38 protein-coding genes (1 of these 38 running past the window's edge) are annotated in these 57,671 nt (G+C 62.8%); 21 read left to right on the forward strand and 17 right to left on the reverse strand.

Annotated features, from left to right (window positions below; genetic code table 11):
- The 10 genes from QRN59_RS10190 to QRN59_RS10235 form a co-directional block, all read left to right on the forward strand.
- Positions 1 to 450 carry the 3' portion of a hypothetical protein gene (locus QRN59_RS10190; RefSeq protein ID WP_284982393.1) on the forward strand. It extends 168 nt beyond the left edge of the window, so the window shows 450 of its 618 coding nt (coding positions 169–618); its start codon lies off the left edge, out of view; it ends in the stop codon at positions 448 to 450.
- Positions 451 to 1,395: 945 nt separating this feature from the next.
- Entirely contained in the window at positions 1,396 to 3,267 is a 1,872-nt protein-coding gene (locus tag QRN59_RS10195; protein WP_284982394.1) for a phage/plasmid primase, P4 family, read from the forward strand.
- Positions 3,268 to 3,327: 60 nt separating this feature from the next.
- Positions 3,328 to 3,564: a hypothetical protein gene (locus QRN59_RS10200; RefSeq protein ID WP_284982395.1), complete on the forward strand. Its 237-nt coding sequence runs from the start codon at positions 3,328 to 3,330 to the stop codon at positions 3,562 to 3,564.
- 51 nt (positions 3,565 to 3,615) lie between these two features.
- Positions 3,616 to 6,921 carry a hypothetical protein gene (locus QRN59_RS10205; RefSeq protein ID WP_284982396.1) on the forward strand — a complete coding sequence of 1,102 codons (3,306 nt, stop codon included), beginning with the start codon at positions 3,616 to 3,618 and terminating at the stop codon, positions 6,919 to 6,921.
- Between the two features lie 166 nt (positions 6,922 to 7,087).
- Positions 7,088 to 7,513 carry a hypothetical protein gene (locus QRN59_RS10210; protein WP_284982397.1) on the forward strand — a complete coding sequence of 142 codons (426 nt, stop codon included), beginning with the start codon at positions 7,088 to 7,090 and terminating at the stop codon, positions 7,511 to 7,513.
- Between the two features lie 23 nt (positions 7,514 to 7,536).
- A complete protein-coding gene (locus tag QRN59_RS10215; protein ID WP_284982398.1) occupies positions 7,537 to 7,974 on the forward strand; it encodes a hypothetical protein in 438 nt (145 codons plus the stop codon).
- Positions 7,967 to 8,290, forward strand: coding sequence for a PDDEXK family nuclease (locus tag QRN59_RS10220; protein WP_284982399.1), 324 nt, complete (start codon positions 7,967 to 7,969; stop codon positions 8,288 to 8,290). The genes QRN59_RS10215 and QRN59_RS10220 overlap by 8 nt, the downstream gene beginning before the upstream one ends.
- 36 nt (positions 8,291 to 8,326) lie before the next feature.
- Complete coding sequence (locus tag QRN59_RS10225) at positions 8,327 to 8,695, forward strand: glutaredoxin family protein (protein ID WP_284982400.1); 369 nt, start codon at positions 8,327 to 8,329, stop codon at positions 8,693 to 8,695.
- Positions 8,696 to 8,721: 26 nt separating this feature from the next.
- Positions 8,722 to 8,868 carry a hypothetical protein gene (locus tag QRN59_RS10230; RefSeq protein WP_284982401.1) on the forward strand — a complete coding sequence of 49 codons (147 nt, stop codon included), beginning with the start codon at positions 8,722 to 8,724 and terminating at the stop codon, positions 8,866 to 8,868.
- Between the two features lie 226 nt (positions 8,869 to 9,094).
- Positions 9,095 to 11,884, forward strand: a complete 2,790-nt coding sequence (locus QRN59_RS10235) for an SNF2-related protein (protein WP_284982402.1) — start codon at positions 9,095 to 9,097, stop codon at positions 11,882 to 11,884.
- Positions 11,885 to 12,076: 192 nt separating this feature from the next.
- Here QRN59_RS10235 and QRN59_RS10240 read toward each other — a convergent pair whose 3' ends face one another.
- The 4 genes from QRN59_RS10240 to QRN59_RS10255 form a co-directional block, all read right to left on the reverse strand.
- Positions 12,077 to 13,909, reverse strand: coding sequence for a Kelch repeat-containing protein (locus tag QRN59_RS10240; protein WP_284982403.1), 1,833 nt, complete (start codon positions 13,907 to 13,909; stop codon positions 12,077 to 12,079).
- 423 nt (positions 13,910 to 14,332) lie between these two features.
- Positions 14,333 to 15,415, reverse strand: a complete 1,083-nt coding sequence (locus QRN59_RS10245) for a hypothetical protein (RefSeq protein WP_284982404.1) — start codon at positions 15,413 to 15,415, stop codon at positions 14,333 to 14,335.
- Between the two features lie 515 nt (positions 15,416 to 15,930).
- A complete protein-coding gene (locus QRN59_RS10250; protein ID WP_284982405.1) occupies positions 15,931 to 16,833 on the reverse strand; it encodes an alpha/beta hydrolase fold domain-containing protein in 903 nt (300 codons plus the stop codon).
- A 3-nt stretch (positions 16,834 to 16,836) separates the two neighbouring features.
- Positions 16,837 to 17,295, reverse strand: coding sequence for a helix-turn-helix domain-containing protein (locus QRN59_RS10255; RefSeq protein ID WP_284982406.1), 459 nt, complete (start codon positions 17,293 to 17,295; stop codon positions 16,837 to 16,839).
- 221 nt (positions 17,296 to 17,516) lie between these two features.
- On the opposite strand from QRN59_RS10255, the gene QRN59_RS10260 reads away from it, so the two are divergent.
- The 3 genes from QRN59_RS10260 to QRN59_RS10270 all read left to right on the forward strand — a co-directional run bounded on the left by QRN59_RS10260 (position 17,517) and on the right by QRN59_RS10270 (position 18,866).
- Positions 17,517 to 18,026, forward strand: a complete 510-nt coding sequence (locus tag QRN59_RS10260) for a hypothetical protein (protein WP_284982407.1) — start codon at positions 17,517 to 17,519, stop codon at positions 18,024 to 18,026.
- 226 nt (positions 18,027 to 18,252) lie between these two features.
- The gene (locus tag QRN59_RS10265) at positions 18,253 to 18,504 is read left to right on the forward strand and encodes a hypothetical protein (protein ID WP_284982408.1); all 252 of its coding nucleotides are present in this window, start codon (positions 18,253 to 18,255) and stop codon (positions 18,502 to 18,504) included.
- Positions 18,501 to 18,866: a hypothetical protein gene (locus tag QRN59_RS10270; protein WP_284982409.1), complete on the forward strand. Its 366-nt coding sequence runs from the start codon at positions 18,501 to 18,503 to the stop codon at positions 18,864 to 18,866. Before QRN59_RS10265 ends, QRN59_RS10270 begins: the two co-directional genes overlap by 4 nt.
- 61 nt (positions 18,867 to 18,927) lie before the next feature.
- On the opposite strand, the gene QRN59_RS10275 is transcribed toward QRN59_RS10270, so the two are convergent.
- Positions 18,928 to 19,521 carry a LysM peptidoglycan-binding domain-containing protein gene (locus tag QRN59_RS10275; RefSeq protein ID WP_284982410.1) on the reverse strand — a complete coding sequence of 198 codons (594 nt, stop codon included), beginning with the start codon at positions 19,519 to 19,521 and terminating at the stop codon, positions 18,928 to 18,930.
- A 169-nt stretch (positions 19,522 to 19,690) separates the two neighbouring features.
- Here QRN59_RS10275 and QRN59_RS10280 point away from each other — a divergent pair, with 169 nt between their 5' ends.
- The 8 genes from QRN59_RS10280 (at position 19,691) to QRN59_RS10315 (ending at position 32,261) form a co-directional block, all read left to right on the forward strand.
- Positions 19,691 to 20,629: a hypothetical protein gene (locus QRN59_RS10280; RefSeq protein ID WP_284982411.1), complete on the forward strand. Its 939-nt coding sequence runs from the start codon at positions 19,691 to 19,693 to the stop codon at positions 20,627 to 20,629.
- Positions 20,630 to 20,757: 128 nt separating this feature from the next.
- A complete protein-coding gene (locus QRN59_RS10285) occupies positions 20,758 to 21,783 on the forward strand; it encodes a hypothetical protein (protein WP_284982412.1) in 1,026 nt (341 codons plus the stop codon).
- A 98-nt stretch (positions 21,784 to 21,881) separates the two neighbouring features.
- The gene (locus QRN59_RS10290; RefSeq protein ID WP_284982413.1) at positions 21,882 to 23,126 is read left to right on the forward strand and encodes an AAA family ATPase; all 1,245 of its coding nucleotides are present in this window, start codon (positions 21,882 to 21,884) and stop codon (positions 23,124 to 23,126) included.
- A 44-nt stretch (positions 23,127 to 23,170) separates the two neighbouring features.
- Positions 23,171 to 24,862: a vWA domain-containing protein gene (locus tag QRN59_RS10295; RefSeq protein WP_284982414.1), complete on the forward strand. Its 1,692-nt coding sequence runs from the start codon at positions 23,171 to 23,173 to the stop codon at positions 24,860 to 24,862.
- A gap of 118 nt (positions 24,863 to 24,980) precedes the next feature.
- On the forward strand, positions 24,981 to 26,927 hold the full coding sequence (locus QRN59_RS10300; protein ID WP_284982415.1) for an AAA family ATPase: 1,947 nt from the start codon (positions 24,981 to 24,983) through the stop codon (positions 26,925 to 26,927).
- A 313-nt stretch (positions 26,928 to 27,240) separates the two neighbouring features.
- On the forward strand, positions 27,241 to 31,044 hold the full coding sequence (locus QRN59_RS10305) for a 3'-5' exonuclease (RefSeq protein ID WP_284982416.1): 3,804 nt from the start codon (positions 27,241 to 27,243) through the stop codon (positions 31,042 to 31,044).
- Between the two features lie 316 nt (positions 31,045 to 31,360).
- A complete protein-coding gene (locus QRN59_RS10310) occupies positions 31,361 to 31,798 on the forward strand; it encodes a hypothetical protein (RefSeq protein ID WP_284982417.1) in 438 nt (145 codons plus the stop codon).
- Positions 31,799 to 31,985: 187 nt separating this feature from the next.
- Positions 31,986 to 32,261: a hypothetical protein gene (locus tag QRN59_RS10315; protein ID WP_284982418.1), complete on the forward strand. Its 276-nt coding sequence runs from the start codon at positions 31,986 to 31,988 to the stop codon at positions 32,259 to 32,261.
- Between the two features lie 102 nt (positions 32,262 to 32,363).
- Here the strand turns inward: QRN59_RS10315 and QRN59_RS10320 are convergent, their stop codons facing one another.
- The 12 genes from QRN59_RS10320 to QRN59_RS24535 all read right to left on the reverse strand — a co-directional run bounded on the left by QRN59_RS10320 (position 32,364) and on the right by QRN59_RS24535 (position 57,616).
- Positions 32,364 to 32,708 (reverse strand): HU family DNA-binding protein, encoded by a 345-nt coding sequence (locus tag QRN59_RS10320; RefSeq protein ID WP_284982419.1) that lies wholly within the window; start codon positions 32,706 to 32,708, stop codon positions 32,364 to 32,366.
- 173 nt (positions 32,709 to 32,881) lie between these two features.
- The gene (locus tag QRN59_RS10325) at positions 32,882 to 33,229 is read right to left on the reverse strand and encodes a hypothetical protein (RefSeq protein ID WP_284982420.1); all 348 of its coding nucleotides are present in this window, start codon (positions 33,227 to 33,229) and stop codon (positions 32,882 to 32,884) included.
- A gap of 5 nt (positions 33,230 to 33,234) precedes the next feature.
- Positions 33,235 to 33,840, reverse strand: coding sequence for a hypothetical protein (locus tag QRN59_RS10330; RefSeq protein WP_284982421.1), 606 nt, complete (start codon positions 33,838 to 33,840; stop codon positions 33,235 to 33,237).
- A 36-nt stretch (positions 33,841 to 33,876) separates the two neighbouring features.
- Entirely contained in the window at positions 33,877 to 35,598 is a 1,722-nt protein-coding gene (locus QRN59_RS10335) for a hypothetical protein (protein ID WP_284982422.1), read from the reverse strand.
- Positions 35,599 to 35,603: 5 nt separating this feature from the next.
- Positions 35,604 to 41,150 carry a hypothetical protein gene (locus QRN59_RS10340; protein WP_284982423.1) on the reverse strand — a complete coding sequence of 1,849 codons (5,547 nt, stop codon included), beginning with the start codon at positions 41,148 to 41,150 and terminating at the stop codon, positions 35,604 to 35,606.
- Between the two features lie 184 nt (positions 41,151 to 41,334).
- Positions 41,335 to 46,473: a type IV secretory system conjugative DNA transfer family protein gene (locus tag QRN59_RS10345; RefSeq protein WP_284982424.1), complete on the reverse strand. Its 5,139-nt coding sequence runs from the start codon at positions 46,471 to 46,473 to the stop codon at positions 41,335 to 41,337.
- 132 nt (positions 46,474 to 46,605) lie between these two features.
- Positions 46,606 to 48,690: a coiled-coil domain-containing protein gene (locus QRN59_RS10350; RefSeq protein ID WP_284982425.1), complete on the reverse strand. Its 2,085-nt coding sequence runs from the start codon at positions 48,688 to 48,690 to the stop codon at positions 46,606 to 46,608.
- 157 nt (positions 48,691 to 48,847) lie between these two features.
- On the reverse strand, positions 48,848 to 52,879 hold the full coding sequence (locus QRN59_RS10355; RefSeq protein WP_284982426.1) for an AAA family ATPase: 4,032 nt from the start codon (positions 52,877 to 52,879) through the stop codon (positions 48,848 to 48,850).
- Positions 52,880 to 53,022: 143 nt separating this feature from the next.
- A complete protein-coding gene (locus tag QRN59_RS10360) occupies positions 53,023 to 53,544 on the reverse strand; it encodes a hypothetical protein (RefSeq protein WP_284982427.1) in 522 nt (173 codons plus the stop codon).
- A gap of 249 nt (positions 53,545 to 53,793) precedes the next feature.
- Complete coding sequence (locus tag QRN59_RS10365) at positions 53,794 to 54,363, reverse strand: hypothetical protein (RefSeq protein ID WP_284982428.1); 570 nt, start codon at positions 54,361 to 54,363, stop codon at positions 53,794 to 53,796.
- Between the two features lie 155 nt (positions 54,364 to 54,518).
- Complete coding sequence (gene mobL, locus QRN59_RS10370) at positions 54,519 to 56,816, reverse strand: relaxase MobL (RefSeq protein WP_284982429.1); 2,298 nt, start codon at positions 56,814 to 56,816, stop codon at positions 54,519 to 54,521.
- Positions 56,813 to 57,616 (reverse strand): HNH endonuclease signature motif containing protein, encoded by an 804-nt coding sequence (locus QRN59_RS24535; RefSeq protein ID WP_350225228.1) that lies wholly within the window; start codon positions 57,614 to 57,616, stop codon positions 56,813 to 56,815. The genes mobL and QRN59_RS24535 overlap by 4 nt, the downstream gene beginning before the upstream one ends.
- Positions 57,617 to 57,671 lie beyond the last annotated feature (55 nt).

Raw genomic sequence — 57,671 nt, forward strand, 5'->3', positions numbered from 1 at the left:
ACTGCGCGGGAGCGGATCGACGCAAAGACCCGCGAGGCCGGCGGCCCTCTGGCGCTGGCCAGGCGTTATGGGCCCCAGGCCATCCCGATCGCCGCTCTGGTCGCGATCATGGGACTCTACCTTCCGATCGCTTCGTTCCACGGCTACGGGCTCAGCTACATGGATGCTGGCTCGGACGGAAAGATCCTGCTCGTCCTCGCGATCCTCACGATCATCGCCGCTGTGCTGAACCTCACCGTGAAGTCCGGCAACACGTCGCTGCGCCTGGCCGCGGGGATCGGCGCTGGATGCGTCGGCCTCGGCGCGCTGCTCGACGGCTTCGGAAACCTCTTTGCGATTGGCCCGTCGTTCGGCTCGTTCTTCCTCGGCCTCGCAGGCTTCGCGCTCGTGGCCGCCGGTGTGCTGACGCTGTTCAACAAGCCGGGACAGCACACGGACGCCTCCGAATAGCGCCTGACCCGCACCCGCCAGGCCCGATCCGATAATCCGTCGGATACTTCGCCCCGGATGAGACGCCCCCGTCTCATCCGGGGCATTTTCTTCCCCTGGCCGCGTCCGACTCCCGTGTATCAAGCCTGTATCAAAACAGCGTATCGGCCGCGATGCACGCGTTTCCCCTGGCCAGGGGTGGGGACCGGACCCGAGAACCCGATGGCATGCATCAAGACCTTGATACGGGTGTTTCCCCAGGTCAGCCTTGGAAAAACACCCCTTGTATCAAACGCATCAAGAATCGACAGCTTGATTTCCATGCGCGTGTGTGCGCGTGATACCACGGGTCGTCCAAGGTAGGCAAGCCACGGGGCGGATCAAGGAGAGATCGCGTATGTATAACCTCATTTATCTTGATACAAATGATACAAACCCCTAAAAACCCCGTCTGACTAGGCAAAACGGGTGTATCAAGTGTTCAAATCGGTTTGATACAGGCTTGCTTCGCGACCGTGCGAAAACCCCGTCTGACCAGGCAAGACAGCCTGTATCAGGCGTTTTGATACAGCTCTTGATCCAAGCGGACAACAGGGGGCCCGCCGCCATCGCAGCCCACCTCTCCCGCGACACCCCGCTCGATCGAATCGGGACCCGCGCTTCGGGTGGCTCACGCCGCCCACGGGTGAACCTCTGTGCTGCCCCGCTGCCCCTTCGCGACTCCGCGGAAAGGCCCGGGTGTCGACGAGCCGCTGTGGCAATCCAACCGAGCCGCCTGTTGGCCCTGCGCACCCGCGACTGACACCAGCCGCCCTATCGACTCGTCTCAGTTTCGATTCCGAATGAGTTGTGATAGGTGAGTTGAATGCCATAGGCTTGCACCACGACTTCCATTCGAATACGAGTCCCGTCGGCTTCCCACAACCGCCGCCGGCACGACTCTCCGCAAGACGGAAAGAGACACGCATGAGCACTTCTGGCACAGACAGCTCTCAGGCCCAGGCTCAAGCTGGGCGGTCCTTCACCGACCTCCAGGCCGATCTGCTCGCCTTCTTCGACAACCGCCCGGGCGGAGGCACCGTCGCAGCCCCGCAGAACCTCATCGTCACCCACGTGACGGACGAGTACCTCGCCAGCCTGGATCTATCTGCGCCGCCGGCACCTCGCCAGCTCGAGCAGGAGCTTCTCGCCTCCTGCTACGGGATCGTGACGAACGAGAACCTCAAGATCCCCAAGGGCGACGGCGTGTACCCGATCCCGAGGCACCTCTCGACCTGGCAGGTCGCGCAAGTTCTGCTGCGCCTGCACCACGTCGTGCGCATCGCCCCCACTGATGCGAACACCGACCGCGAGTACGACATGCTCGCCATGTACATCAGGCACGGTCCGAGCCGCGGCATCTACACGGCCAGCGAAGATGACCTGCGGACCACGGCCAGGCGCTACAACACCCAGCTCACCACCAACGACTTCAAAGAGGTCGTCGCCGTGCTGCGTGAAGACGCTCCGCGGGTGCACCTGAACTCCCACCGCGATCTCATTGCCGCCAACAACGGCATCGTCTACTACGGCACTGAGCCGTTGGACATCACGCTCGGCGGCAAGCAGTTCCATTTCGAACCGAAGAAGGTCCACCCCTTCGATGCTGCGTTGGTCTTTACCGTCAAGAGCGCCATCGACTATGTCGAGGACGCGCCGATGGTCAGGATCCCGCATCCCGACCCCGCCGACGGCGAGTGGGAAGTCGGCGAGTGGATCCACGACCTCTTCTACACAGACGGCGACGAGGAGTTCAATACCAGGAACGCCGGGCTGGCAGCCCTCACCTGGGAAGTCCTGGGTGCGCTCGTGCGGCCGCATGTCAGCTGGAACAAGACTGCCTGGTTCCACTCCGAGCAGGGCAACAACGGCAAGGGCACGCTGTGCTCGCTGGGCCGGAACCTGCTCGGATCCGGTGCGCACACTTCGATCCCGATCAAGGACTTCGGCAAGGAGTTCGCGCTTGAGCCCCTGATCAAGTCAAACGCGATCATTGTCGACGAGAACCCGGTGGGGATCTTCGTCGAAGAGGCCGGCAACTACAAGACCGTCGTCACCAACGACACCCTGCAGATCAACCGGAAGCACCGGGTGCCGATCGCTTTCGAGTTCCACGGCTTCATGATCCAGTGCGTCAACGACCTGCCGAAGTTCAAGGACAAGTCTGAGTCTCTGTACCGCAGGCAGCTGATCCTGCCGTTCACGAAGAGCTTCACGGGAGCCGAGAAGCGCTACATCAAGAACGACTTCCTCAAGCGCCGCGAGGTCCTCGAGTACGTGCTCTGGTACGTGATCAACTGCGCCGGAGCCGCGTCGCCCGGGAGCTACTATGAGCTCTCCGAGCCGCCCGCGACGCAGGTGCTGCTCGCAGAGTACAAGGAGACGAACGACCCCGTCCGTGCCTTCTGGACCGAGTTCCGCGGGCTGTTCGTCTGGGACCTGCTGCCGTTCTTCTTCCTCTACGACCTGTACCGGGTGTGGTTCACGCGCGTCTCGCCCTCAGGCAAGCTCGTCGGCCGCCAGCAGTTCATCACCGACCTGTTCGGCATCGTGCAGAACGACCCTCTGTGGCACTGCAACGACAAAGCCCGCACGATTCGCCCCGGCAGCAAGATGGCACTCTCCGAGCCGCTCATCGCCGAGTACGAGCTGAAGGACTGGTACACGCCCGGCTACACCGGCACGGACCCGAATCGACTGGGCATCCCGCTGCTAAAGCCGAACTACCGAGGTCTGCTGCGCATCGTCCCGCTCGGCGGTACCGCGGCACCCGCTGCGTCTGTCTCGACCGATGACTGACCGGCCTCCGGCACTCCGGACTCGTCCATCTGCATCACCGACCAGGAGGTCGTTTCTCCCATGTCCCGAATGACCACGGCGATCCAGTCCGTCGCCACGGCCCTGCTCCGTCTCGCTGAGGAGCAGGGCCGTATGGCCGACATCCAAGCCGAGACCGCGAAACAGCAGCGGATCACCAACCTGATCGTCCGATCGCAGATTGAGACGGATCAAACCGAGAAGACACGCCTGCTCACCGAAGCCCGTCGTCGCATGGACGCCCCGAGTCGGCGCGACCTGCGTGACCACAACCTGTAGCACGCAGGTGTCCACCGGCGTGCCCGATCCCTGAACCGAAACGAGAGACCCATGCCTGCTTTCGCCGACGCCGGCACCAAGCCGAAGCCTCGTCCGCTCACACCCGTCACCGCCGATTCGTCGCTCTTCAGCTTCTACGACATCGAGTCGCTGTCGAACGTGTTCAGCGTCGTCGTCTACACGCCGCGCACCGATGAGGCCGTGGACGAGCTCGAGGTGTTTTATCTGGTCGACGACGCGGTACTGGCCCAGTCCCTCGATCCCCATGCTCTCGTCTCCGCGATCCGCGCCGGCAACCCGGGTCTGCCGATGGTCGACGTCTCGCTGCGCGATCTGCACACCATCCAGGGGAACCTCCGGCTCGCCCAGCTCATCGGGCTCTCCGACGCCGACCAGGTCTGCGACCATGACCAGGAGTCGTCCTACCCCCGGGATCTGCGTCCCGTCTGTGACACGGATCCCGAATTCGACCCGGCGGCACATCCATTCCTGGCCGGATACAACTCGCTCAACTACGACACCACGATGCTCGCGCTGTACCTCACCGAAGTCTTCTCCGACATCGTCGGACACCGCAAGCGCCTGACCGACGCCCAGCAGATGCGGAGTTACGCGCGGACCCCGCAGCAGATCGCCGACGCCGAGGAACTCCTGGAGCAGGTCTTCGCGCAGCGTCCGGTGTTCCGGCCGGTCACGGCCAAGACGCTGCGCGCTCACAACGACCAGCTGTTCGATGAGAAGAACATCGACTACATGCCGCGCTACATCGGCTGGGAGAGTCCTGCTGCGAAGATCCGGCGCGCCATGATCCACTCGGGTCGCCACCTCGACGTCAGCCGGCTCAACGAGCTGCAGTCCAAGGTGGCACTCAAGCACCTGCTCGGCATGCTCGGACACCAGATCAAGGAGTCCGAAAAGCTGGGCCACGACGCGGTGATCACCACCGTGGAGGAGCTCTACGAATTGCTGGCCTACAACGTTGCCGACTGCCTGGGTCTCGCACAGCTGTTCCGGCACCCGACGTACTCGAGTGCCTTCGACCTGAAGGCCGGTCTGCTGGCCCAGTACTCCGAGACCGTCTTCACGATGAAGCAGACTGTGCGCCGCGACCGCCTCGCCATCGACTCGTCCTCGGCGAAGTTCGTGGGTCGGATCCTCGCCCCGTTCACGGCGCTGAACGACATCAGGACTGTCTCTTTCAACTATCCGCACCCCGAGGTCGCCAGGGAACTGAACATCGAGCCGGTCAACGTGCTCGACGAGTGCGTGCGCTTCTTCGAAGAAGAGGTTGCAGCCGACCGGGCAACCAATGCCGCCCAGGCCAAGGCATACGCCGACTTCATGCAGATCGTCGCGTACTACCGCTCGATTGAGGGGCAGAACTTCAACAACTCCGAGGAATATGCCGAGCGATACGGCCTGCCTGCGCAGGTGCTCGACGAGATCCCGAAGACGCCGAACAACCTGCGGTACTTCCACCGGGACGGCCGGCCTTCGTCGTGCTTCGCGACGTTCTCCACCGGCGGCATCCACGGTGCCGAGGTCGACATCGCGACCTTCGAGCGGGACTCCGCCGCGCACCGCGAGAGTGCATCCATGCTCGAGATGGCCAAGTTGTTCTACCCCGACGCCAAGGACTTCGTCGCCGAGGCCAAGCGCCAGCACAACCTGCTCGCTCTGCCCGACGGCACGTTCGTCGACAAGCGCCTGGTGCTGCTGGGCTCCGACCCGGAGAAGGTGAAGTACCGCAAGGCCAAGAAGGGCGACCCCGGACAGACCGAGCAGCTTGCACGGGCTCAGCACCAGGTGCCGGATGCTGCGATGCTTCTGGCGACTCAGCGCCCGGACGCCCAGGCACTCGACGTGGCGATCACCGACAGCATGAGCCCAGGCGGCGTGCGTGTCATCACCGGCAAGCTCGTGCTAGCCAAAAGCACCGCCAATGCCGCCGAGTACCGGACCGGGCCGGTGAAGCAGGCACCTGAGCTGTTCCCCGCAAAGAGGACCGACGCGTCCACGAAACTCCACCCGAAGTACTCGCACACTTCGGCTGGGCTCGTCACGCACGAGGACTTCACCAGCTACTACCCGAACCTGCTGCGCAACATGCGCGCATTCTGGAACCCTGAGCTGGGGGAGGACCGCTACGCGACGATTTTCTTCGACAAGGAGCGCTACGGAAAGGAGATGAAGCAGCCCGGCATTTCCGCCGAGCTGAAGACCCGGCTCAACACATTGCGTAACGGCACGAAGCTCATCCTCAACGCGGCATCAGGTGCCGGTGACGCCTCGCACAAGACTCCCATCCGGATGAACAACGTGATCATCTCGATGCGGATCATCGGGCAGCTCTTCTCCTGGCGCATCGGCCAGGCCCAGACGCTGGCCGGCGCTCGAATCATCAGCACGAACACGGACGGTCTCTACTCGATCCTCGACCCGGAGATCAACAATCGTGTGCTGGCCGATCAGGCGGAGCTCATCGGCGTGGACATCGAACCCGAGGCAATGTTCCTGGTCAGCAAGGACTCGAACAACCGCCTCGAGCTGCTGCCGCCGCGCGGGGCATCCGAGGATCTGCCCGTTGCCCAATGGGAGATCCACAGCGCAGGCGGAGGCACGCTCGCCTGTCATGCCGGTCCACGGCCGGACAAGGCGCTGGCCCATCCCGCGGTCATCGACCACGCGCTGGCCAGATACTTGCAGGCTGTCACCGCGGCCAGAGGGGAGAGCGCTCTGGCTGAGCCCTTCGACGCAGCCCTGGGACGCAAGCTCATCGACGAGGCCCGCGATCCAGAAAATCCGGTGCGCACCGCGTTGATGTTCCAGACCATGGTCACAGCCTCCCGGGGCTCGATCACCTATCCGTTCGCCGCCGACCCCATGCCTGTAGGCGATGAGGAGAGCAGCAACGAGGCCGCCCCGATCACCAATCCCAGGCCGCTGCAGATGGTCAACCGGGCCTTCGTCGTGCAGGCCGGCACGCAGGATGCCGTGAGCTTGCACAACGCCGGGGCCTGGAAGGTCGCGCCGGCGGTTCAGGCAAAGCGACGCGAGAACGCCGAGTCTCCGGCACGCGACGAGATCGCCAAGTCGATCCTGGCCCACCACGGCTGGGCATCGGACAGCTGGGCGTACGCGCAGAACCGGAAGATGCGCCTCATCCCGGAGGACCAGGACGTGACCACGCGCCGGATCAACGGCGTCGATCCCTCGTGGTCGATGGTCATCTGCAACGAGGATCTGCACTCCATGGACGTCTCGAGGCTGACCGGGCTCATCAGCTCGCTCGACCTCGAGGTGTACACACAGATGCTCGGTGAGACGTTCACGAAGAACTGGATGAACGCCGCCTGATCGGCAGATCAGCACAGCGTCGCCCCGCTGCAGGACCCGGAAGGCCGGCCGGAGTATTCCGACCGGCCTTCCGCATACGCGCATGTATCAACCCGCCATTCCATACGCAATAGAATCGCGTCATACTTGAATGGAATAGATGATTCAATAGTGACTCGTAATAGGCATGCTACTGCAATCGCAAAGGAGCACTGACCATGTCTACTTCAACACTCGAAAGCCCCTCACGCCTCGCCGTACGTGCGACCCCGACCCCTACGGAGCGGCGATGAAGGCCGCGCTCGGCGCGTCCAAGGTCCGCCCCGTGGTTCTGGAACTCGTCCGCGAACACGGCCCACTCACGCACGACGAGCTGATCGACTGGTACCGCCGCCTGCTCGCCTTCGAAGAGGGCACCCCGCGCGCCTCCGACTCCGGCATCCGCACCCGACTGCGCGAGCTCGTCAAGGCGGGGCTCATCGTCGAAGACGCCGAAGAAGGTGAGTCCCTGTTCGGCAACCGCGCAAAGCGCTGGGTCTCCATCGACATGCTCGAAGGCCTCATCAGCGACGACAGCTACGACCAACGCGCAACCGACACTGACGACGACTGAGCCCAAGCGAAAAGGAGAATCAGATGCGCCCTGACCTCATCCCCGGCGTGAACGTGGACCGAGTGGACGTCGCAGCCGGATGCCGGATGGCTGCCCAGCTCGGTTACAGCGACTTCCAAGCCCAGATGATCGTGGAGTACGCCCCGATGCGTCATCACCGCGGCGAAGAGGGTGGGGCCGAACGCACCTGGCTTGCCCAATTCCCTCGCGACCTCACCAGCTGGCGGGCGATTCTCGCCCACGCGGTCGCGAAGACAGCTGAATCGTCGGCCCCGGAAGACCCGGCAACGCGCCTGCCGCGCCAATATTGCGAGGAGGTCCTGGACGAAGAACAGAACGACGGCATGGGCTGCCGCTTGAGCGCTGATCATGATGACGGCCATCTCTGGAACCGGCCAGAAGAGCTGCCCTCCGGGCATCCTCGCCGAAATCAAGAAGAAAGCGACGCAGCGGATGGCTGAGATCCGCGAAAACCCCATCGAGCGCTACCTGCTCTCGCAATCCAGGGCCAATGGCTTCCTCTGCATGAAGTTCGTGTCCCCTGCGCGCGGCGGCATTCCTGACCGGATCGTCATCACCCCCGGCTCACACGGCACAGTCTTCGTCGAGGTCAAGCGCCCAGGTGAAGAACCCGAGCCGCGGCAACACGCCACACACGCCAAGATGCGCCGCTTCGGAGCCGAGGTCCATGTCGTCAACAGCCACGCGGCTGTCGAACAGCTCATGCAGTACCTCTCCGGAGCGTCGAACGCAGCGCAGACCAGGCAGTCGGCGTAGCGAACCACCCACCGCCCTCAACGAAAGAAGCACACGATGACACCCCCGACCACCATGCTCGACATCCCGCGAACGGCGCACGCCGAGCCCGATATCACGATCTACGGCCCCGAAGATTGCCCGAATTGCGAACAGGCTATGCGATTCTTCGACCGCGGCAAGATCGCGTACACGAAGATCACCATCGAGCCCGGCGACAAGGACCATCGCCACATCACCGAAGAGCTCGGCTACGCCTCCGCTCCGGTGATCGTCCTGACGTTTACGAGGGGTGCCAATCCACACACGGTGCACTGGGGCGGCCATCGCATGGACATGCTCATGGCCACGAAGAGCCTGGTCGCGAACATCCGGGCAGAAGTGGAGACCGAGACCGCCGACAAAGCTGTGCCGGTGTCGGTATGACCCCACACCGAAGGATCGAATCCGATATGCCCTGGCCCAAAAAGAAGTCCGCACAGAGCGGCTCCCCGCCCGACAGCCAGCAAACGAAGGATCTCCCGACCCTCGCGATCATCGCCGTCATGCTCGCCGCAATCGTCATCATCGGCGTCGGTCTGTGGCTGTTAAAAAGCTGATCCAGAAGCCCGGACTCGCGGCGTAGAGCGCACGGCAGTACCACGACGCTGCGCACCCGATCATCACGAAAGGAGAGGGCTGCGCAGCGTTGCTGCGTTGCTCGCACCGCTCATGACCATCCTCACCACCGCCGGGGCACCTCCCGTGCCGCCTGGTCCTCCGCCAGCTGTACCTTTACCCCCAGCGCCTCCGGCCACGACCCCCTCTCTGTCCACCTTCACATTGATGCCGCACCAGCAGCAGGCCGTCGACTTCATCGCAAGCCGTCCGGCCTCTGGCGTTTGGCTCGGTGTCGGGGCCGGCAAGGCCCAGCCTCTACACGCTCGGATCCTCACGCCCACCGGATTCATCCGGATGGCTGAGGCAAAGATCGGCACCAAGATCGTCACCCCGAGCGGTGACGTCTCGATGATCGACGGTGTCTTCCCCCAGGGGGAGCGCCCCGTCTACGAACTCCGGCTCCACGACGGCCGTCGCATCCAGGCCGACGAGGACCACATCTGGTCCGTTGCCACCGACAAGCAGCGGACAAAGGGCACCTTTATCCATCGAACCACTCTCCAACTCCTGAACGACCTCCGGAAGAAAAGCGGATCGCCCAAGTGGTCGATCGCCTCGATCGATCCCGTAGACCTCGGCAAGTGGGACAGCAGCATTGATCCTTGGCTCCTCGGTGCGCTCCTCGGAGACGGCGGGCTTACTACCGGATCGCCATCTCTGTCGATGCCAGATGCTGAAATCCTCGATCAGGTGACAGCGCTGCTTCCCGCAGGCGTCACGCCTACAAAGAAAGGAGACACCGACGACTTCTATCTGACTAACTCGGGCGAAGGGCCCAACAATGCCCTACTCGACGAGCTCCGTCGAATCGGGGTCTGGGGCCATGGATCCGGAACGAAGTTCGTTCCGGAGAACTTGCTGCACGCGCCGATCTCGGACAGACTTGCGCTCCTCCAGGGTCTGCTCGACACCGGTGGTAACGCAAGCAAGTCCGGTTTCGACGTGACCTTCAAGTCCGAGCAGCTTGCCGACGACGTCCGGTGGCTTGCCCATTCGCTGGGTGGGCGTGCGTCGAAGTGCCGGAAGGTCATCAGTTCCGGACTCTACGCTGGGAACGTCTATCACCGAGTCTACGGACGGTTGCCCAACTCAATGGAACCGTTCCGACTCGCGCGCAAACGTGATGCTCGGCGGCCCCACAACGACAGGCGACGGCAGTCCTATGACACGATGTATACCTCGATCTCCGAGATCTCCTTCAAGAGATACGAAGAGACACAGTGCATCAGGGTCGCACACCAGTCCCACGAGTACGTGACCGACGGCTTCGTACGGACGCACAACACGATCACGGCTCTGTCGGCGCTCCAGCAGATCCGTCCCATCGGCCACATCCTGGTCATCGCACCCGTCGCGATCGCACGGTCCACCTGGCTCGACGAGATCGAAGAGCGCGGCTTCAACATCCGCACCCGTTCGCTGATCGTCGACGAACGGGACCGCAAGCTCTCGAAGAAACAGCGGCTCGAGCGCATCAAGGAGGTGTTCGTAGACCCGCCGACGATGTACTTCATCAACCAGGATTTGATCACCCGTTCCCCGGACAAGCGCTGCAAAGTCTGCCACGGCGACGGGCTGAAGGGCCGCGTCTGCACCGCCTGCCAGACCGGGCTCGTCGACCAGATGCCCGTACAGAAGCTCAGGGGTCCTGATGGAAAGCTGCGCGACACCATCATCTGGCCATTCCAGACCGTTATCATCGACGAGTCCCAGGAATTCAAGTCGCACTCGTCCAATCGCTTCAAAGCACTGCGCTTGGTCCGCCCGGCGATCACCAGGTTCATCGAGCTGACCGGCACGCCGTCGCCGAACGGACTGGAGGATCTCTGGAGCCAGATGTACCTCCTGGATCAGGGTCAGGCCCTCGGTGCGACGATCACAGAATTCCGACGGCGGTGGTTCACACCGAAGATGATCCCCGGGCAGACCGTCCCGGTCGGATGGGACCCGAACCCCGGGGCAGAACAACAGATCCACCAGGCGATCTCGCACCTGGTAATGAGCGCGCAGAACAGCACAGTCGTGCTGCCTCCGCTCACGATCGAGAACGTTCACGTCAAGCTGCCCGCCCACCTGATGGACGCCTATAAGGCATTCAAGCGGGAGCTGGTCATCGACGTCGTCAACGAGGCTGCGCAGCGCAAGGCTGAGCTGGCCTACGACCATTGGGTGAAGCATTCGCCGCAGCCTGAGGCGCAGGTGATCCGGGACCATCTCGCGGCGCTCACGGGCACTGCGCTGTCTGACGCCTACGAGAAGTTCAAGGCCGGTATGATCCAGGACTTCCTCCAGGATCCTGACGCGCAGCTCATCAAGACCGTCATCGCCGAGAACCAGGCCGTGCTCACGAGCAAGCTCATGCAGTTCGCCTCGGGCACGCTCTACACGGCAGACCCGGACGATCCGTCGACCAAGGGCCAGTACGAGATCCTCCACGACGAGAAGATCCAGATGGCCGAGTACCTGATCCGCAACAACGGGGGAGACCCCGTGCTGGTCGTGTACCACTTCAAGTCCGATCGCGAGCAGCTCATGCTCAAGCTCGACAAGGCCTGCATCAAGGCTGAAATCTTCGACGGTTCGCGTGAGATGAAGCAGCGCTGGAGCAACAAGCAGATCCAAGTGATGCTGATCCACCCCGCGTCTGCTGGCGCAGGGCTGAATCTGCAGCACGGCGGCTCCACGATGATCTGGTACACGATGCCGTTCTCTCTGAAGCATTACCTGCAGACGAACGGCAGGCTCTTCCGAACTGGCCAGACCAAGCCGGTGCGCATCTACCAGCTGATCACCAAGGGCACGCAGGACGAGCGGATGCCGGTGGTGCTCCAGACCAAGGAGCTCACCCAGGACCGGCTCATCCGGGCAGTCGACGTCGAGAAAGGCCTCGAACTCGCCTTGATTGACGAGATCCGAGATGACCTCAACGACCTCTGGACGACCACACGGCTGTGACCCTCACGCCAACGACGGCGGGACTGCATTCCAGCAGTCCCGCCGCATGGTCCAGGACTTCAGTCGATCCGAAATCGGCAAAGCCGATTCGGGTGGTGCCACAGATTCCGACCGGGCGCGATCGGATTCCTGCCCTAGCCACGTACATCCGTACTTGATTCTCGGCATTCACCATGGGGAGGGTCAAGGCTTTCACTTGTAAATCGAGCTGAAAGCGAGTGGTCGGCCAGAGTGGTTCACTAGCTCCAAACCGCCAGCCACCAGAACGGACCCGTTCTTTAACTCTGTAGCGGTGTGGCCTGCTCGCGCTGGATATACGTTATTGCCGTTTGACCAGGTAGCCTTTTTGGGGTCATAAACCTGGGTCGCGGAAATGGCATTTCCAGCTTGGCCATAACCACCGACAACCAGCACCGTGCCGCCCTTCATCAAGGTCGCTGTATGAAGAATTCGCGCAGAAGCCATTGGCGCGGTTGCGGACCACGTTCCAGTTCCGGGGTTGTAGAGCTCAGCACTAGCTAGTATTCCCTCGCTGTTAAGTCCGCCTGCTACGAGCACCTTGCCGTTTGCCAATACTGCTGTGTGCAATGAACGGGGTGTGATCATTGAACCCGTGGCCATCCACGTACCGAGGGCGGGATCGTAAATGTCGGCGCTTACGAGAAATGGCACTGCTCCATTGGCAAACTGGCCAGAGCCCCCAGTGACTAATACTTTCCCGTTCGGAAGCATTGTTGTCGTGTGACTGCCTCGTGCCGTCGTCATTGATCCTGTCTGCGACCACGTACCCGTGGCAGGATCGTAAAGCTCGGCCGTGGCCAAACGGTCATGCAGTCCTGTTCCCCCTGTAACAAGCACCTTTCCATTTGCGAGGAGGACGGCAGCATGGTTTGCACGGACTGTGGACATCGATCCGGTAGTTGACCATTTGCCCGTGGCAGGATCATATAGCTCGGCGGTTGCGATTCGGCCGTGTAGGCCGTCACCCCCTGCAATGAGCACCTTTCCATTGTTGAGCAAGGTGGCAGTGTGTCCGTCTCTCCCCGCGATGAGATCGCCAGTGGTGGCCCAAGTGTTCGCCTTTGGATCGTAAAGCTCTGCACCGCTTTCGTAGCCGTTGGCTGAGGTTTCTCCTACACCACCGGCGACAAGAACACGACCGTCGTTCAAGAGGGTGGCGGTGTGGGCCGCCCGTGGCTGATTCATGCATGGGGAAGGGACTTCGCCCTCAATGGCAGCCAGCATTGGTTCGATCCAGCACTGTTCCTTGGCGATTGACGTAACACCGTCCCACTGCGGGTTTCCCAGAGGCTCGTCGGTGTCCGTGAGCCCCACAAGACGAGGCACTCCGCCCACGAGCTCCATGACCGGGCCACCGCTGTCACCTCCGAGGATGGTCGACGTCGGCGAATGAGTGCAAAAGTGTATCGCCGGGTCAACCGACGGGCAGTTGGTAATGGGGACCACCGCGGTATTCATCTGCTGTAATTGATTGGCCAAGCCTGCAGTAAGACCGGTGAACCCGTACCCCGCGGTGGTTAACGCCGTCCCGTCGGAAGGCAGATCGTTAGACATCCGCACTGGTGTGTCTCCGGGACTTGCATCCTTATTTAGGACAAGCAGCGCCACGTCATTGACCCATCCGTTTGTGCTGTATCCCGGATTGACAAGTTGTTGCTTAGCAGTCCGCGAATATTGATTCGGATATCCATAATGGAAGATGACTGTGCTTGTCGACGCCTTCTGGTAGACGCAATGCGCGTCAGTGATGACTACATTTGGACGGATCAGCGAACCCGTGCAATATTCGATTCGCTGGCCGTTCTTGCTATCCGTTGAAATTCTGACGGCGAAGGGGAAGGCGTTTGGATCCGACGTCGTTCCGTTCGTGATCGCGTTTGCTATTCCTCCATTCGCAATGAGAAGTGCGGACATGAGGGTCAGGATGGCGAGCCAGAACGTTCGTCTTGGTGCCCAGCGTATTGAAAATACGCGCCTAACAATTGGTTTCTGGGTTTCACTCATTTGGCGGTTCCGACTGCACAGTACTCTCCCCTTACGTCGGACTTCTTCCGGTTGAATCGTGGGTGCCTCTGGTTGACCAGGGTGCCCAAATTCCGTGTTCCTTCAAAGCACATGCCTCGCCCAACATTTCGTCCTCTGCGATCCACGCGAGCTTAAACCGAGCGTCGAACCAGAACACGAGTAGCTGACACCCGTCCCGACGAGCCCACGTCACTCTCAAGAAGCAGCGAACGTTGTTAACTACAGCCGGACTGCGGCACTTGTCTCACACCAATGTCACCGAGGACGCATCAGGGTTTCTTCCCCTTCGTCGACTCGCTTGCCGGTATCTACCAGCGCCGGGCCGACGCAGCCCGTGCTCTGATCTGCTCGCTCACGGAAGGGGAGCGGTGAGAGCCTCGAGCTTCACGCAGCATAAAGGGTTCAACGACCCCCATGAAGCGAAGAAGAAAATGATCGCTGCTTCCCTTTGCGACATTCCTTCGCCAAGGCGTGGATCATCTGAAGATCTTCAAGCCGTGTGGATCTTGGCGGCAACGCCTGGGAGATTGTGGGAGCAAGTCGATCTTCTGTGGTCTCGCCATGGATAAGGAGCGCGGCCACTTCTTTGACGGTCAACTGGCGTTCCGTATCAACCCGCAAAGTGGACAGAGCATCGGAAATCTCAATATAGGCCCTTTGCGTGCGAGCTGAGGCCGGTAGCTGCATCCGGAGCCGGAGTTCGGAAGATGACAGATGAACCGAAACCTCCCACAGCTTGCCGAGTTGCCAGAGTCGATATCTTGTGACGATGGCAGCCCAAGCTCGTTCACCAAAGCCCAGCAGCGCCGCTCCGCCGACACACAAACTGAGGAATATGCCTGTTGGGGCACGAATGATGGCGACGTCTTGGTGGATCCCGATCAAAACGGACCCCCCAAGGACAGCGTTCACCCAGATGAAACCTGCGCACCCAAAGCCAACCATCACGAGCGCTACTGCACTGATAGGGCGACGGCCGAACTCACCCGGCACTCGCGAAAAGGACAACCTCAGCAGCTGAAGAAGACCCCAGATGATGTAGAGGTGAAAAACTGCGATGTGGAACGCCACCGCCGGATTGAGTGGGTCAATCTTGGTCAGAGCGCTGATCGGGGGTGCCCAGGCAAATCCCAAGGGCCACGTAGCAAACAAGACCAGAGTAACCAGACCTGAACGTACCAGAGCACGCCTCAAGGTCAACGGTGGAATCTGTTCGAAGCGCAGAGTCAGGACAATCACCTCGAGAGCCCCGATGAGAATACCCAGCAGACCGTGCCACATCGCTAACCCGAAGTTGAAAAACGATGCGGTCAGCGTCATGGTCCCATAGGCCGTAGCCGCGATCCCCAGAGTAAGCAGCGCGACACTCATCGCCTGATGATTCACAGTTTCTCTCTGGTCCTTGAGGCGAACAGTCCTTTCGATGGCAAGAAAAAATGACACGCCGGCCAGAGCGATGAAGACCCAGTTGACTTTGTCGACCATCAACAAATCTCTTACTGCCAGCGCTCGTCAAAAAACGTATGACCGCCTCGAAGAACGCGTTCTCTCAGAAGGAACGAGAGGTGCGTTCCCAGCAATTCGGCGTCCGCTTCGGGCCCCTCTTCGTAAGTATCCCGAGCAGCGACAACCGACCGCACCAGATCTTGGTCAAGTCCAGTCACCAGGCCTGAATCCATGAGGGAATCGGCAAGATCCGCAGTATGCGCGTGCCCCAGCAGAGCGTGAGCCACTTCATGGCAGACTATGGCGGCCGTTCTCTCCGGTGAAGTCGAAGAGGACACCACGATATAGTCTGCGGTGTCAGTCGAGATCAACAACCCGGACCGGGCTGAACCCAGATCCTCAGTCAGAAGTGTCAGCGGCCTCCCGCGACTCCGGGAAAGAGCCTCCAAAAGGTCAGCTACCTCACCGCTTGCCGGAAGTAGCTCTTCGGCAGCTTTCAGTGCCGATCGAAGGTGGGGTCCCCAAATGTTCCGCATTAATCCCGAGCTGTCTACTTATGGTGCAGGAATACCTAGAATCGCCTGAACAATCTGACGCCGCGCCTGCTTACCCTCGGGGATTGGCAGTAGCGGGTAGACGTGAATGTGGCCCGCCTTCTCGTGGTACTCAACGTCCACACCAGCATCCCGGGCCTGTTCGACGAAAAGCCGTGTGTCCGGATTGAGGATGTCACGAGTGCCACTGAAGACCAGAAGCTTGGAAAGCCCCGCGAGCTCTCCGAGGAATGGATTGAGAACCGGGTCGTCGACATCGTCTCCGGCCCACATATCAACCAACTCCAACTGACCACGTTTCACAAGCCATGGATCCAAAGTTTGAACAGTATCGATCTCAGGGTTGGTCATCCGCAAGTCAAGTGCTGGGGAGATCAACACCGTAAGCGCCGCCGGAGAGCCCTGATTCCTCAGCAAAAGGCTGGCTGACATGGCGATAGACCCGCCAGCAGAGTCACCCATCAGAGTCAGAGGGCCCGGGTACTGCTGTGACAGCTTTGTGACGAAAGGGACAACTTCTGCCGCGGTTCCACCCTCATGTGCCAATGGATACACCGGCATGATCACTGTAGAGGACGTCTCTTCCGCCAGCTGTTCGATCAGCTTCCAATGATACGAAGATGCCTCGTGAATCCACCCTCCGCCGTGGAGATACATGATCGTGCCTCGTGAGGGACCCTTCGCCGGAGAGACAGCAAAGACACGCCAACCGCTGACCATCGCCGCGGACACACGGACTCCAGGTCGATGCCGCTTGGGGGCACTGACCGATCGCGGATGAAGCGTCAGATGATCCAGGTGAAGACGGACAGCCTCCCGCGTCAGGTAGTTCTTGTTCGCTTTCCGCCAGCGCATGATCGAGGGCATCAGCTTGCCCAGGACACTCATCTTCCCTGAAGTCACGATCTACTGCTCTTTCTTGTCTTTGTCGATTCCCTCGATCTTGCGGATCTGATCAAGCACAGCCAGCACGGAGCCCAGGCCCTCCTGCGAAACCCCGTGGGCACGCGTCAGGAGCCGCTTGACTCCGGCATCACGAATGGCGTTGATGACTTCGAGCGATTCCTGGATCTCAGTCGCAGCCTTGTCGTCCGCGAAGTAGGAAAGCGGGACATGAAACAACTCCGCCAGTCCTGCCAGGAGAACGAACGACGGATTCCGGCGGCGACCAGACCGCAGTGCTCTGATGTGGTTGGCGGTCACCACAATCCCTTGTGCCTGAAGCGCCTCAGCGACTGACTGCGAGGTGTGAAGAGTACGGTCTTCCGCACTCTTCGGCACTGTCCGGAACAGCTGATCTAGCCGCTGAGCAAGGTGCGGAAGTTCGTCTGGTCGGTGCTGGCCCGGATCATTCTCTTGATTCATTGGTGTTCCTCATCGATCCAACTCGCACCGGCCTCTCCGGTTTGAGTTGGGCTCGCACATCTATGGTACCGATGGAGAGAGCTTTGCGCGTCTAGGGACGCGCCAAAACAAACCGACCGACTTGCTTGTGCGTCTGTAGATGCTAGGCTGATCATGACTGCGTCTGTAGGGACATTTGAGTCTGGTTGAAGATCTGGGCTCGCACCAAAGAGGGGGAGCGGATGGTCAACAGTGACTCGGTTACGAGTGAATTCCAGGGCTTCAACGAGGCACGCCGCATCATTTGGTGCCACGAGATCCGTGCTCGTGTGATCGAGCGGCTCGAGTTGACGAGCTTCCTCACCGATGTTGCCATCGCTGCTGTACACGTCGACAACACCAGCCGGGCCGATCGGGTCTACCTCACCGCGTTCGACGCCGCTGGCCGACAGCTGCGCGGCGACACGCTCTACATCGACGAGCCCGGCCAGCACCTCGACATTGCACCCGAGTTCGACCACGACTTCACCAACATGGCCGTCATGCCTGGATCTGAACTCGAAGCAGCAATCAACCGTGAGTATGGCTGGGTCATCAACATGCAGGCACTGCGCGCCTACGATCTCATCGCCGACCGCCGCGCCACGCAGCGCGCGGTGCTGCTGGCGCACCTGCCGGATCTGATGAATCGAGGCGAGGCCCGAGGCTTCCTCTTCGGACCGAGCGACTCCGGCAATGCCGGCGCAGCCTGAACGCACCCTCGTCACCTGCTGTTCGCTGACCAGAACGCCCCGCAAGGATCCAAGTCCAGCGGGGCGTTCTGGTTTTCGTGGAGACCGCGTGAGCACAGGTGATGCAAAAGCGGGGGACCGACTGACGTCGGTCCCGGGGGAAGAGATGTGACGTGTTCCGAATCCGGATAGACCCGGATTCCCCCAGCGCCACGGGCAGACGTTCGAACAACCGAAAGAGGCTTCAATGGCCAGCACCTTCGATCCGGCGCTCACAGAGTCCACCCATCTGATCAACGCCCATCTCGTCCACATCTACAAGGTTGGCGGCGGCACCATCGGCCGCCGTTACCAGGGGAACTGGGCGTACCGCGTCAACCAGAACGGCAGGGTCGTCGCCTCCGGTGAGGACCTCTATACAGGCATGCCCAAGACGCATGACGAGGTCGCTGCCCTCGCAGTTGAGTTTTCGCTGGAGCCAGCCGGAGCTGGACGATGACGACAAAAACCTCAATCCCGGAACTGGCGGCCGAAGTGATCGTCGACGCACATGCGATCAACCGCCACGACGATGAGTCCGCGCTGCAGGCCTTCGCCTGGGCGCTCGGCCCCGACATCGACTATGAACAGGGCCTGCGCGAGTTCGCAGACGCCATCCAGGGTCAGCTCACCGCGGTCGCGAAATTGCTTGACCGCGAAGCGGCAATCGATCTGATCAACGCCAAGATCGAGTTGCTCTCCGAGTACAAGCTCGAATACCCCCAGGATTACGCGCCTGATGACATCGCTGAGATGCGAGCGGAGATTGCGCGCCTGGGCGAGCTTCGCGATCGGCTCGTGGCCTCCCCGGTTACGGCCTAGAACGCAACAAGACCCCCGACATGCAGTCGGGGGTCTTGTTGCGCAGCTGCCTTCGGCGACGTCACACCGGCGGAATCAGCAGTGCTGCCCCGGCATAGATCAGGTTCGGGTTTTCGATGCCGTTCGTTGCGACCAGCTTGTCGATCGGGACACCTGTCTCGGCCGAGATCAAGGTCAACGTGTCGTCGACCTTGATCAGGTAGACCTCGGGCTTCGGCTTGGGTGGCGGGGGAGTGGTCGTCTCAGTCGGCTTCACAGGTATCTGCTTGCCCGTCACGGGATCGATTCCCGTCACCGCACCATTCTCGAAGGCGTCCGGGGTGCCGTTGTGATTCACATCCGGCAGCGTGACGGTGACCGTGCCGTCCTGAACCGGATCCTTCGTGTGCGTCTCGGCCGCCCGGGCGGCGATTCCAACCCGGTTTTTTCCAAGCGCCTGAAGCAGCCCGCCGTCATCGTGCGCCGCCGAACCAAGGGCCCAGCCGGCGAAAAGCAGTCCGCCGGCAGCCATCAGCCCCGCGGCCAACACCGGACCATTGCTCAGATTCGCCCTCTCCGGACGTCGCTCAGCACCGGGATCACGCCCGGACCTCGTCGGATCGACCTTGTCCACCCCTGCGTGGTCCAGGTCCGTTCGAGTCATCGTGCCTGTCATCGCCGTGCGCCTCCTTTCAGCAATGGCACTCCCTACCATTGCACATCCATTCACTCATTCTACTCCAATACGAGTCCAACTTGATAGAATGGTTAGTTGATAGACCATTCGACTCGCCCGGCCCTCAACCCCCGTAAGAACACCCACTCCAAAAGAAAGGGCCTTCACCATGGCCAACTACTCCGTTACCGCCGAGCAGCTCACCGAGGGGGCCCTCGTCCTCGTCCGTGGCAAGCTGGGCTTCGCCCGACTCACCCGCCTCATCGAGGGCGATGAGCTGCAGGCCTCCGACGCCCGCCGCGCACAGAACGGCATGAACCCCGTCGGCGTGCCGCACACGACCGCAACCGTCACCGGTGCCGAGGTCATCTGCAAGGATCCCGCCAAGCCGACGCTCGAGGAGCGCTTCGTCGCCGAGCGTCGCTACGCCTCCAAGAAGCGGCCCGAGACCGGTGCGAACTACTCGATCGACTCCAAGGGCCGGAACCTCCCGGTCATCGCGATCCCGAACGGCGAGGGTCAGGTCACCCAGGACACCTCCGGCCAGGAGCTCGCCCAGGGTCTCGACGTCACGCTCGTGCTGCGTGTCTACAAGCCGAAGACCTACAACAAGCGCGGTCTCTCACTCGACCAGGTCATCGTCAACGAGGCGGTGAAGTACTACGGCGGCAACACCAGCACCAATGAGCTTGCTGCCCGCGGCATCGTCTTCGCCGCTCCGCCGCAGGCCGTGCAGGCTGGCCAGAACGCTCCCGTCGGCGAGGCAGCGCCCATCGACACGACCAACGCCGCCGATGCAGGCACCGGCACAGTGATCGACGAGAACGGCTTCGCCTTCCCGGCTCCCGCCGCGGCCCCGGTGCAGGGCGCTCAGCCGGTGCAGGTTCAGGCGCAGCCCGCAGCCACCGCGGCTCCCGTTGTAGTTCAGCCCGTCGCGCAGGCTCCTGTTCAGCCCGCCGAGACCCCGGAGGAGCAGATCGCCCGTCTGATGCGCGAGAACGCGGCCCTCAAGGACGCCGGCTCCGCGATCGGCGCGCCCGCGCCGGGCAACCCCTGGTCCGACAACGGCCAGGACGCCGAGCCCGCCGGCATCACCTACCGCGCCTGACAGCAGCGCCACGCCATGACCCCGATCGGACATCTGACCACGCAGACATCGCGCTTCACGCGACCCGCAACAGACGTCCGGTCGGGGTCATCCTCTTTCCTGCGCGTTCCCGACCATAAAGGCCGCCGATGACCATCGCTGACCCCCGGATGTACTTCCCCGACTTCTACGACAACCCGGCGATCCGTTCCTTGGCCACGACACCCCGCTGGACGGTCTCCGGCCAGATCGGTGAACTCAACTCCGACGATCCTGGGAAAGAGCCGACGCGGAAGGCTCCGATCGACGTACGTCACCTCCTCGAAGGATGCAATCCCGGCTGCCGCCACGTCGGCCCGCTTCGCGGTGCCTGGGCGATCGACGAACAGTGCCTCCTCACCCTGGACGAACTCAGCACACGACTTCCGGCGGCGGCGAACTGCGCGTTCTACCTGCGAGCTGCGACCAACGGCCTCATCATCATCGACATCGAGAAGACCTGCCCGCCGGAAATCGCGCAGCAGCTGCTCGCCCTGCCGGGGATCCTCTACACCGAGGAGTCCATGTCCGGGTTGGGCTATCACCTCATCGCGCCACTGCCCGCCAACTTCAGCGCCTTCCCGATCGGGGCCGGCAAGCGCAAACTCCAGGAAGAGCACGGCTGGTACGAAATCCTGATCGACCATTGGTGCACGTTTACGCGCCGCCCGGTCGCGGCCGAGGTCCTCGCACACGCAAAAGGCACCGCCGTGATCGAACCCGAGTTCGCAACGGTAGCCGATCTCTACGCCTCGTTGGCGGAAAAGGCGAAGGCGAGTGCAGAGGTGGCCGCCGTGCACACCTCAGTCGAGATCCCCGAGATCCCGCACGCCGGCATCATCATCGCCAAGGCCAGGCTCAGGGCACAGCGGCGCCTCAAAACGCTCGACGACTTCCACGGCGACTATTCGCGATGGGAGTTCTCCGTTCTCGGCACGCTGTACCGCGAGATGCTCAGACCGCTCATCCAGTTCTCCGGACAGACCGGGTATTCGCAGAACGATCTCGTCTGGCTGCTCTACCAGGCCGCCGTCGAAGAGCTGCCCCATCGCCCGAAACACAACGAACGCCGGAACAACCGCCCCTTCCTGCTCGATCGAGCCGCGGCGATGGTCGCCAGCCAGCATGCGAAGTGACCCTTCGTACTGCCTCTCAGATCCTCGACACCTCGATCTGACTACAACACCGCACCACCTTTTCATTCGCATTCTCGCCCGAACACAAGGACCCAACCATGCGTTTCAATGACACCCTGTCCGAAATCGTCCGCCAGGACCTCGAGATGAGCATCGTCCCCGCCCTCATGGGCGAGCCCGGCATTGGCAAGTCCTCCTGGGTTGAGTCGCTCGCCTACTCGATGAACACCAAGGCCTTCACCCTCGCGGTGAACCAGATGGCCGCGAAGGAAGACCTCACCGGCGCACGCCTGGTGCCCTACACAAAGCCCGACGGCACCGAGAGCCACAAGCAGGTCTTCTACCCGCACGACGTCGTCCAGCAAGCGATCGACTACGCGAAGCAGAACCCGCGCGAGTGGCCGATTCTCTTCTGCGACGAGATCAACCGCACGACCGCCGACGTCACCTCCGGCATCCTGACGATGATCACCATGCGCCGGCTCGGCCGCGAGGACCTCCCCGACAACCTCCGCATCATCGTCGCCGGAAACGACAAGGGAAACGTCACCACCCTGGACGAAGCGAGCCTCTCGCGATTCTCGATCTACCGGGTCGAGCCTGAGGCGGCCACGCTCATCTCCATCCTCGGTGACGACATGAACCCTTGGGTGAAGAAGGTCCTCACCCAGTTTCCGGCGATGGTCTTCCAGAAGTCGATCTCCGGCATCGTCGCCGCCGATGGCGCGGACGATGACGACGACAACGCCACCGCCTCGTTCGCCGAGCTGTTCGATTCCGGCGAGGAGATGAACCAGCTCACCACGCCGCGGACGATCGACAACCTTTCGCGCTGGCTCAACCGCGCAGAGCGCGACCAGCTGGCCCGCTACCTCGCCATGCCGACCACGATCGGCGATCGCGAGACCACAGTGCTGAACGAGGTCGTCGAGTCGCATGTCGGCAACACCCCGTTCGCCGTGCAGATCGTCGCAGCCATCGCCGAAGATCTGGCGTCCGGCTCCGGCCAGCACACGTCCAACCAGGTCGTCGTGCCGAAGCCGAACTGCTACGCCGATTTGAAGGCGGCGCAGTCGATCAGCGATCTCGCCACGATGATCGCCGGACTGACCGACACGGAGAAGTCCGGGTCGCTGCTCTACGCGCTCAAGGAGCGCGAGGACAACACCCGCCTCATCGAGCAGCTCGCCGCGCACACGCACCAGATCGAGGCTGCGCACACGCGCACGCTCTTCGAGATGGTCTCCGCCCAGCAGGCAGACACGCAGAACGTCGAGGCCTTCCTGAACAGCGGTACCCCTGTCGCGGACGCCGTGAAGCCGCTGCTCTCGGCCTTCCTCTGATCCGCAATCCGCACTCCGACCTCTGAAAGGAGAGGACCGCCATCATGACGATCACCGTCACCAACCAGAAGCCGGCAGTGCTCGATCCGGTCCACACGATCACCTGCACGGGCACCTATGATCCGATGCCGGCGATCACGAGCGCGATCGCGGATCCGCTGCGTACGCCGCTGAACCCCGCAACCCCTGCGAACATCACCGACGCCAGGGGGCACGACCTCAGCGGCGGGATCGAGCAGGCACTGCTGGCGTGTCTCAGTGACACCCTGGTGCCCGGGGCCGAAGACTTCATGAAGGAGCTGCTCGGCCAGACGATGGTCAACTACGACCAGACGACCCCGCTGCCGGTGGGGGAGCTCTTCGCCGCACAGGCCGGCCGGAAGCACAAGCTTCCGGCCCCTGTGCCGGGCAAGGTCGTCTACACCGCGCGCGAGGACGTGATCCCCAGCGCCAAGGGGCTGCTGTCTGGCTCCACCGACGCCGATCTGTTCTTCGCCTCTCTCGCCTACGCCTACCACCCCGACACGCTGGGGTTCTGGTTCCAGTCCGAAGCCGCATTCGATGACTTCAAGGCGTGGCTTGCACAGCAGCTGCAGACGATCGGCGCAGCGCTGCCCGCTGGGACGATCAAGCTGCTCGGCGACTTCGCAGCTCTCGAGCTCAAGAGTCTCACCGAGTCGCTGCTGCTGCGCCAGGACGACACCGACAACAACGAGGAGCTCTCGTTCGCCCGCCTCGTCGTGCACCTGCTCATGCAGTACGTCGAGCAGCAGAATGTGCAGCAGGCCCAGCCCGGCGGCACACCGGCAACCTCCGGCGTTCTGCCATTCACCGTGGGTGAGCTTTTCTGCCCGAAGTCGCTGGTGTTCGTGAACGTCGAGGCCCATGCCCGGGCACGCCCCGGCAAGGTGACCGCCGAGTGGGGCATCATCAACAAGTCCCTGGCGTCTCCAGTGAAGGTGGTCTCGAACAAGAACCTGTCGAAGCTCACCGCGATGCACCGTGCAACCGCCCGTGCCCAGGCGCAGGCCGCCACCCAGCAGGCAGGCGCGCCGGCGACACGCTCGGCTCAGGTCGTGTTCCGCAAGCAGGCTCCGACGAAGCTCTATCTGTTCGCAGCACTCACCCGGGTGTTGAAGCGGATGGGCAAGGTCAACCGTTCTCAGAACATCTTCCGGAAGTCGAAGACCACGTTCCTGAAGGCGAACCGCCGTGACCCGGACGACTACAACAAGCCTGGCCGGATCACCTCGGTGAGCTACATGCCGGACATCCATATCTACGTGGATACCTCCGGCTCAATCACCGAGGCGAACTATCAGGAGGCGGTCCTGATGCTCATCAAGATCGCCAAGAAGCTCAACGTGAATCTCTACTTCAACTCGTTCAGCAATGTGCTCTCCCAGGAGACGCTGCTGAAGGTGGAGAACAAGTCGGTCACGCAGATCTGGCAGGAGTTCCGCAAGGTCCCCAAGGTGGACGGCGGAACGGACTACAAGCAGATCTGGGACTACATCAATGCCAGCGCGGTCCGCAAGCGCCGGCTGAGCCTGGTCATCACCGACTTCGAGTGGCGCGTCCCGAGCACTCGCGCGGACCACCCGAAGAACCTCTACTACGCCCCGTGCGGGGCCATGGATTGGGATTCGATGGTCCGCTCTGCGAAGCACTTCGCCAAGGCGATGAATCACATCGACCCGACCGTCCCGCAGCGCCTGCTCGGGATGATCGTCTGATCAGTCACCTGAACGGCAGCGTTGTCCTTCCCGACAGCGCCGCCGTTCCCACTCCATTACCGACGAATCTTTCACTCGACGCTCTGATACGAGCGTCCAACCTCTCAAGGAGAATCCCGTGGGTCTGTCCAACTTCACCGGTCGTACTGACGACGACGCATCTTCGTCCAACGGCTCCGGCGGCGGGCCTGCGTTCCCTCCCGGTTTCCCGATCCCCGGCATGCCCATGGGTGGTGGCCAGCCTGACGACGCAGCCGCGGCCGAAGAGATGCTCGTGAACTACAACGAGCGCTTCGTCAACGCCGAGCCGACGCTCTTCCGCGACCGGCTCATCGAACAGCTGCTGTCTGTCCTCATCGGCAAGACCAAGCCGAATGCGCTTCTCGTCGGCCCCGCCGGCGTCGGCAAGACCAAGATCGTCGAGGACATCGCCCGGCGCATCGCCCTCGGCGACACGCTCATCCCGGACCAGCTGAAGCACCACACGGTCTTTGAGCTGCCGCTCTCGAACCTGGTCGCGGGCTCTTCGCTCGTCGGGGCACTCGAGCAGAAGGTGAAGTCGATCGTCGACTACGCCTCGGACCCCAAGAACAAGGTCATCCTGTTCATGGACGAGGTGCATCAGCTCACCAGCGGCTCCGAGAGCGGTACCTACGGGAAGATCGCACAGATTCTCAAGCCCGCGATGGCGCGCGGGGACATGCAGGTCATCGGCGCGACGACGACGCAGGAAGCCCGCACGCTGGACGACGATCCGGCGTTCAAGCGGCGCTTCTCGCGGCTGGTCGTCGACGAGATCACACCCGAGCAGACCGTCGAGGTCCTCGGCAAGGTCCGTCCGGGCCTGCTCGCGCACTACGCACATCAGATCAGCATCTCCGATGACGTGCTCACGACCATCGTCCGGATCGCCGACGAGAACGTGAACTCCGGTTCCGGCTCCCACCGGCCCGACAACGCCATCACCCTGCTGGACCGGGCGATGGCCGATCGCGTCCTCGAGCAGAAGCGACTCCTCGCCACGGCGCAGGCTGCCGGCGACACTGCCACCGTGCAGGCGCTGCAGGCGATCCAGTGCGTGCCCCTCACCGAAGCCCGTGTCACGGATGTCGCCCGGCGCATGCTCACCGGCAACACCATGAAGCACAGCTTCGATGTCTCGGATCTCGCTGCGACACTGTCGCAGCGTCTGAAGGGTCAGGACTTGATCCTCGACACCCTTATCGACCGCGTCGCACGCGAAGAGCTGAACGTCTTCCCCCGCACAGTGCCGATCGCATGGCTGTTCGCCGGCGCTTCCGGTGTCGGCAAGACAGCGACCGCGAAGATCATCGCCGAGCAGATGACCGGACAGGAACCGATCATCCTGAACATGACCGAATTCCACCACGAGTCGTCGATGTCCCGGATCGTCGGGGCCCCTCCCGGCTACATCGGCTCGAACTCGAACGCCGAGCTGCCGTTCGACTCGCTCGAGTCCAACCCGCACCGCGTGATCCTGCTCGACGAGTTCGAGAAGGCGGACCGCGCGGTCCAGCGTCTGTTCCTGCAGGCCTTGGACGAAGGCTTCATCACCACGGCCCGCGGAAAGAGGATCGACTTCTCCAAGGCGCTCGTCATCGCGACGACCAACGCCGCGCGCGAGTCGCTCGACGGCAAGCAGACAGGCTTCAGTGTTGGTCCGAAGACCGTCTCTCACCGTAGCCTCAACACGGCGCTGGCGCAGTTCTTCGATGCTGAGCTGCTGGGCCGCTTCTCGCTGGTAGTCGGTTTCAACCCGATCGACGAGCAGATCTACATCCAGATCCTCGCTTCGCACTACGCACAGCAGCGCGAGCGGATCATCGACGCCCGGCCACGGCTCGCCCAGGCGCTACCGATGGACATCCCCGTGGATGAGCTCACGGCGTTGGTCGAGCAGACCTTCGTCCGTGAGCACGGCGCACGGCCGGCCGGGCGTGCGATCCGCACTTGGATCGAGGATCGGCTGCTCTCAGCCCAGGCCACGCCGCAGGTGACCGTCGCTGCCGTAGTCAATGGCGCAGCCGGCAACGCAGGGGAGTAGCCGGCAAGATCCGAGTGTGGATCACCGCGCGCTGCCTCCGGCGCGCGGTGTTCGGGGCCTCACGGCCCCGACGGGTGATACCTGGGAGAGCACAGAGGAAGCAAGGCCATCGGCTGTTCGATCGACAGTCGGTGGCCTTCTTCGTCTCAGACGACAGCTCTTTCATGGACTCTTTCATGTCCTGTCAGATACGCATTGCTCTGCTCATGTCCGAGTGGGGAGAATGGGTATCAAATCGCCTTTCGCATCACCTATCGGGGTTATGCGGCACATCAGTCAATCTCCACTCACTCCGATTCAGAAAGCGCGCACCATGCCTCTCTTGCTCGACGACATCGATCTCACCACGGCTCAGGCCACGACCAAGACCGTGGACCCCAAGTTCTTCTCCTCGAAGCTCACCGGCAACGGCAAGCACAAGACCGGGCTGCTCCACAGCGAGCTGCGCCCCGCCGACAAGGCCGTCAACACCGCCTACAGCGCTCTGGCGATCGACCACATCACGAAGAAGGCCAGCACGACCCAGCACGGCATCACAGTCGTGTCCCTGCCGTTTGCGCCGCTGCTGCGCAGCGCGCTGACCGAGGCCGGTGGCTCGTTCACGATCGCGACCCCGCAGGCGGGCGACCGCTGCATCATCGAGACCGGCTCGAACGACTGGGACGTGTTCTTCGACATGACCCCGCAGGGCGCGAGGCTCTTCGAGGACGCCAACGGCAAGTCCAGCACCGGTGGCACCGCCATCTCCCGCGACTTCATCGTCCAGTACCGGATGGAGCTGTTCTTCGTGAAGAAGGGCACTGCCGAGCCGGTGCGCGTGCCGATCGTCTCGGCCACGACGGGGCCCCGCAACCATGACGCTGCGGTATTTCTCAATTGGGACACCGATCCCATGGGCCATGCTTACGCCTACATCGTCGAGGTGCTCCGCGGCGCGGGCCTGACGCACCAGAACCCCGATGCGCTGGCCGACTGGCTGACGAACGGCTTCAATGTCCACGACCGTATCGCTTGGCAGGCCGAGATCTGGGACTCCGAAGGCATCGCCGATGAGGTGAACGCCTACATCGACGGTCTTCCGTCGAACCCGGCGGACCAGCTGCTCAACGCGCTTGCGCTGCAGCTGCGGTACCTGGAGACCTACAACGTCCCGCTCGAGGCCTACCGCTCGATCCACAAGAAGATTGAGGCAGTGTTCTCCGAAGGCATCGCGGCGGCGCTCTCAAAGCAGAACTTGAATCTGCTGATGAGCCACACGCTCTCACACCTCGAGGGCATGAAGCCGCAGCTCAACACGCCGCCCCAGCCGCTGACGCCTCCGGCGTTGCGTCCGGAGCTCTCGCACCAGCAGCTCTCCGGCGTCACCACGCATGAGCCTCTGGTGATGATGCAGGCCGGTGCCGGCACAGGCAAAGCCCAGCCTCTCGACGAACCTGTGCTCACCCCGCACGGCTGGGTTCCCATGGGCGACCTCAAAGTCGGCGACTTTGTCGTCGGCTCCAACGGCAAGCCCACCAAGGTGACCCACGTGCACGAGCGCGGTCTGCTCAACGGCTATGAACTCACATTCCGTGACGGCTCGTCGACCCGGGTGTGTAATGAGCACCTCTGGACACTGCACAACCAGTCCCGGACCGGTGTCCAGACACGGGTCAAGAGCACCCAGGAGTGGATCGACTCACCATCGAAGGACAAGTACTACCTGCCGGTCGTCGAGCCCGTGGAGTTCAACGAACAGGATCTGCCGCTGGATCCCTACTTTCTCGGGGCACTGATCGCTGACGGTTCCCTTCACGAGCGCGCGGGTTACACCAAGTCGGAGCAGCCCGTCATCGAGGCCGTCTATGAAGCCGCCAGCCGCGACGGGTTCGTGATGTACGAGACCACCTGCGCCACTTCTACGGCGCGCCAGTGGAAGTTCAAGCACTCCGAAGACGATGTACACCGCAGTGAGCTGAAAGAGCGCCTGCGTTCCTTGAGGCTCAACGTGAAATCGAATGAGAAGTTCATTCCAAACGAATATCTTGTCTCGAATGTCGAACAGCGTCAGTGGCTTCTGCGGGGCCTCTTCGACGGTGATGGTCGGACCCGCACCGGTCGGGGATACGCCCAGTACTCGACGGTCAGCGAGCAACTTGCCGACGACGTACTCCAGCTGCTATGGTCCCTCGGCCTGTCCGCCACCAAGCAATTGAACAAGCACTCTCGTGGCGATTACTGGATCATCAACCTGCATGACGCCGACCCGTTCTTCGCGGCCCGACACGCCGGCAACGTCTCTGGCACAGTGCGACCGACCCGGCGAGCCCTGAAGAAGGCTGAACGCATGGACTCTGTTCCGATGCGCTGCATCACGGTTGAGGCCGAGGACTCCTTGTACGTAACCAAGGACTACTTGGTCACGCACAACAGCTCGGTGATCCTGGAGCGCATCAAGTACCTCGAAGCCTGTGGGGTGCCCGCCTCCGACGTGACCGTACTGTCGTTCACCAACGCGGCGGCCGACAACATCACAGCGAAGAATCCGAACGTCGGCTCGATGACCATCGCCCGGATGATCAACGACATCTACAAGCTGAATCACCCGACGCATGAGCTGTCGAGCATCGACACGATCATCAACTCGATCGACATCTTCTACCCGACGGACAACTTCGCTGCCGGGCTGCGCATGCGCCTGATGGAGGTCGCCCAGAACAAAACAGGCGCGTTCACCTCGCTGAACACATACATCGAGAACCACTTCGACGAGATGATGTCGCTGCTCGACACGATCAAGCAGACGTCCCTCGAGCTGGAGATCATCATCGCCTACCAGCGGATCGACTCGATGCAAGAGCCGGCTCACGTGCAGAGCAAGTACCTGATCATCGACGAGGTGCAGGATAACTCGATCTTCGAGTTCATCTACGTGCTGAAGTACATCACCAAGCACGCCCAGTCCCTGTTCATCGTCGGCGACGCCAGCCAGACCCTGTACGAGTTCCGCTCGGCGAACCCGCGCGCGCTCAACACATTGGAGGGCTCGGGGGTCTTCTCGACCTTCAAGCTCACGACGAACTATCGGAGCAACCAGGAGATCCTGGACTTCGCCAACGTCGTTCTCGGCGACCTGGAGACCAACCAGATCGCTGGTATCCAGCTGCAGGCGAACTCGCTCGCCGTGCCTACGGCGAAAAGCTTCCAGGAGAAGGTCACGCTCGACTACCGTGCGGCGCCCAAGCTGCGCGGCTTCATCAGCGAAGAGCTGAGCAGCATCGTGATGAACACCATCTTCCGGTACGTCGACGACTGCCTGGCCCGCGGTGAGCAGGTCTGCTTCCTGGCCTACTCCCGTATCGAGGTCGCGATCATCCAGCAGGCGCTTCAGCAGAAGTACCCGCAGCGGCACGTCGCCTCGCTCGTGAGCGAGAAGGTCTTCTCGACCGACATCTTCTCGAAGTACATCAAGAACTTCTGGAACGATGTCCTCCAGGTCCAGCCCGCCAACGCCGCCTTCGTGGTGGTCCAGGGCATCAAGGACAACCTGGACAAGCTCACGCGCAACGCCGGAAACAAGAAGGTCGAGCAGGCCGTGCTCCGCATGGTCTCCAAGTGGTGGACTGAGAACGCTCCGGCCATCCGTGGCTGGGAGCAGCTCTGCATGCAGGGCTCGCTGTCCTACAAGGAGTTCTTCGAACGTCTGCGGGACAACCTGCTCTCGTTCGAGATCCGACACAACGCGGTGCGGCAGAGCCTGACCAACCAGGCGAACCGTGAGCGCAAGGAGAAGAACGCCGAGTCGGGTGCCGATCTGCTCGTCTCGACCATCCACGGTGCCAAGGGCATGGAATTCGACAACGTCGTGATCCTGCACAAGGAAGACACCAAGATGTCGCAGGCATCGCGCCGCGAGTTCTATGTCGCCTTCACCCGCGCCAAGAAGACGGAGTACATCCTCTCCTACGGCACGGTGAAGAACCCGCCGATCGAGTCGAGCTACGAGCAGATCGTCAACCTGCTCACCAAGCGCGACATCCAGAACGCCGCACGCGCTGCCGGCGTCGACCCCGATCTTCTCGATGAGGAGACCGAGGACACCCTCAAGAAGGACGCGGCTGCGCTCGTCACCGCCTGATCGGCGCTGCCGCACCAACACAGGGCCACCGGGGATTCCCGGTGGCCCTGTGTTGGTGCCCTTCCACTTTCGACTCTTACCAGCCGAAAGCGAGGCTCTGTGCCTGCATCAACCATCGTCGCCTCAGGCGGCACCTTCCGCCTTTACGGCAACTCCGTTGAGCTGATGGACGCCGGCTCAAACACAAGCCTCTGACCCTGGGCTGCCTCCGAGGTCAGGGGCTTTCTCGTCTCCGCTAATTGCCAACAAGATTCTGACCACCAATCCCGCCTACCCTGCCAGAGAGGCTGGGCCTGCAGAGAAAGAGGTACCGATCATGCCGGCCACCTACACTTCGCCCGCAGAAGTAACGAGTCCCATCGAACAGTGCGCGTGGAACCTCCACGTACTGCTCTGGAAAGATCTGAAAGACAGGGCTACCGCCGTAAGGGAGGTGCTCCGCCGCCACGGCCTTCTGTACGTTCCCGAAAGCCCCGAAGTCATCGTTCCGGACCAGCTCAGGTGGGCACGCCGCGCCTGCTATTCGCTTGCAAGGTTCAGCTCCGAAGGCAGTCGACGATTCTTGACGCCATTCAATTTCAAGGCCGGCGAGCCCACAGGAACCCGGATGGAAATTCCTTCGCTGTTCCTCGACGCCTCGCCTGCCGAATGCCGAAGGCTTGCCCACCGGATCATTTCCGACCATGCAAGCTCCGCGCGAGATGCAAAGATCAAGCAGCTCCAGGTAGAACTGGAACTCCTGCAGACGGCCTGATCGAAGATCGGCCACCTTCCACGACCTGCCACTACTCCCGTTCGCCAGCATAAAGCCCAGACTCGACCATTCATATGGTCACGTCTGGGCTTTCTGTTCATCTATCTGTCTCTCTCGTGGATTAGTCTAAAAGACGATTCAATAGGAGAATAGCCTGATTCGGATTCCGGGCAGACGAGGAGTTCTCATGTTTCACACCATTCGCCGCGGAGTCGCTGTCGCGAACACCACGCGCCGGATCATCGCACTCTGCATCATCGGCGGCATCAGCGTTGGCACGCTTGTCGGCTGGGCAACCGGCTTCTTCGCCTGGATCACCTCCACCGTCACCCGCCTGTGGACTGAGTTCACGACCTGGCTGCAGTCACCCTGGGGGCTCGATCACATCATGGCGGCGGCCGCCATCATGCTCGGACCGCTGGTGCTCATCTTCATCCTGATCATGGTCATCTCCGACGACTGACCAGCCTTTCGTCCCAACACATAGAGATCCCCGGGTGCAGATGCACCCGGGGATCTCGTTTTTTTGCTCCGCCCGGATTGTCACACTCCGACAAGCCGTCGTTTATCTCGCGGAGAGTCCGACTCCTCCAGGTTGTCGTCTAATCAACTCGTCATCGACGTCCTCACCGTCGAGATGGCGGTTCACGCTGGGCGAGGCGGAGAACTTCAGTACCGAATAGTCGTCGATGTCCTGCTTGCCAAATCGGACCTTGTGCCCCTTGTGTGCCTGTCGATAGAAGCGGCCGAATCGCGTCAGCACGACCGTCTCGCCCTGCGAGACCGCTTCGGTCAGCTCGCCGAAGATCCCCTCGTAGATCGAGCTGACCGTTTTGATCGGCCACCCACTGCGCGCCGCCACTCGGGCAATGAACTCCCGTTTCGAGATGCGTTGCTGTTCTGCGGTCATCGCCATGCTCATACGTGCTGCCCTACTCTCTATCCTGACTTGTTTCGAGTCCCTCGCTGCACGGCGTTCCTCGAAACCTCTCTCTTCGCCTTGTAAACCAGTCTATCCGAATGGCCTCTCGACTCGTCTAGTCGTTGATTCGAGATGCCATTCATCCGACGCCTGGGCTTGGCTCAGAACTCGAAGCCCGGGTCCAACTGGTCCCGCAGGTCGCGCTGCTCAATGTCGACCGTCTCGGCATCCTTGATCGTCCGCCGGACGGTCTTTTCATGCATCTTTTCGTGCTCCTCCTTGACCGCTTCCTGCTGCTCGGCCCGAAGGCGGGCGTCGTTGAGCTTGCTCCGATACTCCGTGACCCCCGACATGAACCCCTTCACGAAGGCCTTCGCTGCCGACTCCGGCCTGTGCTGGAGCTGCCGGGCCTGCTCCCACTTCTGGCGGTCCTCGACCGTCACAAATCCGAAGCCACCGGCGACCTGGGACTCCCTCGGGAGTCCGCCCCTCTGCTGCTGACCGCTCATGGTGCTCAGCCCTCCATCTCGCAGATGTTGTCCTCGACCGGCTGCTCGATCGGGATCGACGGCATGTAGTCACGGGCCCTTGATGCAGCCTGATGCCGGGCCTTTACGGACTGGGCGGCATCGCGCGCCGACATCGAGCCCTCCAGGGCAGAATGTTGCCCTGCCCATGCTGCCTGGGCACCCGGGGACGTATTGCCGAATCCCTGCGCGACTGCACCTGTTGCCGGGAGCCCCCGGACAGCCCGTTCGTTCGTGGCCTGCGCAACCGCGTCCGAGATGCACTCGCCCTTTTCGTGCTGCTCCTGTACCGTCTCGGCGCGCGCCGCCTTCGCACCCAGCACCGCGCCGGCCACACCGCCAGCGGCGCCCACGGACACCGTGCCGAGGCCCGGGACCGCCGAACCGACGGTCGACCCCTGACCCGCGCCCTCGATCGCGCCCTTGCCCGCTCCTGCGAGGACCTTCTTCCCCAGTCCTCTCTGCTCGCGCTGTTCGGCCTCGACCTTGGGCGTTCCCCTCTCGAGTCGCTTGCCGTTCTTCGACACACCCGTCTGGCCCATCGTGCGGCCAGCCGTGGTGGCGAGCTGTTTCCGTGCTCGTGATTCAGTCAAGTCCCCGTCCCTCCTTCGTCATTGGTGTCATCCGGCTCAGGGCTGGTACTCATGATCGGCCGCCGGCTCCGGGACCGGCTCACCCGCCTGGCGGCTCTGCTGCCGGCTGGCTGCGCCCCGCTCGCGCGACGCCCACGCCTTGTAGGCCTCGGCAGGAAAAGCAGCCACCCTCGTCGAGAACTGCTGGAACTTCTCGCCGTACTGTGCGTGCCACTGCTGTACGAACTCGGGATACGCCTCGTTGACCGCATCCAGCGCGTCCATATAGGCGAACGAGTACTGCTGGCGCTGCTGTTCCACCCCCATCCCATCCGCGGTCATGGTGGCCCGCATCGTGCGCCCTTGGAAGAGCCGCTCCGGCATCACGCCGGCCAGCCCCTCGCCGTCGACCTCCTGAACGCGGGCCATGCAGCCGAGCATGTAGCCGGCCAGGTCCTGGTTGAAGGCGTTCATGTCACCACGGGCCGCAGCCTCCGACATGGTCATTGCCATGACCCCGCCCATGCGGTCCTTGTGCTCCTCGGCACCCATCTGCGACCGGAGCGTGAATGCACCGACCACTCGCGGTCCGGTCGGCGTGTCCTGATACCTGGTCGGATCCACGGGCCTGCCCGTGTAGTCCTGGTAATCGCCACGCCAGACGCGCTGGACCTGATCTGTCCCGGCGATCCGCTCCTCATGCGGAGGAGACATGCGCTGGGCACCGTGGCTGAAGCCATCAACCATCACCTGGACACGAGGATCCTCGCGCATCCGCTCGCCCAGCACGACCCGGGACGACTCTGCGACTTCCTCGCGGGCCAGGCCGTCCTCATCGCACTGCCGGTACAGACGGCTGATCATGGTGTTGTAGCTGTCCATGATCTCTTCAGCCTGTGCACCAGGCTGCCGGAGCGCCGAGAACGCGTTCTCGGTGAGCGCGACCTCGGTCATTCCCGCCGAGCGCGGCGTGAACATCTCACGATGCCCGCGCTCCCGGAACTTCAGGTCGTCATAGCGCTTCTGCCACCGCTTCGACACGTAATCTTCGGCCCGAGCCTCCTTGATCAGCTTCTTGCCCCGCGCGGCACGCAGATCGTTCTGCTCCCGGATGCTCTGGTTCCGCCAGTCGGCCTGGCCAGCGGCCCAGTCATGCGTCTTCTGGGCCATCTGGTCGATCCGTTCCTGGATCGAGGCCTTGACCGGTGCGGCCTTGTCCTTCACGACCTGACGGAACGTCGGTGACATGAGGTACATCGCCGAGAGCGTCGACATCACCCGGACCACGGAGGCCGTATTGACGCCCTCCTGCAGCGGACGCATTGCGCTCGTGACCATCATCTGGCCGTAGACCCGGTGCATCGCGCTGAGCTTCTCGGTGCGCTCGTTGTCGTTGAACCCCGGCACGAGGATGTCCGACTTCCGCAGCGACTCCATATACTGCTCGCCCGCGGCCTGGATGTTCTCGCGGAGCAGCTTCAGCTCTTCCCGCTCGCTCAGATCCTTGCGATCGTTCATTGTCTTGCGGGCCGCCGCGCGGCGGCGCGACTGTTCATCGCGCCGCCGCTGCGCACGGGTGTTGAAGAACCCCCGTGCCTGCTCGCCCCAGCCGGGGCCGGAAGAATGGGCCTGATCGTCCTCCCACCACTCGGCATCGATCGGCGGCTCAGTCCGTGCCGAGCCGGAGTACTGCGGGTACGCCGGCTGGTGTACGAGCTCGCTCGTCACCGGAAGCGACTTACGCCCGCGTCCGGCACCCTGGTTGTTCTCATCCGCCATGTCTCTCAGCTCCCCATCTCGTAGTCGGTGTCCGAGTCCGTGTTCACGGGCTCAATGTCGATCGACGGCCGGTACGTCTGCGCCGTCGTACGTGCCTGCCGCGTGGATCCCACAACGACTGCATGCTGCGACCGGCGGCGGTCGCCGCGGGCATGTGCACCGATGTGGCTCTCCGCCAAGACGTCCCGCTTGATCAGCGCGTCGGCGATGGCCTGCTCGGCGCTGTGCTCCTGGCTCATATCCAGCAGCTGCTCTGTCGAGAGTGCCCGCGCGCGGCGGGTCGGAGCCGAGCAGAATTGCTCGTTCTTCTCGCCGTCGTAGAGGTTCTCGTGGTTGTCCGCGGCGGTGATCAGGTCCTCCAGCGTGCCGCCGTAGGCCATTCGGTCCATCAGCGAACCCTGCAGCGACGTGTCGACCTCCAGGTTGCGCACACGTCCCGTCTTCGGATCGGCAAGAGCCTGGGCCACCCGCTCGACGTACTCGGGGTTGACCGTGACGTTGAAGCCGTCCTTCGCGTTGTAGAACTCGATGAACTGCGCCGCCCACTGCTCCTTCGTGGCCTGCACTGGCTCGCCATCCTCGAAGACCGGACGCCACTGGCCCGGGCCAAGGTGCTCGAGCAGACGCCCGCGCCACAGATCGCGACCTGGACCCTGGAGCATCTCGTACTTGTGTTTGGCCTCGCGCGCGTCATGCTTGGCCTGGAGGATGCTCTGGGTGACCGGGTAGGTCACCTCGAGCACGGCCTTGAGGTCCACGTTCCGCAACGCCCGGACGGCGCGCTGCGAGTACGAGCCGCCGAGACCGGTGCCGTGGGACTTGATCGCGGTGGCGAACATCGACGCCTCCTGGTCCTGCTGGTTGATTCCGGAACGGCCGCTGCGTCCGCCGAGGTAGCGGGCGTAGTCCATGAGCTTCTGCCGGTTGCCCTTGGCCCCGGTGACCACGCAGACGTCGCGCACACTGTTCAAGTGCGACTGCAGGTCGTCGAAACGCAGGGCCGTGCCGAACTCGTTCCGCTGCGCATCCCGGTAGATGGCACTCAGCTCTTCGGTGATCACCTCGCGACCTGTAGCAAGATCCTCGGGATCATCGACGAACCGCAGCCTGTTCGCCTCCCGAGTCGTGCTCGTCAAATCGGATGCAATCTCCGGGTTCTTCCATACGGCGACCTGCGTATCGAGCGAGACCTGCATGGCCAGCGGGTGCTCACCGTTCTTCACGACGCCCGTGTCCAGCAGGTTCGCCGGCACGGAGAGCTTCTCCATCGCTTCCTGCTTGGCCGCTTCGCTGTGCAGCTTCACGACCGCAACCGCGTCGCCGTCGAAGTCGCCGTCGAAGCACTGGTCCATGACCGGGTTGATCGCGACGCCCGTGAGCCGCTCGTCGATCGCCACGCGCATGTAGCGCAGGCCCGCGTCACGCAGCACGGGATCGCGCCAGATCAGTGCGTGGTCGCCTTCGGCGAGCCCCAGCTGTTCGGCCATGACAGGCGAGAGCGCCACCTGATCGATGTCCATACGTGGGTCCGCGGTCCACACAGCCGTGGCCGAGTCGGAGAGGCGCGAGCTCATGAGCCCGGACTTGAAGGCGTTGTGCTTGCCGGAGAACACGCGCTGCTCAAGGTCGGCCGTGATCGACTCGAACTTCCGCTGCGCATGGGACGCCGCCTTGCTCATCTCCTCGGTCAGCTCCTGGCGCACGCGCTGCGTCACCTGGCCGGCCGCGAGCTTCTCCTGCGCGGCGCGGTACCGGCAGGCCTGCTCATGGACGTCGAGGTAGCGGTTCGTGTAGTCGTGCGTGACCGAGCTGCCGTCCTCGAACTCCTGACCGGAGCGAAGATGCGAGGAGAGCACCGGCATCTTCCACGACGACGCCGTGACCTGCTCGGTCTGTTCGCCGGTGGGGTACTTCAGCGGGAACGGGATCTCCAGGTCGCCGCCCTTGTCTCCGATGAGCTGGCCGAAGGTCTTGCGCATCGTCGAGATGAGCACCACGCCCTTCTCGGTGCGCGCGAGCTCGGGCATCGGAAAGAAGCGGCGCTCGGGCCGCTCGTCGACGGCTTCATGGCTCAGACCCCTGTGGTCCTCGTCGCGGCCGACGACGCGCAGCGTGCCGTCCGATTCCATGTCGAGCCCGACACTGAGCATGAACTCGCGCAGGTTCGCCTCGGCTCCGCTGTTGTGACCGTAGAACTCACGCATGATCGCCGGGCAGTCCTGCGCACCCAGCGCCCAGGCCAGCTGGGAAGAAGCCTTCCGGCCCTTGCCGGAGAGCACCGCCTCGTCGTCGTAGACCTTCGTCTTTTCGTCGACAGCCATGTGCGTAACGATGAACTGCATCTGACCCCGCGAACCGGCATGCACGGCGCCATCGGGTGCCACGAGATCCGCGACCTCGCCGTTCATCAGCTCTCGTCCCGAACCGGCGTTGCGGCGCGAGATCAATGAGAACGGGCTCATCACCACGTCCATGCCGGGGTTGGCCTTGAACCAGGCGACCTCCTTCTCCAGATCCAGCGCCTCGGCCTCCGCAAGCGGCATGTCCCGGTAAACGACCAGCGACACGGCGCCCTTGTTGCCATGTAGGTCCGAGAGCTTGTCGCCGACCACGAGGGAGCGCAGCTCGCCGCCGGCACCGCGGATCTGATTCGCTTCGGCGAACTCGCGGCTGATGACGATCGGGTCGTCGGCAGTCCACCCGCCGAAGGTCATCATCGCCGTACCAGTGGGCGTCGTGATCTTGGAGGACTGCATGAGCGTCGAGGCCGTCATCTGCTGGCGGTCGAACGGGTCGTAACGCAGCGTCTCCAGCTCCGGCCTGTTCATCAGCGGTGCGCGTGCACCCGACAGAACAGCCGGGTCGCCCGGGACGATCCGGCCATCGGGGGAGACCTGGGCGTCCTCGGTGAGGTAGCGCACGATGCCCTGGTTGGTCGCTCCGCCGGTCATCACCGGATCGAAGTAGCCGGCAGGCGCGGCGATGCCGTTCTGGTCCGTGCCTGTGAGCACGGCCATGTTGCGGCCGCCGGTCAGCTTCCAGGCGTCAAAGTGGTTGTCGTCGGCGGCGTCTGCTTCGTTCTTGGTCGCCTGGTACTCGGCGTACACGGTCGAACCCTGCTTGATGCCGTTGCTGTACCGCACGCGCTTCGCCTCGGTCGCCAGGATCGACGCCGTCCACGAATCGAGCTGGCCCTCGGCATCCAGCGAACGCTCGATGAAGTCGAGCGGGTGCTTCGTGCCGTACAGCTGCGAGTACACGCGGTTCAGGCTCGAGCCCTCGCCGGCCTCGCTGCGGTTCGTCAGCAGGTCGTTGGCGATCTGGTACTCGATGCGCTCGGTCATCGCCTGCTCGTAGCCGCGCAGAAGCGTGCGCTCCTCGACAGTCTTCGTCTCGCCGGGCAGCTGGGCCGCGATGCGGGCCTCGTAGCCGGGCACGATGAGTCCGTTGTCGCCGCCGACGAAGCGCGTCACGATCTCGCCGTGCTCGCCGACATCAAAAACCTGACCGATCTGGCCGGTCACCTCTGAGGTCGAGCCGTTTCGGCGCATCTTCTCTGCCGTCCAGCGAAGGACGCCCTGGTCGTCGATGAGCACCTCCGTAGGCTCCGTGGCGTTGCGGGCCAGGCTGGCCCACACGGTCTCGCCGATCCGGCGGATGAACGGAGATTCGTGCGCGTCGATTGGCGTCGCCGTCTGCTCGTCGAAGCGAACCAGGCGGTCCTTGAAACGGTCGGTCTGGAAGCCGACGCCTATCATCTCGCTCGGATCGATCTCGGCACGGCGCAGAGCCGCTGCCAGATCGTCGAGGTTCGACCACTGCCCCTTGGCGCTGGTCATGAAGCGGGCAACGCGCATCGGATCGAAGCGCTGGTCCAGCATTTCGTCACCGACAACACGGATCTCCGGCTCCCAGGTGCCCACGAGCTCATCGAGCACTTCGTCCGCGTGGGCGCGCACCGTCTCTTCCGGCGTGCCGCCGTAGACGAGATTGCCGGAATCGAGCGACTCGCTGCCGTCACCGACCTGGAGCTCGCCGATCATCCCGAGGCGCTCCTCGTACATCTCCTGCGTCGCGCCGGGCCGCAGCAGGTGAGCGCGCTGTCCGACGAGCACGTCCCAATAGGATCGCTGGATCGCGGCAGCCTCGGGGTCGCTGGAGAGCGCGGGGATCTCGAATTCGACGATGTTCAGGCCTTCGGCACGCTGCTCCTCGAACGAGGCGATGAGACCGTCGACGTCGAGCGAGGCCGCGAGATTCTCACGCGCCGTCCGCACGGCCGTGGCCATGTACTCCTCCGCTGCCGCCCGACCGCCCTCGGTGGGGTTGTAGAACTCCGGAATCGTGCGCTCCTTGCCTTCGCGGCGGAGCATCACCAGTGAACCCTCGCGCGGGCGCTCACCGGGCACTCGATACTCCCTTACGGCGAACATCGAGTCCTTCGCGCCGTGGTAGTTGTCTTCGACCTCCGTGGGCTCGAGCGGGCTCTTGGCCGTAGCCCGGATCATTTCCGTGTGTGTCGGGCCGAGTGTCCCGACAGGCAGTTCAGGCCGGTCCTGCCGTGCAACAGCCTGACCCTGCGCAAAGCGCAGGAGATCCACGGCCTCGGCGGGCGTGGGGGAGTAGACCGCCGCGTCCTTACCGACCTTGTGGTTCGTGGAGTACCGCACGATCGCGCCGTTGTCGTAGATCATCGCGCCGGCGTAGTCCTCGCGCTCACGCGGCTCGGTGAGGCGGATCTCCATTCCGGTGCTGACGATCCGGGCCTTGAGCTGGCCGGGGTTCCGGTCGCGCAGCACCTCGTAGTCGAGGCCCTGGGCCTGCAGCTCACGCAGCATCGCCAGGGAACGTTCGAGTGCTGCCGTGGACATGAAGCGGTTTCGGTCAATCCGGTTGGTACGCGGGTCGCGGCCTCCGTCGATCGCCCACTTGCGAACCTGCTCGTACTCCTTGAGGCTCATCGAATCGCGCAACGCGGTGAGGCCGGAGGCGTCCTCGTCGGTCATCGCCGGTCCAGCCTCGACCATCTGGCCCTCGGCGTCGACGACCCACAGCATCATCTGCCCGTGGTCGACATCGGCGGCACGGCTCGTCTCGCCGTCGAGGATCTCGTTGATCGTCTGATCCGGGAGATACGCCAGCGACGTGCCGATGTTCTTGACCGTCGCTCGCTGCGACCACTCCGGGTCGTAGGGGCTGATCGGCAGAGCCGCAGCACCCTTGGCATGCTCACCCAGGCCGACCTCACGCATGAACTGCGACTGCAGTCGCTGGAAGAGCGGATCCGCGGTGGCGTGCTCCGTAAACACAGCCTCGGCGCTCGCTACCGACTCCTGGATCGAATCATCCAGCGCGGTCAACAGAGCGGTGACGCCCAGCCGGTGGTCAGCCACCGACATCCCCTCCTCGGAAAGACGCTCATCCATCCGCTGGCGGATCCACTTGGCCTGGGAGATCGGGATGACCTGCCCCGTCTGCTCGCGCGCCTGTCGAATGGCCTCGTACGTGACGTACTCGTAGAAGTAACGTCGCAGGCCGTTTCCCTTTTTCATCTATCTATCGCCTCCATTGGAGTGATCGGATCATAACTGTCATATAGATCCTATTCGACCATTCCGAATGCGACAATAAATAGAGATCAATGCGAGTAGAAAAGCTTTCGAATCGTAGTCGGACCCTCCCGATACAGCAGCACCCGTGATCGATCCGGTCACGGGTGCTGTCGTTCCTGCCCGATCAGGCGTCGCGGAGCATCTCCTGGGCCATCGCGCGGTCGAACGCGCCGTCAGCCAGGTGCTCCCATGTCGGCAGCGAGGCCAGGAATTTGTAGAAGTTCGCCGAGATTTCCACCGTCGCCAGCGCCTGCAGGCCTTCGGCGTTCAGCTCCTCGTCGGCGTACACTCGCGAAGCGTCATCCTCCGCCGCCGCGTTCAGCTTCGCCGCGGCCTCCGCGAACGAGGCCGAACGCGTGGGCGTGATGTACGCATACGCACCGTCCGCGCTGCGCAGCGAGCCGTCGCCCCCTACCGAGAAGTTGTCCCGGTCCTGATGCAGCTCCGTCAGTGCCGCCTTGTACGCCTCGGTGATCTGGATGTCCAGGCTCTTGATCTTCGCCGCACCCGACGGCGAGATGAGCATGTCCTGGCTGATCGTGCCCTCGGCGTAGATCTTCCGTGCCTGCTGAGCGGCCAGCGCACCCTTTTCGGCGACCGCCGCAGCGACCTCCACGTTCTCCACGACCTGGTCCTCGTCGAACATCATCGCCGAGGCGAAGTCATCGGAATCCACCTCGATCGGTGCATGCGGGTCCCTACCCTCCTTCACGTTCGCCAGCATGTGCACGATCTCCATGACCGCGTCCGCGTAGGTGTCGGGGTCCAAACGCGCGATGTCGACATCCTTGTAGCCATAGCTCTCCTGATAGATGGTCTTGGCGTTGGCCGCGTGCACCGACTGCCCCAGCCGCTTGTAGAACATCTTCTGGAAGTCCGGCTGGTTCATCCGTACGTCGAACTCCATCGCCGAGCTCAGCGTCGGGATCGTCTGCAGCGAGTAGTCGTTGCCCGGGTGGATCATCTTGGCGTCGGTGCGCAGCAGCTTGTACGACATCGGCAGGATCGTCTCGTTCCTGTTCCAGACCGGTGCGTCGCCGGCACGGAAGACGATGCTGTTGCGCTCGGGGATGAACGCCATGTTGTTGTACTTGATCAGAGGCTCTTCTACGGTGCTCTTCGTGTACGAGACCCGCCCCTCCGTCCGGCCTCCGATCATCTTGTCCAGGTCCTGGCTGATCTGCTTCGAGTCGATGTAGGACACATGCGTCTTTCCCGACATCTTCTCCAGCGTCTCGATCATCGAATCGTCGGTGCTCTTCAGGAACACGATGTTCGAGGTGTTGTGCGTCGGCATGAAATCGTTGACGAGGTAAAGATGCCGCTCGTCCGCGACCCTGATGCACTGCACCTCGTCTTCACGTACGTACTCGACCGAGACCACACGGTTGAAGCCACGAGTGCGGTCGCGCCAGCGCGCGGCCTTGCGGGGCAACCAAAACGGGTTGATCTGCGGAAGCCGGATGTTCTGCACCCGGTATGCCGGCCGCGCCTGCTTGAGCTCCGCCTGGTTCGGCGAGGTGTAGAACACCTTGTCCTTGACGTTGACTGCGACCCGACCACCGAGCGAACGGATGAGCGTCTGCACGCATATCGCAAGCTCCTGACTGGCCGAGGAGAATTCCATCTCGCCGTTGGCGCTGATCGTGCCGTCGGTGTCCATCAAGCCTCGCAGCAGATCGGTACGCTGCTCGACCGAGCCGTAGAGGTACTGATCGGGGATCAGCTTCTCCCAGGCCCGCTTACCTGCCACGCCGAGCTCACGCATCTCCCTGCGAATGCCGTTGATCACGTACTTCGGGCAACGACCCTCGTCGATCTTCCGCGGCACGACTGCGTAGCCGCGGCGCCTAACCTCCTCGACGACTTCGGGATCGGCGCTGTAGAAGAACACCCCACCCTCTGCGTTGATGTACCCGTCGCCCAGAATGGCACCCAGGACGTAAGGGTCAACCGGCAGCTCCGCCGCCGGGTAGAAGACCGGCTCGATAACGATCAGATCGACCTGTCGACCCTTGTCGACGCGGGCTTTGAGCTCCTCAGTGCTAATAATCTCCTCGACGCGCTCCATCGTCGCCCCATCAGGTCCGGCCCCGACATACAGGCGCTTCCCGTTCTCGCCCCTGCCGCCGAGGTACCTGATGCTTGACTTCCATCGCGCCACCGGCCACAGGTGATCGGGGCAAGCCTCGGCTGACGAACCGTCCCGCAGAGTCAACCGAAAGACCGGCCGGACCTTGACGGCGTACTTGTCTGTTACCGTGGTCACTGAGCCGAACGGGGTAAGGAGCTCGTCTCCCACCTCGATTTCGCCCATCGTCGTCCAGCCAGTAGGTGTCGCGATCTTCGTATGGAGCGGGACACAATTCCCCTGCACAATTTTGTCGACGCTCTCACCATAGACGTCGCGCAACTGCTGGAGCGTCTGCAGGATGAGAGTGAACTGCTGCTCCTGGCCGAGGCCGATCGAGAGCATTGTCTCGAAGCCGGAGATGCCCTTGCCCTCCGACTGCAGGTTTCCCAGTTCGTCGAGCATGTACCGGGTCCTGTACAGCGGCTTCTGGTTGCTCTTCGTCATGTAGGACTGGTCGAACGAGACATCGACGAGTTGCTTGACGAGGATGAGCACCAGCTTGGCGTACTGCATCAGGTGCGGAGGTGTCACCAGAAACACTGCCTTGGGTGACTCGCTGTAGCGGACCATCGTCTGCGTGATCGCACGTAGCTCGCTCGTGACGCGTTCGGGCGCACCGCCGGCAGAGAGGTCGAGGCGCTCTTCCTTGTACGTCGTGTCACCGGGCTTGTACCCGGTGATCGCGCCGTCCCGCTTGCGGCCATCTCGCACCGGACGTAGCTCTCGCAGCACGCCGTTCTTCACGATCTTCTTGCCGGTGACCGGCTCGATGACGTAGTGCCGGCCGTTGAGCGAGAGCTGGTAGCTCTTCTGGAAGTGGAAGTAGAACGTACGCACGAGCATCTTGGTCTGCGGGTTGATAAGCTCCAGCTTGAGCCAGGCTTCGTCCGTGGGGAACTTCCCCTTGAAGTTGTAGCGTGCCCAGCCCTCTCGGCCCACGATCTCCTCGTGGTCGAAGTCCTCGCCCAGGTTCTCCTGGAACATCGGATCGCCGTACGCTGACCACACAGCCTGCTTGCCGATGAGGTGATCGCGCTTGACGTAGTTGTTCGCCAGACGCACGCCCAGGCGACGAGGGAACGACAGACCGGCAAGGTCTGTGTTCTGCGACGGCTTGCCCGAGGTGAGCGTCGAGATCGTCGGGTCGGTGAAGAAGCTCATGCCGGTGATGGCGATGCCGTAGACGCTCGCCAGCATCTTCTCGGCTCCGGCCATCGACCGAAGGGCGTTGTGCGCGTTGCCGATGAGCGTGCGCATGCTGTTCATCGGCAGGGCCTCGGTCGCGTTGAAGTAGAGCGTGAGCATATCCTGCTCGGCCTTGCCCTCCCACAGGAACGCCTGGCGCTGCGCCTCCGCCTGAGCCTCCTCGAGCTCTTCCTCCCGGTCCTCGAACTCGCCGGCCTTGACCTTCTTCTCCAGCTCGGCCTCGGGGTTCTTGACCTTCTTCGAGCTCAGCTGCACGAACATCTGGTACGAGTTGTAGAGCGTGACCTTGCCCCACATGTCATCGAGCTTCTGCTCGTGCGTCGCGGGGTCCATCTTGGTCTCCGCTGCGCGCTTGCGCAGTTCGCGCTCTTCCTCCATGTAGAAGTCGATGAGGCCGTAGAGGATGCGCTTGAACGCATTCGACGCCGCATTGGGCCACACCGGATCCTCGCCGCCGTCGGTCGGGAAGAAGACCTCCGCAATGTTGCCGACGTACAGCGCGGCCTTGGTCATATCGCCCTCGCGCGCCTTGTCGGCAGCAAGGCCCAAGGGGTTGTAGATGTCGGTCTTCATGCTGTTGATGAGGTTGAACTGGACCGGCTCGAATCCGCGCTTGACCAGCGGAATGTAGTTGTTGACGAGCAGCTCGCCCTTGGGGTCGTTGACGACCATGTTGGAGGGCTTCTTCTCCCGCGACCAGATGTCGATCATCGGCTCGATGTAGGTCTGCCCCTTTCCGCCTCGCGTGATCGCCAGGACCATCGTGTTCGCCGGCGCGGTGTCCACGATGTACGCGCCGCCCGGACGTTGGATCTCGTAATCCGGGAACGTCCAGTCGTTCTTGATGAGGTCGGCCACCGTGCCGTAGCCCTTGCCCGGGCCTTTGAGCTTGTCGCGGTTCGCGTTCCCCGGGTTGTAGGGGATCTGCGTCGTGTCCCAGCACTTTCGCAGCGTCTTGTCATCGGGGACGCCCGACGCCTCGAACAGCGCATCGCCGAAGGCCTCATCGATGATCGGCTGCAGATCCGAGAGGATCTTGCCGTCGTCGTCGACCATCGCCTCGCCCTTGTAGTAGACGACGTTGCCGTCCTGGTCGATGATGTCTGCTTCAGCCCGGCGGGACACCTCGACATTCTGCAGCCCCTTCCGCTTCAGCATCATGTGGCTGATCATCGAGCTGACCTGCACGTCCGAGTGCGCGCCGGCGTCCGGGAACCAGTCGAACTTGCGCTGGATCTCCTCGGGCAGCGCGATGTGCTGATCGTCGTCGTGGAAGTTGATGTCGGAGTCGTCGTGCATGAGGTTCGCGGTGTCGACCCGCTTCGCGGACCACGCACTGATCACGACACCGACCAGCAGGCCCAGGCCCACGGTGAGGAACATCTTGAAGGGCGTGACGTCGGTAAGCTGCGCCCCCAGGCTCGTGGTGTTCGCGGCGTGGGCAGCCTTCGTGCCAGGATTGCCGGCCTCACCCTGCGAAGCGCGCTTTGCCGTGTACCAGTCGGGGACAGGTACGTTCGCTATCTCCGGGTAGCACGTCCCCTCGGGCTGTCCGTTCGAGGCGAGCTGCTGGTAGCACTTCTCGACCGCGCCACCCTCGACCGTCCTTGTCGACTCCAGGTAGTACTGCTTCGGGCCGGCGCTCCCTCCGGTGCCTGCGCCGTTGATCGCCCCGGTCAGCCCCATCAGGGCCATGGCGATCACCGAGTACAGGACCCAGGCGAGGAGCGTGACGACCGCGCCGACGACGATGCCCATGACCAGGCCAGGCGTCTTGGACTTCTTCATCTGCCGGACGCCGCGGTCCAGCTGCTGTGAGCCGTGCACGTCCCGATTCGTCAGCGTCTGCCCGGCATCCCGAGCCGAGATCTTGTCCCAGCTGCTTGCCGAGGGTCGCCGCGCCTTCCGCTTCTCTCGCGCCATGGTGCGCTCCTTCGTTCGTCTTTCCGGTTAAGCAGACGACGACGGTGCCCGGGGAACGGCTCGCGTGTCCGCCGCGCACCGTCGTCGCTGTGTGCTGTGTGTTCGCCCGCCGCCGTGACGACGGGCTGTTGATCAGAGGAGGAGCGCCCCGGCGATGAAGCCGGCACCAAGCATGACCAGCCCGATCGCGATCATCAGCGTGGTCAGCAGCTTGTTCTGCCGGCCCTGCATCTGGTTCGACCGCTCCAGATCGTTGATGTACGCCTGGCGGTCGGCCTGCAGGTCATTGACCCGGTCGTCGTACTGCTTCTTGAACGACTCGCCCATGTGGTCCATCTGCGCAAGCAGATCGGTCACGCGGCTGGTCTGCGACGCCGTCTTCTCCTTCTCCAGATTCAGGTTGTGCTGCCACTCCTCGTCACGGACCCGCATCTGCTCGATCGTGGCCTGGCGAGTCTTCTCAAACTCGTCCTCGGTGCGGCGCAGGCGGTCGGTGTGCTCGGTGCGCAGACGCTCGACGATCTTCGAGTGCTCCTGCTCGAGGGCCGCGACCCGGTCGAAGCGTGACTGCTCCTCGGCCAAGGCGTCGGCGCGGCTGATGTCGCTCTTACGGTTCTCGTCGATGATGCGCTGGATCTCGCTCGTCAGCTCCACGAGCAGTGCCCGCTCGGCCGCGAGGTTCTCCTGCTGGCGCTCTGCGAGCACCGTGAAGATGCGGGTCGTGCCGATGGCCATGCGGCGCTCGGCATCCTTGCGGCGCAGCCCGAGGATTTCCTGCTGCGTGTGGGCGTAGTCGTTCTCGATCTTCGCGTCGATCGCGGCAACGGCTTCGAGCTGCTCACGCTGGATCTTGGCCCTGTTCCGCTCGCGGTATTGGACTTCTGCTTGGGTTGCCGCCTGCTGCCCGATCTGGGCAATGGCCGCCTCGAACGCTTTGGCGATCTCGGCCTGAGCCTGCCGAGCGGTCTCGTCCTTTCCGCTCAGCGCCTCGCGGTACTCGGCCTTCGCTCCGGTGGTCAGCTCCTTGTAAACGCTGCCCTCACGGTCGATCGCCACGTCGCGCATGACCTGCTCGGCATGCAAGCTCATGAGGTTGACGAACTCGGTCTGCAGCTCAGCCTCGCCGTCCGCGTGCAGCTTCGCCAGCTGCGCGTTCGCCTGGCGGGTGAGCTGGGCGATCTGATCGCCGAGCCAAGAGCTCGCACCGTCCGGGACCGCGATCTGCACCGTCGGCGCGGCCACCCCGAACGAGGTGGCGAACTCGTCGAGACGCACCTCCAGGTCGAGATCCTCGGTGAGGAAGCGCCGGGCGATGGTGCTGCGCACCTGCTCCTGATCGGCCACGGGCTCGTCGTCGACCGGTATGTTCTCCATGGACCCCTGAGAGGCGTAACCGTCGTATTCGTCCTCGTCGTCGAAGATCACCGCGTGCTCGTGCTGGGTGTCCTCGTCTTCGATTTCGGCATCGGTGTGCTCCTCGAACGCCGGAGCTTCAGCCTCCTCGTCTGCGGTCTCGCCGAACGCATCGCCGAACGCCGGCTCCTCGTCGAAGTCGACGTCCGCATCGGAGGCACCCTCGAAGAGGGGATCACCCTCGTCCCCGGCGTCCGGAGCAACCTTGGTCTTCGCCAGCTCCGCATCTCCCTCAGCCGTCGGCTCGTCGTCGGTCTCACCGCTGTGTGCCGCCCATGCCTCGCGGCCGACGGCGTCCTTGAGAACGATCGAGCCCGTGGAGACGCCGAGCGCCATCGCGAACGTGGCGTCTGCGACCAGATCGACCTGCAGGCCGTTCTGGTTCTGGTAGACGACCGCCCAGCTGTAGAGCGGCGTCTTACCGTCAGCGGCCGTCGGGGCGGTCAGCAGCGAGTACTCCTCCATGCGCGCGAGGGTCTCGGTCGTCGGGATGATTCCGAAGACCTCCTCGGAAAGCATGTCGGCGGTTGCCAGCGTGCAGATCGAGTCTGCCTCGATGAGCTCGATGAGCGAGCCCTTGGCCTCATCACGACCCTGCTTGCGGCTCAGTCCGCCGATTCGCTCGGCGGCGAGCACCAGGATGGCCCAGGCGGTGCCGCTGGGGAAGACGAACGGTGCGTTGCTGCGCAGCAGCTCAACGGCCGCGGGGACCGCCGTCTCACGCACGACCGATGCCAGGAGTTCATCCGGCTTCTTCTGCCGCTCCTTTTTCTCAGTCTTCTTCGGTGCTGTCAGAATGCTCATGCCTGTCGATCCCTTCGGTTGTGAGTCACGATTCGCCTCGTTTATCAGAATAGTCTGCCGCACCTATCGAAGGCAACAATCCAATGGGCTATCGAATGAGCAAAGACCCCCAGTCGAATCAGGCGGCTGGGGGTCTCCTCGGCTCGGCTCACTGGCATCACTGCATCGCGAAAACCACGACATGTGCATCGGAAGTCCGCAGATCCTTCCGGTCGCTGACCATCTCGCCTTCGATGTCGATTCCGATCCGACGCTCTGCCGGGAACTGGTTGATGAAGGTCGCAACCTCCGTGGTGACCTCGCTGGTCAGCCTGGCCACAGCCGCACGCGCACCGCCGGCATCGGAGTCCGTGTCGCCGCGGTCCTCGATCAGGTACTGCAGCACGCGGGGATTGATTGTCACGCGTACGTTGTGCTTCACATGCACTTCCTGCACCAGCTCGCGCAGCTTGTTCTTCACGATCTGCTGCTGCGTCGCCAGCGAAAGGGGCTGGAACGGGACGATCGCGTCAATTCGGCCCAAGAGCTCGGGCGGGAAGCGATTGTCCGCCTGCGTCTTCGTGATCGAGCGCCGAATCAGCTTCTCGTACTCCATGAGCTCCTTGCCCGAGCCGGTGTCATCGGGGGCGTAGTCTGCGATCGTCTTGTAGACCTCAGAGGCCGCGTTCGTGGTGAGCACAATGTACGTATTGAGAAAGCTCACCTGCCGGTTGTTGTCGTCCGTCAGGCGGCCGTCGTCGAGCACCTGCAGCAGGAGCCTCGTCACCATCGCCGACGCCTTCTCGACCTCGTCGATCAGCACGACCGCATGTGACCGGTCCCACACCCGCTTGGTCAGCTCCGAGCGGAACAGCTGCAGCGAGGAGTCCTCGGCAAACTCGGACATGTCGAAGCAGATCAGGTGGCGCTGGTCGTCGCCGAACAGGATGCGAGCGAGCTGCTTGGTCAGCTCGGTGTTGTGTGTGACGACGAACTGGCCGGCTTGGTAGAGGTGCTCGTCGTCGGCCACGTAGATGCACGACGAACTCTCCTGTCGATCGAGCATCTCAATCGACGTGATGCCGACCATGTCGAACTTCTTCACCCGTTCACGGCCCGAGGTCTCGAGCACCGCCCGCTCGCTGATCCCGCACTTACGCGGGAGGTCGAAGAACTGGGCCTTGTCCTCATTGCCGACCTTCACGTGCACGTCGTACTCGACCATAACGCGGCCGTCATCCCTCGTGCGCTCCCAAGCGTTCAGCGAACTCGACATTCCGAGCGAGAACAGCACCTCCCGCACGTCCTCGGCCAGCCCCTTGGAAAAGGTCGAGTACGACACGTTGAACCGGTCATTGGATCCGTCGATCGTGCCATCGGTGTCGAACAGGCCGCGCACCAGCTCCCAGCGCTGCTTGACCGACGCGTGCTTGTAGATCTCGGGAATCCGACGATCGGCGGAGTGTGAACCGATTAGCTCCGGCACGGAGGCCAGCACATCCTTGGTCTGGTGCAGCGCGTCGCCGCGGCCGTTGCGGTGCTGCCAGCCAGCGGGAAAGTGCCAGCTGTAGCCGCCGTCGCTCTTCTTCGGCTCGGACCCCAGCCATTCGCCGACCGTCCACACGGTCTGATCAGCATCTTCGACATCGGAGGAGAGCGTCAGCTGCGACTGCGTCAGGCACCCGTTGCCGATGAGCACGCCGAGGACGTACGGATCGACGTCCAAGTCCTGGTCCGGCCAGTCGACGGCCTCGTTCGCCGGGATGAAGAACTTCAGGTGCTCGCGAGAGTCGCCCGGGTACGTGCGCACAACGCCGCGCTCGAGCATCTCCAGTGTCGTCAGCGTCATCGGGGTGACGTCCTTGCCCGCATGCTTCTTCGAGCGCTGCTTTGCCGTGTAGACCGTCCACTGGTGCGGGCCACCGACATCGAGGGTCCGGCCGTCCCACAGTGTGATCCGGTAGACGTCCTGCACGCCCTGGGGGAAGTGACCAAGAACCTCGACCGGACGGCCGTGGCGACCGAACACGAAGTCACCCGGAACAAGGTCCCCATGCCGCTTCCAGGCGACCGAGCGGTCCCACGAATAGACCGGGACCCGCGTCGAATCCACGCAAAATTTGCCAACGCCGGTCGACCCGGTGAACAGCAGGCTGGCCATCGGCCGACCCGGGTTCTGCAGATCGGCCACCGAAAGCTGCAGGCGGCGGGCCACGGCTCTCGTAGCCAGATCCTGGCTGAGCACCTTCGCATCAAGCTGCTGTTTGATCTTCGCACCGTCGACCTTGAAGGAGACGTTGACATTGAGCGACTCCTGGAGCACGTCGGCGAGCAGGTCGCGATTCATCGACCGCCCCCGGCGGTGCCAGCCGACCATCGCGTTGAGCACCAGGATCGACTTTCGCGGCTGCGAGCTCGCCGGCATGTAGCGCTCGGTGTACTCGTAGATCTGACGGAAGAGATGGTCGTCGACGAACTGTTCGGCCACGCCGTAGCGCTCGGCCACACCCTGCAGGATCGTGATCGTCGTCTCCCGGCCCGGCTGGGCGAGGCTGATGCGCTGAAGACGCTCGACCAATGGCTGATTCGGCGCGACATGCATGTGGAATTCGTCGTAGGTCGTCGCAGCGATCACCCGGATACCCCTGGTGCCCGACGCTGCCAGCACCGGCTTGATCGCCTCGACAGCGGCATCCGAAAGCTGCACGATCTGGTGGAACTCGTCGATGAACAGCACCAGCTCGTGTGCTTCCTGCTTGACGTACCGCTCCGCCTCGTCGAAGAAGCCCTTGAGCGTCGCCGCCATGAGATTGCTGTCGCCGGCCTCGGAGATCATGCGCGCAGGGTCTACCTCAAGATAGAGCCGCTTATGGTCCTCGAGCATCGTGGCCTGGACCAGGGCGGTATTGTGCGTGACGATGTGCTCGCGCCCGGCCTGATAAAGATGCGACTCGCCATTGACCATGATGCAGGTCATCTCGGCGTCGTACCCGAGGTCCTCGATCCAGTCGATCGCCACGTCACCGTAGTCGCGCTCGAATTTCCGATCGCTGCGCATGTGCTTCTCGATCTTGTCAATGTGCCGCTGCAGCCAGAACACCTCGTGCTTGCGACCGTCCTCGATCTTCAGCCGCACGGTGTACTCCGTGTTGAAGGACTCGCCCCCCTTCACGGTGCGGCCAACCTTCGCTTTGCGGTGGACCACGTTCAGCGTCGTCTTGATACCGAGGCTGTACAGCAGTTCGCGGACGTCCTCGACCAGACCCTCATTGCTGGTCGCAAACGTGCAGCGCAACCGGCCGTCCGCCGAGACGTTGCCGTCGGTATCCATGAGCCCGCGGACGAGCTCAAAGCGCTGTTCGATCGACGCCAGCAGGTATGCCTTCGGGATCCGGCGAGTCAGGCTCGAACGGCCGAAGACGAGAGTCAGCTCGTCGTCGAGACCCTGAAGCTCGCGCATCTGAATAAACTTCGTCGCATGACCATCGGGTGTTGCGCGGAGGAACTTCCAGTTGTAATTCCCCTTCTGCTGTTCGACGCCGACAGCACCAATCAGCGATGCCACGCGCTCAACCAGATCGCGATCCGACGACGAGATCGTCAGCGCATCCTCCAGCAACGAGCCGTCGCCAATGAGAGCACCGAGCGCATACGGATCAACTGGAAGGGCCGTCCTAGGACGCCACACGGCCTCGTTGCAGGGCACATACCACTGACGAGTGCCCGTGTCGCGCACTCGCATGCCGAGCGGGTCGTCCAGGATCTCCCGGACGGACTTCGTGTCGAACGGCTTGTTCGCATGATGCTGCGAGAACCTGCGGACGTTCCAGAGGTGTTCGTCGCTGCAATCCAGCGAGGTCCCATCGGTGAAATGCATGCGGAACACAGGCAGCGAACCCTGGGGGAACACTCCTGTGACCGTGACGGGCCACCCCTTCTCGTCGAAGACTTGGTCCCCAATCTGAATGTCGCCCATCTTCACGAAGCCGCGCGCGTCCGCCACCGGAATCAGTGTGTCGTTCGTATTTGCTTTGCCCGAACCGGATTCCGCGAGCAGAAGGATATTCGACAGCTCGGGTCGCTCCATGCCCGCCAGCATCTGCTGGATCTCACGCTCGCGGCCGACGATCTCGCGTTCCGCCGGCTTCAGCGGTTCGGACAGTCGCGACAGTAGGGGGTAGTTCTCATTCGGTCGGGCATCTGCGAACATCCGTGATCGCTCCTTCGTTCCATTCAAGCTCCATTCGAAGATCAGTCGAATCCTATCACGATAGACGTATGGGACTGCTGGAGAATAAGCGCTTGAAAGGCCCTGGGTAGTGAACCGCGGGATCTTTCGAATCGTCGCTCTGCTCATTCGAACTGAGGAGAGTCGCAGCTCTGCCTCTCCTCCTCGTACTGAAAAGGGCATGATGTCCTTGCAGACGACTTCGGGGGAGCGGAGCTTCCTGCCGATGCCGTGCCGAACCGTGCCTCGGCTGCCGCGAACGGGTTCGATGACTGCTCATCCTCGACGATCTCCGCTTCGATGACCCCGGCGTCCGCAGTGACCTTCGTATCCGCTTCCCGCACGACACCGACCACCCCGCCCGCGATGCCGCCGACAACCGGGCCGAGCCTCGGAGTGGCCTTGGCGATCTGCGCACCGGTCCGGACACCCTCGACAGCCGCCTGGCTGAGCCGGCCGAATGCGGAGATCTCCTGTGCCGTCGGTGCCCGGACCTTCTTCCGCGCCTTCGGCTCATCGGAACCTTGGGCCAGGAGCGCCTGGCGGGGGAGAGGACGGCGCGGCGCTCTTCGGCCCGTCCGCAGCCCTGAGACCGGCCTGGCTCGAGACGCTCGCCGGAGTCGGCGCACCACAGTAGATGCCGTCATCGGTCCGGGGCACGGCCTTCGAGCGCACGGTGGAGGCAGATGCGCCACCGATCACCCGGCCCGTGCCCCTGATGCCATACAGCCTCCCGGCCTTGAGCTCCGTATCCAGGAGGTAGCTCGTGAGATCTGCCATGATTCTGCTCTTCTCTGTCTTGTCTGGCGGTGATGGGGAAGCAGAAAGGCCCCCGGATCGCAATCCGGCGGCCTTTCATGAGGCGTGCTGTGCTCTGCCGTTCAGCCCTGTGCGGACTAGCCGACGCCGAGCTCCTCGTCCTCGAAGAGCGGCACGTCGGTGCTCTGCTCGGGGGCCTCCGCCTGTGCCTCGGCGTCAGGAGCCTCCTTGGCCTGGGAAGCCTTCGCGGCGTCAGCGGCCTCCTTGGCTGCCTTCATGGACTCGAACTGGTTGTCGAGCGTCTGGCCGTCGACCTTGAAGTCGGACTGCTCGAGGGACTTGGTGTTGAGCACCAGGCCGTTGCCCTTGGTCGACGGCATCACGTTGGCCTTGACGGCATAGATGCGGCCGATCTCCGCGCCATCCTTGTTCGTGATGGGCTCGAAGTTCGGGCCTGCGGCCTTGACGATCTCCTCGAACTGACCGGTGCTGTAGGCCGCGCCGTTGTTGTAGCGGGTCTTGCCGTCCTTGTCGGTCACCCGCTGGGAGGTCAGGTGCAGGTTGGTTTGCGCAGGACCGCGCTGGTCACGGGCGTCGATCTGTGCGTCGACGAAGCGGAACTTGCCGTCCTTGGTCACGCCGTTGTCGTAGACCTTCGCGAGAAGGTTGACGCCGGTCATCGAACCCGGACCCCGAAGCTGTGCCATGATCTGTCTCCTTAATTTCGTTGCCCGACTCGAGTGACGAGTCGGTACTGATCTGTCACATCCGCTTCAGTGTCATTCGACTCATCCGCGAATGATCCAAAGGCTAATACTGAATAAAGCTGAATGCAACTCTGAATGATGAATCGAATGGCGTGTCAGTCGCCCGCAGGACTCGACCCGACTCCGTACAGTTCGCGGTTTGCCTCGTAATCGAACGAACTCGTAGCCTCGATCGCCGCCTGGTCGATCCGCCCCTGCAACCGAACCGCGAGTCCGGCATCCAGGGACGTCACGGCGTGTCGTCGGGTCTTCTCGATCTCCTGCTGGGCACGAAGCTCTGCGAACCGGCTCGGAAGAAGGCCGGCCCCTGTCTCGGCTGCATCACGAGCCAGCTTTGCTGCCAGCTTCGTCATGCTCGCCACGTCGTCCACCGGAAGTCCGGCGATGGCCTCGGCCTGTCCGGATTCGTCCAGATAGGTCATCGCTCCGATGAGCAGCCGTCGACGGTGCTGCGCTTCAAGAGCGAACGTCCGACGAGCCTTGCCACCGATCTCGGCGTCCGAGAAGAAGTCGTAGCCCAGATGATGCAGGTCCAGGGCCTTCACCTCATCGAAGTCGTACGCCGCGCCCTTCTCGATCCGGGTCGCCAGAGGTGAGAGCGCCTCAGCAGCCGCTGCCGGCACGTTCTGCCCGCGCTTCCCGGTGTTGGTCGCCACAGGCAGCAACACCAGTCCCGACGCTGCCAGATCCGCACGCAGATCATCCAGCTGCGCGTCGTAAGAGCGGCGCATCGCCGCAATGCGATGATCGAGCACCGCCCGGCCCCCTGCGCCTTCGGTGAGCAGTCGTCCGCCTGGCTGGCCGTAGATCTCCCGGCCCAGACGTTCTGCATCCTCACCCTCCTTCATGCGCTGGAGGGAGACGTCCTGGCGAAGGCTCATCAGCGACAGCAGGCGCTGCCCATATTCGGAGACCTGCTTGTGCTGCTCGTACCAGGCGTGCTCGTCGCCGACGAACGGCAGGAAGTGCTGGTACTTCGCCATCAGCCGGCGCTGGTACTCCTCCTCGAACCGATAGAAGTCGTAGAGGGGTCGCGAGTCCTCCACCGCCACGCCGGCGGCATCGGCCTTCTCCCACTGCCGGATGAGGTCCCGGTATGCCGCCGCACGCTCCCGGTGATGATCCAGCCGCGAAGCGTAACTGCGCAGCCGGAATCCGAACGACACCAGATCGTTGTCCGTCTCCTGCCTGGCAGCATCCTGCCGATCGTGCGCCAGCGCCGCCATCTGCTCATAGTCCATCCCCATGACCTCGAGCATGGGAGTGCGGATCCTCAGCTCGTCCGGCGGCAGCGCGCGCACCAGCTGGTAGACGCCGTTCACGGCACGTTCAATGATCTGGGCTCGTCCGGCATCGACCAGACGCTGCCAGGCATCCGTGGTCAGAGACTCCTTCGCCCGCCGCTCGTTCGCGTAGTCAACGATCTTCTCCATGGCCGCTGGCATGGGCGATCCTGCGCGGCCGAGCTGCTCGGTTACGAGCTCCGTGACGATCTCATTGGCCTTGCGCATCCGCATGTCGTTGGTGCCGGCACGCCAGAGCCTGCGGTCCGGGGGCAGGCATGCGAGCAGAAACTGGGGGAGTGACTCTGCGCGCATCCGCTCGTGAGCCCAGCGCTTGATGAAGGTCGTGACGTTTCGCCGCTCGTAGCCGACGGCGCTGGAGAGATGGGCCACCGCTTGCTTCTCGTCGAGCCAGGCGTCGACGCCCCGACGCAGCCGGGACTTGTGCCGGTCCAGGAGCTTGCCCTTCTGCTGCCCATTGGGCATGAGACGACCGGTTCCTGCATCATAGCCAGCTATATGCGCATGTACATGCTCAGTATCGACCTGCAGAGTCGCCACATACCTGAAGTCGTCGAAGCCGCTTGCCCCCGAGCTCATCCGGTTCAGGCCGTGCATAATCGCCATGCGTAGCTTCATCTGATCGATATGCCCGCGATAGTCGCCTCGATTCTCACAGCGGAAGTCCGCATCGACGATGCCATGCTTCTTCAGATACTCCTCGTCGAAGGAAAGTACCGTCTTGAAGACTGTTTTGCCGCTTTCAAAACCCATCTGAATGTCCTTGGACGCCGCCCTGAGCTGCTCGTCCGAAAGCGAGACCGAACCATACCCAAACGCCACACCACCCTCACCCTGCGCCTGCTTCATCGCATTTTTTGCCCCTGACCGAGTGACACCTGGACGTTCGACCGCGATCTCGCGCGCCATGTACCTCAGAATGAAGTCGTCCGTGCGAAGACGCTGGATCGGTGCGAGGCTTTCAACGGCATCCGCTCGTGCCATGTAACGCTCGACGTAAGCGCCTGGCGTTCCTCCGCGAGAACCCTTACCGCCCGGCTGTGGCACGCTGAATTCGTTGACGATTACCACTGATGCTCGAAGATTCATGACGTACCCGTTTCTGTGAAAGGCTTGCCTTTCCTCCGAACATAAGATCGACGTTCGTTCCTCGGCCGTCGATTTGTGCGACGCTGACTCTCTTGACCCCACCTGCGAAATTCAGGATCCTCTCGCGAACGACGAAGCCGCTCCTTGATGCAAACCTGACAGTGGCGAGATCCCGCCTTCGAGACGTATGTGTTCTCGTCGTCGTACAAGTGTCCCTGCGGACAATGCGTCTTCCTGCGATTCGCCGAGCCGTAGACGCCGAACGGGACTGCACGCTCAACATTCACAGCCTGGGTCGCGGGCTCAAGATGCCCCGGGTTCACGCAGTTGTGCACCCGGCAAAGATGATCGAGCACAAGATTCTCCGGAACCGGGCCATTCACTGACTCCCAGGACCAGCGATGCGCGCCAATGACTCCGTCGCCCGAGTTGAAGGTCCCATAGCCCTGCTTATTGCAGGCCTTCGTCCAGAACCAGCAGTCGTCCGGCCCGGCACGGTCGACCTTCACCCAGAATCGGACGGCAGGATCAACTTTCTTACATTTTTCTGCACTTAGTTCCAGATGCCGTGGATTCACACAAGAACTGTTTTCGCAAATCTGGATGACGAACATGCCCCGCTCGATTGGGCCGTGGTGCAAGAACCACGAGTAGCGATGCGCCAGGTTCTCCTCTGGCGCAGTAAATGAACCGAAACCACCAGGGATCTTCGCCGCAGTCCAGAGCCAACAGGCGTCATTGCCCCCGGACGTGTCGACCTTCACCCAGAAGCGCTCTTCAATTGTTGACCTCGCACCCATATCCGTCGCTCCTGTTCCGCTAATCCGATAAAGACCGCGGCCCCGACGGTGGGAC

This window comes from Arthrobacter sp. efr-133-TYG-118 (assembly GCF_030209755.1).
Classification (GTDB): domain Bacteria; phylum Actinomycetota; class Actinomycetes; order Actinomycetales; family Micrococcaceae; genus Arthrobacter.

What these genes read in the sequence shown, in the direction of transcription:
- QRN59_RS10195 (WP_284982394.1), top strand. Translation starts at nt 1,396, where the DNA reads ATGAGCACTTCTGGCACAGACAGCTCTCAGGCCCAGGCTCAAGCTGGG.
- QRN59_RS10200 (WP_284982395.1), top strand. Translation starts at nt 3,328, where the DNA reads ATGTCCCGAATGACCACGGCGATCCAGTCCGTCGCCACGGCCCTGCTC.
- QRN59_RS10205 (WP_284982396.1), top strand. Translation starts at nt 3,616, where the DNA reads ATGCCTGCTTTCGCCGACGCCGGCACCAAGCCGAAGCCTCGTCCGCTC.
- QRN59_RS10210 (WP_284982397.1), top strand. Translation starts at nt 7,088, where the DNA reads ATGCTACTGCAATCGCAAAGGAGCACTGACCATGTCTACTTCAACACT.
- QRN59_RS10215 (WP_284982398.1), top strand. Translation starts at nt 7,537, where the DNA reads ATGCGCCCTGACCTCATCCCCGGCGTGAACGTGGACCGAGTGGACGTC.
- QRN59_RS10220 (WP_284982399.1), top strand. Translation starts at nt 7,967, where the DNA reads ATGGCTGAGATCCGCGAAAACCCCATCGAGCGCTACCTGCTCTCGCAA.
- QRN59_RS10225 (WP_284982400.1), top strand. Translation starts at nt 8,327, where the DNA reads ATGACACCCCCGACCACCATGCTCGACATCCCGCGAACGGCGCACGCC.
- QRN59_RS10230 (WP_284982401.1), top strand. Translation starts at nt 8,722, where the DNA reads ATGCCCTGGCCCAAAAAGAAGTCCGCACAGAGCGGCTCCCCGCCCGAC.
- QRN59_RS10235 (WP_284982402.1), top strand. Translation starts at nt 9,095, where the DNA reads ATGCCGCACCAGCAGCAGGCCGTCGACTTCATCGCAAGCCGTCCGGCC.
- QRN59_RS10240 (WP_284982403.1), bottom strand. Translation starts at nt 13,909, where the DNA reads ATGAGTGAAACCCAGAAACCAATTGTTAGGCGCGTATTTTCAATACGC.
- QRN59_RS10245 (WP_284982404.1), bottom strand. Translation starts at nt 15,415, where the DNA reads ATGGTCGACAAAGTCAACTGGGTCTTCATCGCTCTGGCCGGCGTGTCA.
- QRN59_RS10255 (WP_284982406.1), bottom strand. Translation starts at nt 17,295, where the DNA reads ATGAATCAAGAGAATGATCCGGGCCAGCACCGACCAGACGAACTTCCG.
- QRN59_RS10260 (WP_284982407.1), top strand. Translation starts at nt 17,517, where the DNA reads ATGGTCAACAGTGACTCGGTTACGAGTGAATTCCAGGGCTTCAACGAG.
- QRN59_RS10265 (WP_284982408.1), top strand. Translation starts at nt 18,253, where the DNA reads ATGGCCAGCACCTTCGATCCGGCGCTCACAGAGTCCACCCATCTGATC.
- QRN59_RS10270 (WP_284982409.1), top strand. Translation starts at nt 18,501, where the DNA reads ATGACGACAAAAACCTCAATCCCGGAACTGGCGGCCGAAGTGATCGTC.
- QRN59_RS10275 (WP_284982410.1), bottom strand. Translation starts at nt 19,521, where the DNA reads ATGACAGGCACGATGACTCGAACGGACCTGGACCACGCAGGGGTGGAC.
- QRN59_RS10280 (WP_284982411.1), top strand. Translation starts at nt 19,691, where the DNA reads ATGGCCAACTACTCCGTTACCGCCGAGCAGCTCACCGAGGGGGCCCTC.
- QRN59_RS10285 (WP_284982412.1), top strand. Translation starts at nt 20,758, where the DNA reads ATGACCATCGCTGACCCCCGGATGTACTTCCCCGACTTCTACGACAAC.
- QRN59_RS10290 (WP_284982413.1), top strand. Translation starts at nt 21,882, where the DNA reads ATGCGTTTCAATGACACCCTGTCCGAAATCGTCCGCCAGGACCTCGAG.
- QRN59_RS10295 (WP_284982414.1), top strand. Translation starts at nt 23,171, where the DNA reads ATGACGATCACCGTCACCAACCAGAAGCCGGCAGTGCTCGATCCGGTC.
- QRN59_RS10305 (WP_284982416.1), top strand. Translation starts at nt 27,241, where the DNA reads ATGCCTCTCTTGCTCGACGACATCGATCTCACCACGGCTCAGGCCACG.
- QRN59_RS10310 (WP_284982417.1), top strand. Translation starts at nt 31,361, where the DNA reads ATGCCGGCCACCTACACTTCGCCCGCAGAAGTAACGAGTCCCATCGAA.
- QRN59_RS10315 (WP_284982418.1), top strand. Translation starts at nt 31,986, where the DNA reads ATGTTTCACACCATTCGCCGCGGAGTCGCTGTCGCGAACACCACGCGC.
- QRN59_RS10320 (WP_284982419.1), bottom strand. Translation starts at nt 32,708, where the DNA reads ATGACCGCAGAACAGCAACGCATCTCGAAACGGGAGTTCATTGCCCGA.
- QRN59_RS10325 (WP_284982420.1), bottom strand. Translation starts at nt 33,229, where the DNA reads ATGAGCGGTCAGCAGCAGAGGGGCGGACTCCCGAGGGAGTCCCAGGTC.
- QRN59_RS10335 (WP_284982422.1), bottom strand. Translation starts at nt 35,598, where the DNA reads ATGGCGGATGAGAACAACCAGGGTGCCGGACGCGGGCGTAAGTCGCTT.
- QRN59_RS10340 (WP_284982423.1), bottom strand. Translation starts at nt 41,150, where the DNA reads ATGAAAAAGGGAAACGGCCTGCGACGTTACTTCTACGAGTACGTCACG.
- QRN59_RS10345 (WP_284982424.1), bottom strand. Translation starts at nt 46,473, where the DNA reads ATGGCGCGAGAGAAGCGGAAGGCGCGGCGACCCTCGGCAAGCAGCTGG.
- QRN59_RS10350 (WP_284982425.1), bottom strand. Translation starts at nt 48,690, where the DNA reads ATGAGCATTCTGACAGCACCGAAGAAGACTGAGAAAAAGGAGCGGCAG.
- QRN59_RS10355 (WP_284982426.1), bottom strand. Translation starts at nt 52,879, where the DNA reads ATGTTCGCAGATGCCCGACCGAATGAGAACTACCCCCTACTGTCGCGA.
- QRN59_RS10360 (WP_284982427.1), bottom strand. Translation starts at nt 53,544, where the DNA reads ATGACGGCATCTACTGTGGTGCGCCGACTCCGGCGAGCGTCTCGAGCC.
- QRN59_RS10365 (WP_284982428.1), bottom strand. Translation starts at nt 54,363, where the DNA reads ATGGCACAGCTTCGGGGTCCGGGTTCGATGACCGGCGTCAACCTTCTC.
- mobL (WP_284982429.1), bottom strand. Translation starts at nt 56,816, where the DNA reads ATGAATCTTCGAGCATCAGTGGTAATCGTCAACGAATTCAGCGTGCCA.
- QRN59_RS24535 (WP_350225228.1), bottom strand. Translation starts at nt 57,616, where the DNA reads ATGGGTGCGAGGTCAACAATTGAAGAGCGCTTCTGGGTGAAGGTCGAC.